Annotated in this window: 50 protein-coding genes and 1 riboswitch (1 of these 51 running past the window's edge); of the genes, 31 read left to right on the top strand and 19 right to left on the bottom strand. The window is 51.0% G+C overall.

Features of this window, described 5'->3' with window-relative positions; genetic code table 11:
* Positions 1–350 carry the end of an iron ABC transporter ATP-binding protein gene (locus HBA93_RS13060; RefSeq protein WP_022711980.1) on the top strand. Its footprint begins 409 nt before the window's first position, so the window shows 350 of its 759 coding nt (coding positions 410–759); its start codon lies beyond the left edge, outside the window; the stop codon is at positions 348–350.
* A gap of 110 nt (positions 351–460) precedes the next feature.
* Here HBA93_RS13060 and HBA93_RS13055 read toward each other — a convergent pair whose 3' ends face one another.
* A complete protein-coding gene (locus HBA93_RS13055; protein ID WP_221723558.1) occupies positions 461–1,438 on the bottom strand; it encodes an MBL fold metallo-hydrolase in 978 nt (325 codons plus the stop codon).
* A gap of 408 nt (positions 1,439–1,846) precedes the next feature.
* On the opposite strand from HBA93_RS13055, the gene HBA93_RS13050 reads away from it, so the two are divergent.
* Positions 1,847–2,941, top strand: a complete 1,095-nt coding sequence (locus tag HBA93_RS13050) for a carboxynorspermidine decarboxylase (protein WP_121993669.1) — start codon at positions 1,847–1,849, stop codon at positions 2,939–2,941.
* A 209-nt stretch (positions 2,942–3,150) separates the two neighbouring features.
* Complete coding sequence (locus HBA93_RS13045) at positions 3,151–4,386, top strand: saccharopine dehydrogenase family protein (RefSeq protein WP_122093755.1); 1,236 nt, start codon at positions 3,151–3,153, stop codon at positions 4,384–4,386.
* A gap of 68 nt (positions 4,387–4,454) precedes the next feature.
* On the opposite strand, the gene HBA93_RS13040 is transcribed toward HBA93_RS13045, so the two are convergent.
* Positions 4,455–5,519: a helix-turn-helix domain-containing protein gene (locus HBA93_RS13040; RefSeq protein ID WP_221723557.1), complete on the bottom strand. Its 1,065-nt coding sequence runs from the start codon at positions 5,517–5,519 to the stop codon at positions 4,455–4,457.
* 664 nt (positions 5,520–6,183) lie between these two features.
* Here HBA93_RS13040 and HBA93_RS13035 point away from each other — a divergent pair.
* Positions 6,184–7,239 (top strand): polysaccharide deacetylase family protein, encoded by a 1,056-nt coding sequence (locus tag HBA93_RS13035; protein ID WP_221723556.1) that lies wholly within the window; start codon positions 6,184–6,186, stop codon positions 7,237–7,239.
* Positions 7,240–7,497: 258 nt separating this feature from the next.
* On the opposite strand, the gene HBA93_RS13030 is transcribed toward HBA93_RS13035, so the two are convergent.
* From HBA93_RS13030 to HBA93_RS13000, 7 genes are all read right to left on the bottom strand, one after another.
* Positions 7,498–8,559: a sn-glycerol-3-phosphate import ATP-binding protein UgpC gene (locus HBA93_RS13030; RefSeq protein ID WP_221723555.1), complete on the bottom strand. Its 1,062-nt coding sequence runs from the start codon at positions 8,557–8,559 to the stop codon at positions 7,498–7,500.
* The gene (ugpE, locus tag HBA93_RS13025) at positions 8,559–9,407 is read right to left on the bottom strand and encodes a sn-glycerol-3-phosphate ABC transporter permease UgpE (protein ID WP_022711987.1); all 849 of its coding nucleotides are present in this window, start codon (positions 9,405–9,407) and stop codon (positions 8,559–8,561) included. Before ugpE ends, HBA93_RS13030 begins: the two co-directional genes overlap by 1 nt.
* Before the next feature lie 9 nt (positions 9,408–9,416).
* Complete coding sequence (gene ugpA, locus HBA93_RS13020) at positions 9,417–10,298, bottom strand: sn-glycerol-3-phosphate ABC transporter permease UgpA (protein ID WP_221723554.1); 882 nt, start codon at positions 10,296–10,298, stop codon at positions 9,417–9,419.
* A 310-nt stretch (positions 10,299–10,608) separates the two neighbouring features.
* On the bottom strand, positions 10,609–11,919 hold the full coding sequence (gene ugpB / locus HBA93_RS13015) for a sn-glycerol-3-phosphate ABC transporter substrate-binding protein UgpB (RefSeq protein ID WP_121993539.1): 1,311 nt from the start codon (positions 11,917–11,919) through the stop codon (positions 10,609–10,611).
* Between the two features lie 576 nt (positions 11,920–12,495).
* Positions 12,496–13,422: a DMT family transporter gene (locus HBA93_RS13010; protein ID WP_121993538.1), complete on the bottom strand. Its 927-nt coding sequence runs from the start codon at positions 13,420–13,422 to the stop codon at positions 12,496–12,498.
* Between the two features lie 256 nt (positions 13,423–13,678).
* Positions 13,679–15,109 carry an aldehyde dehydrogenase family protein gene (locus tag HBA93_RS13005; protein ID WP_121993537.1) on the bottom strand — a complete coding sequence of 477 codons (1,431 nt, stop codon included), beginning with the start codon at positions 15,107–15,109 and terminating at the stop codon, positions 13,679–13,681.
* A 203-nt stretch (positions 15,110–15,312) separates the two neighbouring features.
* Entirely contained in the window at positions 15,313–16,362 is a 1,050-nt protein-coding gene (locus HBA93_RS13000) for a dipeptidase (protein ID WP_221723553.1), read from the bottom strand.
* A 549-nt stretch (positions 16,363–16,911) separates the two neighbouring features.
* Here HBA93_RS13000 and HBA93_RS12995 point away from each other — a divergent pair.
* From HBA93_RS12995 to HBA93_RS12965, 7 genes are all read left to right on the top strand, one after another.
* Entirely contained in the window at positions 16,912–18,510 is a 1,599-nt protein-coding gene (locus tag HBA93_RS12995) for an ABC transporter substrate-binding protein (RefSeq protein WP_221723552.1), read from the top strand.
* The gene (locus HBA93_RS12990) at positions 18,507–19,520 is read left to right on the top strand and encodes an ABC transporter permease (protein WP_121993533.1); all 1,014 of its coding nucleotides are present in this window, start codon (positions 18,507–18,509) and stop codon (positions 19,518–19,520) included. Before HBA93_RS12995 ends, HBA93_RS12990 begins: the two co-directional genes overlap by 4 nt.
* Positions 19,517–20,419 (top strand): nickel transporter permease, encoded by a 903-nt coding sequence (nikC, locus tag HBA93_RS12985; protein ID WP_121993532.1) that lies wholly within the window; start codon positions 19,517–19,519, stop codon positions 20,417–20,419. Before HBA93_RS12990 ends, nikC begins: the two co-directional genes overlap by 4 nt.
* An 8-nt stretch (positions 20,420–20,427) precedes the next feature.
* Positions 20,428–21,255, top strand: coding sequence for an ABC transporter ATP-binding protein (locus HBA93_RS12980; protein ID WP_075656534.1), 828 nt, complete (start codon positions 20,428–20,430; stop codon positions 21,253–21,255).
* The gene (locus HBA93_RS12975) at positions 21,255–21,995 is read left to right on the top strand and encodes an ABC transporter ATP-binding protein (protein ID WP_022711999.1); all 741 of its coding nucleotides are present in this window, start codon (positions 21,255–21,257) and stop codon (positions 21,993–21,995) included. Before HBA93_RS12980 ends, HBA93_RS12975 begins: the two co-directional genes overlap by 1 nt.
* An 87-nt stretch (positions 21,996–22,082) precedes the next feature.
* On the top strand, positions 22,083–23,582 hold the full coding sequence (locus HBA93_RS12970; RefSeq protein ID WP_221723551.1) for a serine hydrolase domain-containing protein: 1,500 nt from the start codon (positions 22,083–22,085) through the stop codon (positions 23,580–23,582).
* 164 nt (positions 23,583–23,746) lie between these two features.
* A complete protein-coding gene (locus HBA93_RS12965; RefSeq protein ID WP_221723550.1) occupies positions 23,747–24,667 on the top strand; it encodes a LysR family transcriptional regulator in 921 nt (306 codons plus the stop codon).
* A gap of 29 nt (positions 24,668–24,696) precedes the next feature.
* Here HBA93_RS12965 and HBA93_RS12960 read toward each other — a convergent pair whose 3' ends face one another.
* From HBA93_RS12960 to HBA93_RS12950, 3 genes are all read right to left on the bottom strand, one after another.
* The gene (locus tag HBA93_RS12960; protein ID WP_221723549.1) at positions 24,697–26,745 is read right to left on the bottom strand and encodes a TRAP transporter permease; all 2,049 of its coding nucleotides are present in this window, start codon (positions 26,743–26,745) and stop codon (positions 24,697–24,699) included.
* 149 nt (positions 26,746–26,894) lie between these two features.
* Positions 26,895–27,884, bottom strand: coding sequence for a TAXI family TRAP transporter solute-binding subunit (locus HBA93_RS12955; RefSeq protein ID WP_221723548.1), 990 nt, complete (start codon positions 27,882–27,884; stop codon positions 26,895–26,897).
* 154 nt (positions 27,885–28,038) lie between these two features.
* Complete coding sequence (locus HBA93_RS12950) at positions 28,039–29,460, bottom strand: short-chain fatty acyl-CoA regulator family protein (RefSeq protein WP_221723547.1); 1,422 nt, start codon at positions 29,458–29,460, stop codon at positions 28,039–28,041.
* Between the two features lie 277 nt (positions 29,461–29,737).
* Between HBA93_RS12950 and HBA93_RS12945 the strand changes: the two genes are divergently transcribed.
* The 8 genes from HBA93_RS12945 (at position 29,738) to efeO (HBA93_RS12910) (ending at position 38,625) form a co-directional block, all read left to right on the top strand.
* Positions 29,738–31,252 (top strand): MmgE/PrpD family protein, encoded by a 1,515-nt coding sequence (locus tag HBA93_RS12945; protein ID WP_221723546.1) that lies wholly within the window; start codon positions 29,738–29,740, stop codon positions 31,250–31,252.
* 231 nt (positions 31,253–31,483) lie between these two features.
* Positions 31,484–32,668: a bifunctional 2-methylcitrate synthase/citrate synthase gene (gene prpC / locus HBA93_RS12940; protein WP_221723545.1), complete on the top strand. Its 1,185-nt coding sequence runs from the start codon at positions 31,484–31,486 to the stop codon at positions 32,666–32,668.
* A 23-nt stretch (positions 32,669–32,691) separates the two neighbouring features.
* Positions 32,692–33,603 carry a methylisocitrate lyase gene (gene prpB, locus HBA93_RS12935; protein WP_221723544.1) on the top strand — a complete coding sequence of 304 codons (912 nt, stop codon included), beginning with the start codon at positions 32,692–32,694 and terminating at the stop codon, positions 33,601–33,603.
* A 120-nt stretch (positions 33,604–33,723) separates the two neighbouring features.
* On the top strand, positions 33,724–34,023 hold the full coding sequence (locus HBA93_RS12930) for a TFIIB-type zinc ribbon-containing protein (protein ID WP_221723543.1): 300 nt from the start codon (positions 33,724–33,726) through the stop codon (positions 34,021–34,023).
* A gap of 388 nt (positions 34,024–34,411) precedes the next feature.
* A complete protein-coding gene (gene efeU, locus HBA93_RS12925; RefSeq protein ID WP_121993522.1) occupies positions 34,412–35,233 on the top strand; it encodes an iron uptake transporter permease EfeU in 822 nt (273 codons plus the stop codon).
* A 9-nt stretch (positions 35,234–35,242) separates the two neighbouring features.
* Positions 35,243–36,421, top strand: a complete 1,179-nt coding sequence (efeO, locus tag HBA93_RS12920; RefSeq protein ID WP_221723542.1) for an iron uptake system protein EfeO — start codon at positions 35,243–35,245, stop codon at positions 36,419–36,421.
* Between the two features lie 3 nt (positions 36,422–36,424).
* Entirely contained in the window at positions 36,425–37,741 is a 1,317-nt protein-coding gene (efeB, locus tag HBA93_RS12915; protein WP_221723541.1) for an iron uptake transporter deferrochelatase/peroxidase subunit, read from the top strand.
* A gap of 65 nt (positions 37,742–37,806) precedes the next feature.
* Positions 37,807–38,625 carry an iron uptake system protein EfeO gene (gene efeO / locus HBA93_RS12910; protein ID WP_121993519.1) on the top strand — a complete coding sequence of 273 codons (819 nt, stop codon included), beginning with the start codon at positions 37,807–37,809 and terminating at the stop codon, positions 38,623–38,625.
* 48 nt (positions 38,626–38,673) lie between these two features.
* Here efeO (HBA93_RS12910) and HBA93_RS12905 read toward each other — a convergent pair whose 3' ends face one another.
* The 3 genes from HBA93_RS12905 to HBA93_RS12895 form a co-directional block, all read right to left on the bottom strand.
* Positions 38,674–39,033: a DUF1850 domain-containing protein gene (locus HBA93_RS12905; RefSeq protein WP_221723540.1), complete on the bottom strand. Its 360-nt coding sequence runs from the start codon at positions 39,031–39,033 to the stop codon at positions 38,674–38,676.
* Entirely contained in the window at positions 39,033–41,138 is a 2,106-nt protein-coding gene (locus HBA93_RS12900; protein WP_221723539.1) for a TRAP transporter permease, read from the bottom strand. The genes HBA93_RS12905 and HBA93_RS12900 overlap by 1 nt, the downstream gene beginning before the upstream one ends.
* A gap of 101 nt (positions 41,139–41,239) precedes the next feature.
* Entirely contained in the window at positions 41,240–42,193 is a 954-nt protein-coding gene (locus HBA93_RS12895) for a TAXI family TRAP transporter solute-binding subunit (RefSeq protein WP_221723538.1), read from the bottom strand.
* Positions 42,194–42,699: 506 nt separating this feature from the next.
* Between HBA93_RS12895 and HBA93_RS12890 the strand changes: the two genes are divergently transcribed.
* Positions 42,700–44,250 carry an acetolactate synthase large subunit gene (locus tag HBA93_RS12890; protein WP_221723537.1) on the top strand — a complete coding sequence of 517 codons (1,551 nt, stop codon included), beginning with the start codon at positions 42,700–42,702 and terminating at the stop codon, positions 44,248–44,250.
* Positions 44,251–44,287: 37 nt separating this feature from the next.
* Here the strand turns inward: HBA93_RS12890 and HBA93_RS12885 are convergent, their stop codons facing one another.
* A complete protein-coding gene (locus tag HBA93_RS12885) occupies positions 44,288–45,262 on the bottom strand; it encodes an SRPBCC family protein (protein ID WP_221723536.1) in 975 nt (324 codons plus the stop codon).
* Positions 45,263–45,340: 78 nt separating this feature from the next.
* A riboswitch (TPP riboswitch) is annotated at positions 45,341–45,439 on the top strand.
* Between the two features lie 64 nt (positions 45,440–45,503).
* Between HBA93_RS12885 and HBA93_RS12880 the strand changes: the two genes are divergently transcribed.
* The 3 genes from HBA93_RS12880 (at position 45,504) to HBA93_RS12870 (ending at position 48,630) form a co-directional block, all read left to right on the top strand.
* On the top strand, positions 45,504–46,283 hold the full coding sequence (locus HBA93_RS12880; RefSeq protein ID WP_221723535.1) for a 3-oxoacyl-ACP reductase: 780 nt from the start codon (positions 45,504–45,506) through the stop codon (positions 46,281–46,283).
* Entirely contained in the window at positions 46,283–47,578 is a 1,296-nt protein-coding gene (locus HBA93_RS12875) for an LLM class flavin-dependent oxidoreductase (RefSeq protein WP_221723534.1), read from the top strand. The genes HBA93_RS12880 and HBA93_RS12875 overlap by 1 nt, the downstream gene beginning before the upstream one ends.
* An 83-nt stretch (positions 47,579–47,661) precedes the next feature.
* Positions 47,662–48,630, top strand: coding sequence for an alpha/beta hydrolase family protein (locus HBA93_RS12870; RefSeq protein WP_286201916.1), 969 nt, complete (start codon positions 47,662–47,664; stop codon positions 48,628–48,630).
* Positions 48,631–48,689: 59 nt separating this feature from the next.
* Here the strand turns inward: HBA93_RS12870 and HBA93_RS12865 are convergent, their stop codons facing one another.
* From HBA93_RS12865 to HBA93_RS12855, 3 genes are read right to left on the bottom strand one after another with little or no spacing between them, the layout of a single operon-like run.
* Positions 48,690–49,289 carry an ATP-dependent Clp protease proteolytic subunit gene (locus HBA93_RS12865; protein WP_221723533.1) on the bottom strand — a complete coding sequence of 200 codons (600 nt, stop codon included), beginning with the start codon at positions 49,287–49,289 and terminating at the stop codon, positions 48,690–48,692.
* A 40-nt stretch (positions 49,290–49,329) separates the two neighbouring features.
* Entirely contained in the window at positions 49,330–49,686 is a 357-nt protein-coding gene (locus tag HBA93_RS12860; RefSeq protein ID WP_121993510.1) for an SRPBCC family protein, read from the bottom strand.
* Complete coding sequence (locus tag HBA93_RS12855) at positions 49,683–49,997, bottom strand: ArsR/SmtB family transcription factor (RefSeq protein WP_121993666.1); 315 nt, start codon at positions 49,995–49,997, stop codon at positions 49,683–49,685. Before HBA93_RS12855 ends, HBA93_RS12860 begins: the two co-directional genes overlap by 4 nt.
* 157 nt (positions 49,998–50,154) lie before the next feature.
* On the opposite strand from HBA93_RS12855, the gene HBA93_RS12850 reads away from it, so the two are divergent.
* The 8 genes from HBA93_RS12850 to HBA93_RS12815 all read left to right on the top strand — a co-directional run bounded on the left by HBA93_RS12850 (position 50,155) and on the right by HBA93_RS12815 (position 57,611).
* Positions 50,155–50,661, top strand: coding sequence for a putative pterin-binding protein (locus HBA93_RS12850; protein WP_121993509.1), 507 nt, complete (start codon positions 50,155–50,157; stop codon positions 50,659–50,661).
* Between the two features lie 8 nt (positions 50,662–50,669).
* On the top strand, positions 50,670–52,601 hold the full coding sequence (locus tag HBA93_RS12845) for a putative bifunctional diguanylate cyclase/phosphodiesterase (RefSeq protein ID WP_121993508.1): 1,932 nt from the start codon (positions 50,670–50,672) through the stop codon (positions 52,599–52,601).
* A gap of 137 nt (positions 52,602–52,738) precedes the next feature.
* On the top strand, positions 52,739–53,536 hold the full coding sequence (locus HBA93_RS12840; RefSeq protein ID WP_221723581.1) for an FkbM family methyltransferase: 798 nt from the start codon (positions 52,739–52,741) through the stop codon (positions 53,534–53,536).
* Between the two features lie 107 nt (positions 53,537–53,643).
* Positions 53,644–53,895, top strand: coding sequence for a hypothetical protein (locus HBA93_RS12835; RefSeq protein ID WP_221723532.1), 252 nt, complete (start codon positions 53,644–53,646; stop codon positions 53,893–53,895).
* Entirely contained in the window at positions 53,896–54,363 is a 468-nt protein-coding gene (locus HBA93_RS12830; protein ID WP_221723531.1) for a hypothetical protein, read from the top strand.
* Between the two features lie 613 nt (positions 54,364–54,976).
* Positions 54,977–55,471, top strand: coding sequence for an RNA polymerase sigma factor (locus HBA93_RS12825; protein WP_221723530.1), 495 nt, complete (start codon positions 54,977–54,979; stop codon positions 55,469–55,471).
* A 61-nt stretch (positions 55,472–55,532) separates the two neighbouring features.
* Positions 55,533–56,513: a FecR family protein gene (locus HBA93_RS12820; RefSeq protein ID WP_221723529.1), complete on the top strand. Its 981-nt coding sequence runs from the start codon at positions 55,533–55,535 to the stop codon at positions 56,511–56,513.
* Positions 56,514–56,597: 84 nt separating this feature from the next.
* A complete protein-coding gene (locus HBA93_RS12815) occupies positions 56,598–57,611 on the top strand; it encodes a TonB-dependent receptor (protein ID WP_221723528.1) in 1,014 nt (337 codons plus the stop codon).
* Positions 57,612–57,671: the final 60 nt, after the last annotated feature.

The following is a 57,671-nucleotide window of genomic DNA, read 5'->3' as shown; positions in this document are numbered from 1 at the left end:
CCGGCGGTCAGCGTCAGCGTGCCTATGTGGCAATGGTGCTGTGTCAGGATACGGATTATACGCTGTTTGACGAGCCGCTGAACAACCTCGACATGAAACATTCTGTCGAGATGATGAAACTCTTGCGCAAAGCGGCGGACGATCTGGGCAAGACGGTTGTCGTTGTGCTGCATGATATCAATTTCGCATCCTGCTATTCCGACCATATTGTTGCAATGCAGCACGGCAAGCTCTTCTGTCAGGGTACGCCGGAAGAAATCGTTTGTCCTGTGGTGCTGGAATCCATCTATGGCACGGTGTTCAAAGTGCAGGATGTCGAAGGCAAGCGCATCGCTACCTATTTCATGTAAAATCACGCTGTTGATGAAAAACAGCGTGATTTATTCTCCTGCATATCATTACAAGTCGAGCTGGTAGCTCCGGCTCTTACTATAAATCGAGCTGATAGCTCCGGTTCTTACTATAGATCGAGCTGGTAGCTCTCAGGAATATACCGGTATCCCTGATCCATTGCCTGCAAATAGCCGATAGCCGGAAACGGCATATGATAACCGATAAATGGCAGGCGTTCCGAAGCAATCATATCAAAGATGCGCTTGCGGGTTGCAGCCGCCATTTCTTTGTCGGCATCAAAAACCACATGCCATTCCGGTCTTTGCAATGTGATGACGAAATGATTGGCTGTGTCAGCAATCAGGATGAGCTGCTTGCCGCCGGATTCAACGCGGAAAGCCATATGACCGGGTGTATGGCCGAAAGCAGCAAGTGCCGTAATACCGGAAACAACAGCATCTTCGTCTTTAAGAAAACTGGTTTTGTCTGCCAGCGGTTTTACATTGGCGAGAACAATTTTCTGCACGCCTTCGGCCGGTGTACCTGCGCGGTCAGGACTGGTCCAGAAATCATATTCTGCCTGCCCTGTAACATAGCGCGCATTGGCAAAGGCGGGAGCTCTGTTTTCCATTAATCCGCCAATATGGTCAGGGTGGAAATGGGTGAGTACTACAATAGTAACCTGTTCCGGTTTGTATCCGGCAGCTTCGATCATTGCCGGTAGTTTTCCCTGTCCGTTTTCGCGGGCAGCGGCACCCATGCCGGTATCAAACAGGATCAGTTCTGAGCCGGTATTGACCAGTGTCGGTGTAAATCCGTTGACGAAACGATCAGCAGGCAGAAGATTGGCCTGTAATAAGTCCGCAACCTCTTCTTCCGGCTGATTGATGGCATAGGTTTTTTGCGGCGCTTCGCCGGGGCGCAGACCATCCAGTAAGACTGTAATCTGAAAATCACCGAGCATGAAACGGTGAAAACCGGGTGATGTGACACCGGAAAGCGGCACATCAGCAAAGGCCGCACGGGTTAAAATCTGCGGCGCAGCAAGGCCGGTGAGTGTTGCAGCCGTGGCCAGGCTGAAGATATTTCTGCGGGTAAGGGACATTCGATTACCTCATATCATTGGTTTTGATCGGGTCGAAAGAATGCTGCATTATCCGTCAGGATTGCGGGGCTGCCAACCGCACAGGCAGCTTTTTTATTATTTTCCGATAATGGCTGCATATTGACAGACGTAAAAAGTGATTAGGGCAAAGCTTTATCAGCCCTTATTTAAACCGTCATATTAAGCCCCTATATAAAGACAGGTATAATCTGACACCCAAAGCACAGGCGGACGGAGGTTTTTTATATTGCGATCTGTATAAATTTATAAAATCAGTTTCGATTTTGAAGATTATGCAGTAAAGAAAGCTACCGCAGTCCGGCAGTCTTGCCGCGCGGTCTCCTGTTAACAGGATAAATTTCCCCGCCAAAACACGTAACAGTAACGGACCGGACAAACGAATTGACGATCAAGACCCCGTATTACCTCATTGATAAGACCAAACTTCTGCCAAATCTGGAAAAGATTAAATATGTGCGTGAGCAGTCCGGCGCGAAATCGCTGCTGGCACTGAAATGTTTTGCCACATGGTCCGTGTTTGATCTGATGAGTGAATATATGGACGGTACAACATCGTCTTCGCTCTATGAAGTGCGCCTTGGCAAAGAGAAATTTGCCGGCGAAACACATGCTTACAGTGTTGCCTATGCGGATGATGAGATTGAGGATGTACTCGCGAACAGCGACAAGATCATCTTCAATTCCATTGGTCAGCTGACCCGTTTTGAAGAAGTATCCCGAAACCACATTCGTGGTCTGCGTGTGAACCCGCAGGTCTCCACGTCCGATTTCTCACTGGCAGATCCTGCGCGCCCGTTCAGCCGTCTTGGCGAATGGGATGCCGCAAAGATTGAAACCGTGATGGATAAAGTCTCGGGTTTCATGTTCCACAACAATTGTGAGAACGATAAATTTGAGCGTTTTGATGAAATGCTCGGTGTTATTGAAGAGCGTTTCGGCCATCTGATTTCCCGCGTGAAATGGGTCAGCCTCGGCGGCGGTATTCACTTTACCGGCGAAAACTATCCGCTGGATCAGTTCTGCGCACGCCTGAAAGCTTTTTCCGAAAAATATGGTGTACAGGTCTATCTGGAGCCGGGTGAAGCTGCGATTACCAAATCCGCCACGCTGGAAGTGACTGTACTCGACACGCTGTTCAACGGCAAAAATCTTGCGATTGTCGACAGCTCGATTGAAGCTCATATGCTCGATCTGCTGATCTATCGTCAGACCGCCAAACTGGAGCCGAATAAAGGCGATCATGAAATCATGATCTGCGGTAAGTCCTGCCTTGCCGGTGATATTTTCGGTGAATTCCGTTTTGAAAAACCGTTGCAGATCGGTGACCGTCTCTCCATTCAGGATGCAGCCGGTTATACAATGGTCAAGAAGAACTGGTTCAACGGCGTTAAAATGCCATCCATCGTTGTCCGTCAGCTCGACGGAACTGAAGAGCTGGTCAAAGAGTTTACCTTTGACGATTTTGCTGCTGCTCTTTCCTGAGCAGTATAAGCAGTTTCAGGAAAAGTGGAGGCCGGTTTTCCGTCCGAAACTGCGTTAAAGAAAATAGATCGTTTTAACAAAACGATCTAACCGCAACCGATGTGTTATGGGCGGGCAACCGCTCATACATGTCATTGATTGGTGCATAATCATCATCAGAAAAATTCGTGATTATGCCGAAAAGGCTACTATGGAGCGTACCGCGTGAAATGAAAAAAAATGTCCTGATTATTGGTGCCGGAGGCGTGGCGCAGGTTGTGGCGCATAAATGTGCGCAGAACAACGATGTACTGGGTGATATTCACATTGCTTCACGAACGAAATCAAAATGCGATGATATGGTCGCAAGCGTTCGTGAAAAGAAAAGTATGAAGGTTGAGGGCGTATTGGAAGCCCATGCACTGGATGCTTTGGATATTGAAGCTACGAAGGCACTGATTACCAAGACAAATTCACAGATCGTGATTAATGTCGGTTCGCCTTTCATCAATATGTCGGTGCTGCAGGCCTGTATCGAAACCGGCGTGGCTTACATGGATACTGCTATCCATGAAGAACCAAACAAAATCTGTGAAACTCCGCCGTGGTATGCAAACTATGAGTGGAAGCGCCGTGAGCTCTGCGCTGAAAAAGGCATCACTGCTATTCTCGGTATCGGTTTCGATCCGGGTGTGGTGAATGCCTATGCGCGTCTGGCCAAAGACGAATATTTCGACAAGATCACCGATATTGACATCATTGATATCAATGCCGGTTCCCATGGCCGTTGGTTCTCCACCAATTTCGATCCGGAAATCAATTTCCGCGAATTCACCGGTCGCGTTTATTCGTGGCAGAAGGGTGAATGGCAGGTCAACAAGATGTTCGAAGTCGGCAAGGAATATGATTTGCCGGTTGTCGGCAAGCAGAAGGCCTATATGACCGGCCATGATGAAGTGCATTCGCTGGCACGTAACATCGAGGGCGCGGATGTGCGCTTCTGGATGGGTTTCGGCGATCATTACATCAATGTCTTCAACGTGCTGAACAATCTTGGCCTGTTGTCGGAACAGCCTGTTAAAACTGCTGAAGGTCTGGAAGTTATTCCTCTGAAAGTGGTCAAGGCCGTGCTGCCTGATCCGTCATCGCTGGCACCGGATTATACCGGCAAGACCTGTATCGGTGATCTGGTTAAGGGCAGTAAAGACGGAAAAGACCGTGAAGTCTTCATTTACAATGTGGCAGACCATAAGGATGCCTATAATGAAGTCGGCTCACAGGGCATTTCTTACACTGCCGGTGTTCCGCCGGTAGCGGCTGCCATGCTGGTTGCGACCGGTGAGTGGGACGCCAAGACAATGGTCAATGTTGAAGAACTTGATCCGCGTCCGTTCCTGACAACGATGAGCAAAATCGGTCTGACCACTTGGATCCGTGACGAGCAGGGCGAACGTCAGATTTTCTGATTTTTGATCTGTTCCGGAATTAAGCTCAGGGGTGCAAGCCTCTGAGCTTTTTATTATAAAAATATCTTTTAGCCATTATTTGCAGAGCTTTTGGGTGATGGAGCTTGTCTTATTACAGTGCCATTATGTGTTGTATAGGCAGATAAGTAATCTTGCATATCCGACAGGCGCCCGCATTTCACGATCAGTTTGCTGCGTTCCTGTTTGATCTCATTCGGTGTCATATTAAACCGGTCACGAAACGATTTTTGGAAATGCTCAGGGCTGGAAAAACCAAAAAGTTGTCCTAGCAGAGGAATTGTGGTGTCCGGTTTGCTAATAAGAAAGCGGCAAGCTGCGTCCAGTCTGCGCTCACGTATCGCGCGCATGACGCCGCCTTCTGCCTCGAACATGCGATATAGATGAGCCCGCGAGACCTTGAAACGGGTCATTATCATTTTAATATCAAGCGACGGTTCTGCCAGATGCAGGTCAATAAAACTAAGTATACGACTGCGTAAAATTGGTATAAATACCTGATCATCCAGCGCTGCAAGTGTTTTGTTATGGTGTAAAGCTAAAGCCAGTGACGACAAAGCAACATTTTCTGCAGTCTGTGCCATTGTTTCTGTTGTTGAAGGTGCCAGATTTATTATGCCGGTAATAACATTAGCTAATAAATGTGTTTCTGGTTGCCCGGCTTTAAATAAAATTCCGTGCAGTTTTTTTCCCGGAATTAATTTTTCCAGCTTCTCACGATGAAGAATCAGAGAAAGTGTTGAGCCGGCGCTAGTTTGGGATGAAAAAGTACGACCGAGATCCAGCAAATAAATATCAGAATTACCAATTGATAATATTGTGCCTTCGCAATCCGCCGCGGAAGCATTTCCCGTAAATAATTGTAGCAAATAAAAGTCTTCGAGGCCGCTTCTGCTAATGATTTTTAAGTTACGAGAATAGCGCTGAGGGGAGAAGGTGGCATTGCAAAACATAATCGAACCGGCCATTTTAACTCCGAATGTACCCTCCATGTCAGGATAAAGGCTACTTTGGCATGGCAGACTATCAAATAGCGGACGGGTTACATCCCGCCAATAGTCAGTGCGGAGGTAAGGATCGACCAGATCCGTTGAAACCTGAAGTATGTTTTGCATGCTATCCCGCCCCTTGCGCATAACCGAGACGCAATCAGATTATATCCGGCCACCTTATTATAAAAGAGACATTTTATTTGTTTTCCGCTGACGATGACCGCCTTGTACTTCACAATATGTCAAGAAATGAGACGCTGCATAATAGAGACAATCAAAGTGTTATGGTAAGTTGATTGTCCGCGGGAACATTATGGGTTTTTACGGCAATAATGTTACGCCAGATGATCTGTTATTTTTGTTCGGTAATCAAATATTCTTCGGGTCGGTTTATTCGATCTGAGTGTAACGAAGGGGGCGATCGGAATGACCATCTTTTCCGATTCAGGTTTGCGACTGATAACCATCAATCTTGCAACGACAATCCTTCGTGGTCGGCGGTAGTGCCAAACATGGTGCGGTCTAATAGACTGCCCATGGTGGGCGGGGGCACAGGCACTATCGCCGGCAGAGAATAACTGTAACTATCATTTCAAATCGGATAGCTCTCTCATTGAGAGCAGATGATCAGGGTGATCTCTGAGGTTTTTACTAAATTCGATGTTACCATGCCAGTACTGGCCGTTAATATTGTCCTTACAAGTTCTGTCCTATAGTGAATTCTAGACTGCGATATGCATTAGCTGTCACAGCTTTAAATTTTCCGAAATCTGTGGCGGATGACTATATGAATGGCTTGCATGAAGCAAAGCGCCTGCTGAAATATTCAGTCATCGGTACCGGGCTGGAAGTAATTGCGCTGTTGCGTCTGGGTAAGATTCTGCCGTTTGCTGCACAAAATGGTCTGATTTTTACGCTGCACCATGTGCGACCGGAAAACCCCGCACAGCATTTCTCTCCCAATGCAATTCTCTCGGTCACGCCGCAATTCCTGGAACAGGCGATTCAGGAGGTTTTGCAGGCAGGTATGATCCCTGTCCATGTGCATGATTTGCCGGAGCTGCTGGCGAATAATCCTGAAAATAAGCGCTATGTCTGTTTTACGCTGGATGACGGCTACCGGAATAACGCTGATTATGCAGCTCCGATATTCAGACGCTATAATATTCCCTATACGATTTACATCACGTCCGGCTTTGCCGAACGCAAGACTATTTTGTGGTGGGAAGTTATTGAGCAGATCCTGCGTGACAAAGACAGTCTGACATTTGATTTTGGTGCAGGGGCTAAAACCCTGTCGCTGAAAACCCGGCGGGAGAAGACAATGGCTTTTACCCTCTTCGCCGGTTACGCCGACAGTTATGATGAAGATGAGGCGGTGAGTAACATTGCGGATCTCGCTGTGCAGAACGGTATTGATCCGCTGCGCATCACGCGTGATCTGACGATGGACGTGTCGGAATTGCGGACTTTGCAGCAGTGTGACAACGGACTGGTGCATTTTGGTGCACATACAGTGAGCCATATCAATCTCAGTCGCGTTGATAGCATGCGCATGAAATACGATATTGAAACATCTGCATTATGGCTGAAGGATAAGCTGGGGGTGGCGCCGCAATCGTTTTCCTATCCTTACGGATGGAAGACTGCCGTGAGTGAAAATACCTTTACAGCGGCATGTGAGTCGGGTTTTTCCCTCGCGGCAACAACACAACCTGCAATGCTGAATGCTGCTTGTTTACAGCATCCGCAATCGTTTCCGCGTGTATCATTAAACGGATATTTTCAGAAAAAACGTTATGTGAGGGCACTTATCTCCGGTATTCCCTTTATAAACACATAATAATTTAGAGATAGCCGCATTATGAATATTTATGATGTGCTCTATCAAAATTATAAATTTAATTATGGCGCATTAAAAAGTTAAGCTTCTTACAAAGAAGCAGCAATTTGATTGCAAACTTCTTGGGATTCCCGAACAGGGTAGCCATGAGAGTTCATACGGGGGCATGATTATCATGGTGTCGCCGATTGCCGGCAAAGCGCAGGCATCGGCGACAATAATCCCGAAATTACTTTCGGGATCACCAATTTCATAACATCAAACGGTCAGTTCAATGCGGTTGCCATCCTTGTCAAAGCAATGGAGGGCAGATTTTGCTGCGCTGACTTTCAGCACTTCACCGGTTGCAATCGTGCTGCGTCCGGCAACGCTGAAAATGATGGTTGTGTCATTTGCAAGGCGTGCATGGACATAGCTTTCCGCACCGACAAGCTCGACCGCATCAACAGTCACATCCGTGGTGAAGGCTGCATTTTCAGTGCCAAGCATAAAGCCTTCCGGACGTACGCCGACAGTTGCAGTGCCGGCCGGTACAACCGAGCTGAGTTCCTGCATCCATGGTGCATCTTTGCCGGAAGCATCTTTGAGAGGCAGCAGGTTCATCGATGGTGAGCCGATAAAGGTTGCAACGAAAGTTGTCGCAGGCTTTTCATAAAGTTCAATCGGTGTGCCGACCTGTTCAATATGACCGGCATTCAGAACCACCAGACGATCAGCCAGTGTCATGGCTTCCATCTGGTCATGAGTTACGTAAACGCTTGTTACGCCGAGGGAACGCTGCAGACGCTTAATTTCTACGCGCATATGCACGCGCAGCTTGGCATCCAGATTGGAGAGCGGTTCGTCGAACAGGAACGCAGCAGGTTCACGCACAATCGCACGACCCATGGCAACGCGCTGGCGCTGACCACCGGAAAGCTGACGTGGTTTGCGTTCCAGAAACTGTTCAATTTCCAGCGCTTTTGCAGCCTTGGCGATACGCTGTTCGATCTCGACTTTTGGTGTATTGCGGTTCTTCAGACCATAGGCCAGATTTTGGCGCACAGTCATATGCGGATAGAGCGCATAATTCTGGAATACCATTGCAATATCGCGCTCTGCCGGTTCCAGTTCGTTTACAATGCGGTCTGCAATTGAAACTTTACCGGAAGTAATACTTTCCAGACCCGCAATCATGCGCAGCAAAGTGGATTTACCGCAGCCGGAAGGCCCGACCAGAACAACCAGTTCACCGTCAGCGATTTCCAGCGAGATGCCTTTAATGGTCTCGATATTGCCGCCATAGGTTTTTTTTACATTTTCAAGAGAAATACGAGCCATTATTTTTCCGTTTCAACAAGACCTTTGACGAACCATCGCTGCATCAGAACCACGACGATGATCGGAGGGATGATCGCAAGGATCGTTGTCACCATCACAAAATGCCATGGTGTTGCGGCGTCGGCGAAATCCACCATTTTACGCAAAGCGATGATGATTGTGTTCATCTTTGCATCATTGGTGACCAGCAGAGGCCAGAGATATTGTGTCCATCCGAAAATGAACAGGATGACAAAAAGTGCTGCAATATTGGTTTTGGACAGCGGCAGCAGAATGTCTTTCATAAAGCGCCACGGCCCGGCATTATCAATGCGGGCTGCTTCCACAAGCTCTCCCGGAATAGTCAGGAAGAACTGACGAAACAGGAATGTCGCCGTTGCTGAAGCCATCAGCGGCAATGTCAGACCGGCATAGGTATCGATCAGTCCGAGATCCACAATCACTTTATAGGTCGGCAGAATACGCACTTCCACCGGCAGCATCAGAGTGATGAAGATCATCCAGAAAAACACCATGCGGAAGCGGAAGTTGAAGAACACAATCGCAAAAGCAGAGGTGAAAGAAATGATGATCTTGCCGATGGCAATTGCCAGTGCCACGACAGTCGAGTTGAACAGCAGACGTTCAAGGCTCACACCCACGGTGCGTTCAACACCACCGGTCATTGCATCACGGTAGTTTTCGATAAAGTGGTCACCCGGCCAGAGCGGGATCGGAGGGCGGAGGATTTCCGCCGACGTCATGGTTGAAGCCACAAATGTATAATAGATCGGGAAGGCAACAATGATGATGCCGATAATCAGCGCCAGATGGCTGATTGCGATAGTAACGGGATTACGTTCAATCATTGGCTGACCTCAGGAATAATGCACGCGCTTTTCAACAAAGCGGAACTGGAACGCCGTAAGGGCAATAACGATCACCATCAACACCACGGACTGTGCTGCAGAGGAACCGAGGTTCAGATTGACGAAACCGTCATTATACACTTTGTAGACCAGAGTTTCGGTGGACTTGGCAGGACCGCCGCCCGTAACCGCATGGATGATACCGAATGTGTCGAAGAACGCATAAACAGTATTCACAACCAGCAGGAAGAACGTGGTCGGAGCCAGAAGCGGGAAAGTAATTGACCAGAACCGCTTGATACCGCGTGCGCCGTCAATGGCTGCTGCTTCCAGCAGGGATTTAGGGATCGCCTGAAGGCCGGCCACAAAGAACAGGAAATTATAGCTGATCTGTTTCCATGAGGCGGCAAAGATAACCAGTGCCATCGCCTGATCGCCTTTCAGCAGGGGATCCCAGTCAAAACCGGCATTGCGCAGCAGATAAGCGAGAGTTCCCATCGCAGGGGAGAACATGAACAGCCACAAAATACCGGCAATGGCTGGTGCCACGGCATAAGGCCAGATCAGCAAGGTACGATACAGATTTTTACTGCGCACGACTTTTTCCGCAGCAGTTGCCAGAAACAGGGCAACAGCCATCGACAGCAAAGCAGTCGCAATACTGAAGAAGATCGTAATCTGGAAAGAATGCAGATAATTCGGATCGGCGAACAATGCCTGAAAATTCTTCAAACCAACAAAAGCGCTGCGCAGACCAAACGGATCTTCACGCATCATCGACTGATAAATAGCCTGACTGGCCGGCCAGAAAAAGAACACGAATGTGAGTATGAGCTGCGGTGCAACTAATAAATAGGGTAGCACCTTGTTGGGAAAAACAACACGCTGCACAAAGATCTCCTTCAAACTGCAGCGCCACACACCGAAAAGGTGCTGAAGGGGCACAGCAAGATTTTTGAAATGTTACACAATTTCTGATGCGATCAGCAATCAGAGACAGTGTTTGTCAGTTCAGAGCATTTCCGTTCTGTACGGAAATCATGAAACACTCTGCCTGATCGTTTTTACACGCTTCCGGGGTTATTTATTTTTCCGGCAGGTGCTCTGACATATAAGCCAATCCTCAACGCAATCCTGAAGATGGGTTTATATGCAGTGTGAAGAAAACCGCGCACCCTTTGCAGGATGCGCGGTGTGACGATTAGCGGTTTACAGCTTCGGCAATGGCTGCATTACCACGCTCAACGGCGTTTTTCAGTGCAGTTTTTGCATCCTGTTTACCAGCCAGCATCGCTTCATATTCTTCATTGAGAATATCACGTACCTGCGGCAGGTTTACGAGACGTACGCCCTTGGAATTAGCGGTCGGCTCTTTGCCCATCATCTGCAGGATCGGTGTTTCGCGACCTGGATTCTTTTCGTAGAAACCGGATTTTTTGGTTTCTTCGTAGGCTTCCAGTGTCACAGGCAGATAGCCGGACACCTGATGCAGACGAGCCTGAATCTTGGTCTGGGACAGGAAGTTGAAGAACTGGGCAATGCCCTTATATTCTTCATCGCTCTTGCCGCCGAATACCCAGAGGCTGGCGCCGCCCGGAATAGTGTTCTGCGGACGACCTTCACCTTCATAATAAGGCAGCTGGCCGATACCGTAATTCATGCCGGATTTAACCACATCGCCCAGACCACCGGAGGATTCTGTCAGCATCGCACATTCACCGGATGTGAAGAGCTGCTTGGCTTCAGATGTACGGCCGCCGTAACGGAACGCGCCGTCTTTAGCGAGATCAGCCAGACCCTGAAAATGCTGCTCGAACAGAGGTGCATTGATTTCCAGTTTTACATCCAGACCGGCAAGACCGTTTTCATTGGTGCCGTAAGGAACATTGTTCCATGCGGCGAAGTTTTCTGTCTGAATCCATGTCAGCCATGTAGAGGTATAACCGCAGGCTGCTGCGCCGCTGGATTTGATCTTGCGTGCTGCTTCAAACACTTCAGGCCATGTTTTTGGCGCAACTTCAGGATCAAGACCGGCCTTTTTGAAAGCGTCTTTGTTGTAATAAAGGATCGGCGAAGACGAATTATACGGGAAGGACAGCATGGTGCCGTCCGCTTTTGAATAATATGCGGTGATACCGGCAAGGTATTTGGCTTTATCAAATGTGAAGCCGCCTTTTTCCAGTACTTCGGCAACCGGCATAACCGCGCCTTCAGCACCCATCATCACGCCGCTGCCTGCATCAAAAACCTGCAGAATTGCCGGTGCCTGCTTGGCGCGGAATGCAGCGATACCTGCATTCAGAGTTTCAGGATAGGTGCCTTTATAAACAGGAACGATTTTGAATTCGCTCTGGCTTTCATTGAATTCTTTGGAGAGCTGTTCAACAACTTCGTTGTTGGAGCCGGCCATACCGTGCCACCATTGCAGTTCGGTAACTGCAAATGCGTTGGATGCGAATGCAACGGACATTGTTAATGCCGCTACTGAAACAGTCATCAGACGTTTGGACATGACTTCTCCCTGAAGGTCCCTGAAGATCAATGAAGCGGAATATCGCTGCGCCGGTGTTGCGTGTACGCCGTTCAGCCAAGAGTTCCGCGGTTGCCATTAAGCTCTTTCGTTTTAGCGCATATAACATTTAATACGAAAGAGAAAAGCACAATTACGAAAGCTATTCACGCATAATTCTATGCGCAGACACATTTTGGCGAAGAGTTTGTCACAAAACAAGCGATAATAAAATTGCGTGCCATAAAGTTCGTGATTTCAGGAAAATGCTGCGGGCAGGGTGATTCTTTGCCGCTCACGGGCGGAAAATCCACAATTCAGGCAGAAAAAAAGCCGGACTAAAAAGCCCGGCTGAATTTAAGAAGACATTTAGATGCCTTCGAGGGGAACACTTGCAGCGCGAAATGGGAGGAAGCGCGCCAGCAAGTGATCTTCATATGGAGCAAGCTTTAAATAAGTTCAAGGCCATATTCGCACTTTTTTTGACCAAAACGTAAAATAATTGTGCCTATGTATTTCAGCCACAGGTTTTGCACAGCGCCTTAATATGCATAGACATAACAAGCCGTGACAAGTGGTTCAGCCGCGCCTTGCCTGCATAATGCCTGCAATGACAATGAGGCCTCCGCAAATCTGCCAGATGCTCAGCGGTTCTGACAGGAGCACCCATGCCAGAATTGCGGCTACAACCGGCTGGATTAAAAGAGTCAGAGAAGAAAACGCCACCGGCAGCCATGCAATAGCAAATGTAATCAGGCTTTGTCCGGCGGCTTGCGTCATCCATGCCAGCGCACAGACAATGAACCAGCCAAACAATGTCAGCGGGAAATATTGCGTCTCAAAAATCAATGCGAGCGGCAGAATAGTCAGGGTTGCGCTGATTGTTGTGCAGAGCATGATTGTGGAAGTGGAAAAACGGCGGCGCGTGAAGCCGAGCATCAGAATATAGGCGGCATAAAGAATGGCAGCACCCAGAGCCACGGCATCACCTTTGAGGCTGCTATGGCCGGAAAGATCGGGACCGCCTTTGAGGATCAGTACGCCAATAATAGCGATGACAAGACCGCTGATGAAAATCCGGCTGATTTTCTGCTTCAAAAATAACCAGCCGCCTAGCGCGACAAAAATCGGCGACAGGTTCACAATCAGCGTCGAATTGGCAACGGATGTCATGGTCAGGGAAATATGCCAGACCACCAGTTCCAGCCCGATCAGAATACCTGGAACGGCAAGAATTGCCAGATCGCCAAGGGAAGCCGGTTTGACCTGATCCACACCATGCTTCATGCGGTTGTTCAGGATCAGCATCGGGATAATCGCCAGCGCTAACCGCCAGAAAGCTGTGACAATCGGGCCGGTTTCTGCGAAGCGCACCAGAATAGGCGAGCAGCTGATGAGCAAGCCGCCGAGCAAAAGCGCGATAATTGCTTTTCTCTGTGTTTCAGGCGTGCTTTGCAGCAGGCCGGTTGCGTTTATTGGCGCGGCTTCGGATGGTGACTTGTTCATGTTTAACCTGCCACCCCTTATGAAGCAGCCTTATATATGAGAAATGCAGCATAGGTGCAGGCATCTGCTGACAAGATATGCTGGCCGTATTGTGAGTGATCCGCTGCCTGCGACATGCTTTGTCATCGGAGAGAGTATTTCTCAGTTGCGCGCTTCGGCAGATAGTCAGTCTTTATGTGATATATATCAAAACAATTATATAAAACAGCGCGTCTTTTGACGGACGCGCTATTTCTTAACTCTCTATGGTTTGTAGTTATTCTTCAAAGCCGACAATGCCTTTGATTTCTACAAATTCACGCAGACCGAAAACGCCATATTCACGGCCATTGCCCGACTGTTTGTAGCCGCCAAAAGGTGCCGCGCCGTCCCATGGTGCATCATTAATGTAGACATTGCCGGTACGCAGACGTTTGGACAAAGCCTGCGCTTCTTTCAGATCGCCCTGAATATAGGACGCAAGGCCGTAGACCGTATCATTAGCCATTTCGACCGCTTCATCCAGATCATCATAGCCAATCATCGACAGAACAGGGCCGAAGATTTCCTCGCGGGAAATGCGCATATCATGGCCGACACGGGCAAAGATGGTCGGGCGCACATAATAACCGGCATTGAGTTCCGCAGGGCGGCCGGTGCCACCGGTTACCAGTTCCGCGCCTTCATCAATACCGGCTTGAATCAGATCCTGAATCTTGTCGAATTGCAGTTGGCTGACGACCGGACCGAGATCGGTATTTGCGGAATTCGGGTCGCCGGTGCGGAATTTTTCTGCCGCATCGCGCGCGATTGCAATTGCATCATCCATGGCTTCCTGTGGTACCAGCATACGGGTCGGCGCATTGCAGGATTGGCCGCTATTGCCAAAGCAACGGGTGACACCGGTACGCACGGCCTTATCCAGATCGGCACTACGCAGGACAATATTCGGGGATTTGCCGCCAAGTTCCTGATGAACACGTTTTACGGTCGGGGCTGCGGTCTGCGCAACACTGACACCGGCGCGGGTAGAGCCGGTAAAGGACACCATATCCACATCTTTATGGCCGGAAAGCGCGACGCCGACAGTCGGGCCGTCACCATGAACAAGGTTGAACACGCCTTTAGGCACACCGGCTTCATCCATAATTTCTGCGAACAGAATGGCACTGACCGGTGCAATTTCTGATGGTTTCAGCACCATTGTGCAGCCGGTTGCAATGGCCGGTGCAACTTTGGCGGCGATCTGATTGATCGGCCAGTTCCATGGCGTAATCATCGCCACAACGCCGATTGGCTCATGCACAACGCGGGTTGTGCCCTGCATATAGGCATATTCGAAGACTTCAGCGGCTTTAATTGCTTCCATCAGATGCGCGGTACCTGAACCGGCCTGTGCAGCCTTAGCCATGGCCAGCGGTGCGCCCATTTCCTGCGAGATTGCGGCGCCGATTTCATCCGAGCGGCGGATGAATATTTCAAGAATGCGTTTGAGCAGGGCGAGGCGCTCTTCTTTACTGGTGACGGAGAAGCTTTCAAAAGCGGCTTTAGCGGCGGCTACTGCCTTGTCAACATCTGCAGCGGTGCCCATTGCGATTTTGGTAAAAGGCTGTTCCGTTGCGGGGTTGATGACATCCAGTGTTGTAATTGGGCTTATTGCCGGATCAACCCATTCACCGTTGATATAAAATTTGAGCGCGTGATCCATAGTTCCCATCCTGTCATGCTGTTCATGCGGTTTTTAGAAATTTTGCGGGCAGTTTAGACCTAAAACCTGTGATTACAACTGCATAAACTGTCCGGGATGATGAAAAACCTTCATTAATTCCATACCGCCCGCAGATCTGCGCACAAACTAAAAAACCGCCCCCGGCGGGTACCGGAGGCGGCTTGAAAAGCTTTGCAGAATAATCAGGCCCAGGTCTTTTCGAGGACGCGGATCCAGTTTTTATAGGCGATCTTGTCGATGGTTTCCTGATCGTAACCGGCTTTGCGCAATTCTGCGATCAGAAGCTGCAGGTCAGCGGCGCTGCCCAGAGCATCCGGAATGGTCGTACCGTCAAAGTCGGAACCGAGAGCCACATGGTCAACGCCGATACGGTTGATGATATAATCAATGTGGCGCACCATTTCGCTGAGCGGCGTGGCAGTGATTTTTTGACCGTCCGCACGCAGGAAGGAAACGCCGAAATTGATACCCATCAACCCGCCGGTTTCCTTGATGGCGTCCATCTGTTTTTCAGTCACATTGCGGCTATGGGTGCAAAGTGTGTGCACGTTGGAATGGCTGGCAACGAGCGGTGCATCGGAGATCGCTGCAATATCCCAGAAACCCTTGTCGTTCATATGCGACAGGTCAACCATGATTTTCAGCTCATTACAGGCGCGGATCAGGGCTTTACCCGCATCACTGAGGCCGGGACCGATATCCGGTGTGCTTGGGAAACGGAACGGCACGCCGTGAGCGAAAATGTTTGGACGGCTCCAGACCGGACCCAGTGTGCGCAGGCCTGCCTGATGCAGAACATAAAGTTCATCCAGATCAGCACTGATGGCTTCAGCGCCTTCAATATGCAGCACTGACGCAAATGCGCCATTGGCCATTGCAGTGCGGATATCATCGGCAGAACGGCAGATTTTCAAACCGCCTGCGGACTTCGCTTCAATCTTCGCCAGAAGCGCAGCCATGCCAAGGGTGATTCTTAAGGCGCTACCGTGTTCCGGCGTCGGATAATCGCCGTTTGCATCTTTTTCCATCGAAGGCGACGGTACATAAATTGCGCACAGGCCGCCTGCGAGGCCGCCTTTTTTAGCGCGCGGAAGATCAATGTGACCTGCCTTTTCGCCATCAATAAAGCGGTCGACCGGATTGGCTTCGCTTGACGTCCACAGACGCAACAAAACGTCATTATGGCCATCAAAGACAGGGGTGAAATTGTCTGCCGGTGAAGAACTGGACATGGGAAAGAGAACCTTACTTTTCTGGATGACGACATAAAATATGTCGCAAACAGAAACATTTAGCGGATAAAATCCTGTTACTGCATCTCGTTAGCAACGCTATTCCTCGGAGATTTCGGGGAGGCGCCTGCGATTCTGCGGTTTTTCATCGCTGAAATACAAGTCGTTGCGTGATTTGCGAGACTGACCATTTTGCAGCCAAATTGCAAATGCCTTTTCTTGCAGGGGATAGTCCACTTCTGCATATTAATTAAATTAGAAAATAACAAAGTTTTGAACAGGATTTTGCATGCAAACCATGCATAGCCACTGGCAAAATCTGCATTGGCCGCGTTATTGGGCTTCATGATAACTGAACCGGACATTAGACGGTTTTCTTATACACATTGTTTTGATGCAGTTTCGGGTGGATCGGAACGGGCAAAAATCGGTCCGGTGGACGATCTCCCGCGAAGATAACTCATTTGCAAAGCTGTTAGAAAACTTAACCACTGGCAGGGGGCACCCGGCCGGTTTCTTGCGTTTACGGATAGGGAAGAGGAAATCACCGTGATTTCAAGACGTAATTTTTTGGCGGGCGCTGCTGCTGTTCCGTTCCTGTCATATGCCGGTATGCTGCCTGCGATCGCTGCCGGTCGTCAGGATATTCTGGTTGTGGCCATGCAGCTGGACAACATGACATCGCTTGATCCGCATGAGAGCTTTGAAGCTGTCGGCAGCGAAATCTGCAACAACATGTATCAGCGTCTTGTGCATCCGAGCTATGAAAATCCTGAAAAGATTGAAGGCGGCGTAGCGACTTCATGGGAAGCTGATGCTGAAGGTAAGGTCTATACTTTCAAAATCAACCCTGAAGCTAAATTTGCCACCGGCAATCCGATCACTGCTGAAGATGCTGCATTCTCGCTGCACCGCGCGATCAAGATGAACAAAGGCCCTGCTTTCATCATCGGCCAGTTCGGTCTGACTCCTGAAAATGTTGAGAAAGCTGTTGTCGCGACCGATGCCGGTACGCTGACCATTTCTCTCGACACCCCGACTTCCCTGTCCTTCCTGCTTTATTGCCTGTCTTCCAGCGTCGGTAGCGTTGTTGAGAAGAAGCTGGTGATGGAAAATGCAGCCGGCGACGATCTCGGTAACGAATGGCTGCGTAAAAACAGCGCCGGTTCCGCTGAATGGACTTTGGCTGCATGGAAGCCAAGCGAAAGCGTAATGCTGAACCTGAACCCGCACGGCGCCTACAAAGGCAATGTGAAGCGTATTGTTCTGCGTCACGTTGCTGATCCTTCTTCCCAGCTGCTGATGCTCCAGAAAGGTGACGTGGATATCGCCCGTAACCTGACTTCCGAACAGCTGCGCGTGATCCAGAACGACGAAAACTTCACGCTCGTGCGTAAGGGTATTGCCGGTATCGGCCTGATGTCGCTCAACCAGAAAGTTGAAAAGCTGACCAATCCTAAGCTTTGGGAAGCGATCAAATGGGCGATTGACTATAAGGGCATTCAGGAAAATATCGTGCCGCTGACCCATCAGCAGCATCAGACTATTATTCCTGAAGGTTTCCCGGGTGCGGTTAATGAACTGCCGTTCCAGAAAGACACTGCTAAGGCAAAAGCTCTGATGGCTGAAGCTGGTCTGACCGATGGTTTCTCCATCAGCATGGATCATTATTCCGCACAGCCTTGGCCGGATATCGCTCAGGCGATTCAGGCTAACCTCGCAGAAATCGGCATCAAGCTGGAACTGCGTGCTGCTGAAAACCGTCAGGTACTCACCAAAATGCGTGCCCGCGAACATGAAATCGCTCTGACTTCATGGGGTTCGGACTATTTCGATCCGAATACCAATGCGGACGTATTCTGCAACGTGACCGACCTGTCCGACGATGCGAAGAGCAAGCCTTTTGCATGGCGCTCGAACTATCAGAACGCAGATTTCGCCAAGAAATCGCTGGCTGCCCGTGATGAAAAAGATCCGGCAACCCGCGTTAAACTTTACGAAGACCTGCAGCGCGAATTCATGAACAACAGCCCGTTTGTTGTCATGCTGCAGACTGTAATGACTGCTGCCTGCCGTAAAGATGTTACCGGCATGCGTCTCGGCGTTCTGTCCGATACCCACTCTTACGCAGGGATTGCGAAAGCTTGAATAAGAGACTGAAAACTCTGACTGGTACTCTGAGCAGCGTGTTAATCACGCTGTTCGGACTTGCTATTGTCACTTTCATGATCGGCCGCGTTATGCCGGTTGATCCTGTGATTGCAGCCGTCGGCGATAATGCGCCGGAGGCTGTTATTCAGCGTGTGCGCGCGGAGATGGGGCTGGATCAGCCGCTCGTCGTGCAGTTCTTCCATTATATCGGTCAGGTTTTGCAGGGTGATCTCGGCAATTCCATTCTGACCCGCAACCCTGTTACCACGGATATTGCCCGCTATTTTCCGGCAACCCTTGAACTGGCCACCGCAGCGCTCCTCCTCGCTGCCCTGATCGGTATTCCTCTGGGTGTCTGGGCAGCGGTGCGTCAGGGCACACTGACGGATCAGACGATCCGCGTTATTTGTCTGGCCGGTCACTCCGTGCCGACATTTGTGCTGGCGCTGATTTCGCTTCTGGTTTTCTACGCTGCGCTCGGTATTGCACCGGGACCCGGCCGTCAGGATATTATTTTTCAGGACATGATCCCGCATGTCACGGGTATTCTGACGATTGATACGCTGCTCGACGGCGATATGGATGCTTTCTGGGATGCGCTCGCGCATATGGCCCAGCCGGTTATCATTCTCGCTTATTTCAGCATGGCCTATATCACCCGTATGACCCGTGCATTCATGCTGGATGCACTCAAAGGTGAGTTTGTTGTTACAGCCCGCGCCAAGGGCCTGTCCGGCACTGCAGTTATCTGGAAACACGCTTTCCCGACTGTGGCCGTGCAGCTGGTGACCGTTCTTGCACTGACCTATGCCGGTCTGCTTGAAGGTGCCGTTGTAACCGAAACCGTGTTCAGCTGGCCTGGTCTTGGTCAGTATCTGACTGTTTCGCTGATGAATGCAGACATGAACCCTGTCGTCGGCGCCACTCTTCTGATTGGTGTCATCTATGTCGGGCTTAACCTGCTCGCTGACATTCTCTACAAGGTACTGGATCCACGCGTCAGATGATTTTCTCTAATTTTCATAACTGGGCGCTGGACGAAACTCCGTCCTCGCCGTCGCAGGCTCTCTGGGGCCGGCGCTACCGTATCTGGCTCAATCTGAAGTCAAATCCGCTGGCGATGATCGGCCTGTTCATCATTGCGGTCTTTGTTTTCATCGCCATTTTTGCCCCGTGGCTGGCACCGCATGATCCGAGCATTCAAAATCTCGGCAATCGTCTTGCGGCACCTTCTGCTCAGCATTGGTTCGGTACGGACGAGCTGGGACGCGATATTTTCTCGCGTATCCTTTATGGCGGCCGCGTAACACTCGGCATGGTTATTGCCGTTGTTATTCTGGTTGCACCGCTTGGTCTGATCATCGGTTGCGTGGCAGGTTATTTCGGCGGTGTTGTCGATACAATCCTGATGCGCGTAACCGACGTGTTCCTCGCTTTCCCGCGTCTTATTCTGGCTCTGGCTTTCGTAGCCGCGCTGAAACCGGGTGTTGAAAGCGCGATTCTGGCGATTGCACTCACAGCCTGGCCGCCTTATGCGCGTCTGGCCCGTGCGGAAACCATGACCATCCGTAACACTGACTATATCGCAGCCTATCGCCTGACCGGCGCCAGCCCTGCACGTATTATCGCCCGTCATATCGCACCTTTGTGCGTACCGAGCCTGATTGTACGTATTACGCTGGATATGAGCTCGATCATTCTGACCGCTGCAAGCCTTGGCTTCCTCGGTATGGGTGCGCAGCCGCCGTCACCGGAATGGGGTGCGATGATTGCAACTGCCAAACGCTTCATTTTTGAGCAGTGGTGGGTTGCTACAATTCCGGGTATTGCGATCTTCCTCGTTTCACTCGCGTTCAACTTCCTCGGCGACGGTCTGCGTGACGTCCTCGATCCGAAGCAGAATTGAGGGATAAAATGCTGGTAGATATTCAAAATCTGAGAATCGCATTTGAAACCCGCACCACCCGTTTTGAGGCGGTGCGCGGTCTCTCTCTGCAGCTTGGCCGTGAAAAGCTGGGTATTGTGGGTGAAAGCGGCTCGGGCAAGTCTCTGACTGCCCGCGCTCTGATGAAACTCCTGCCGAATATTGCGGAAGTCAAAGCTGATCGCTTAAGTTTTGACGGACAGGATCTGCTGACCGCATCTGAAAAACAGATGCGTCAGATCCGCGGTAAGCGCGTTGGCTTCATTCTGCAGGATCCGAAATACTCGCTGAATCCGGTAAAGACCATTGGTGTGCAGGTGGCGGAAGCCTGGCGTACACACAAAGGCGGCAGTAAAAAACAAGCTCTGGAAGCGGCGATTGATCTGCTCGATCAGGTGAAAATCCGCAATCCGCGTGAAGTGGCACATACCTATCCGCACGAGGTATCGGGCGGTATGGGGCAGCGTGTCATGATCGCTATGATGCTGGCACCGGATCCGGAACTGCTGATTGCCGATGAGCCGACTTCGGCGCTTGATGCAACCGTACAGGCTGAAATTCTGCGTCTGATCGATGATCTCGTGGACAGCCGCGGCATGGGGCTGATCCTGATCAGCCACGATCTTCCGCTTGTTTCCCATTTCTGTGACCGCGTTATGGTTATGTATATGGGGCAGGTGATGGAAGAGCTGAAAGCATCGGAACTCAATAATGCTCAGCATCCTTATACCAAGGGTCTCCTGAACTGTATTCCGTCGCTGACGCATCCGCGTGATCGTCTGCCGGTAATGACCCGTGATCCGGAGTGGCTGAAATAATGATTGAAGTTGATAATCTGAAAATTCAGTTCGGTGACAAGCAGGTCGTTAAAGGCGTTTCGTTTAACGTCGAAAAAGGCGGCAGCTTTGGTATCGTGGGTGAGAGCGGCTCGGGTAAGTCGACAATCCTGCGTGCGATGGCCGGACTGAACGAAAGCTGGAGCGGACGTATTGCTTTTGACGGCAAAGATGCGCCGTTGAAGCGGACGCCGGAATTTTTCCGTTCTGTTCAGATGGTGTTTCAGGATCCGTTCGGCTCACTGCATCCGCGCCAGACCATTGACCGTATTCTGAGCGAGCTGTTGCTGGTTCATAAGATCGACAATGTTGAAGGACGCATCAAGCAGGCTCTGTCTGATGTGGCTCTGCCGCAGACGGCACGTTTCCGCTATCCGCATCAATTGTCCGGTGGCCAGCGTCAGCGCGTGGCGATTGCCCGTGCTCTGATTGCAGATCCGCAGGTATTGCTGCTCGATGAGCCGACCTCGGCACTGGACGTTTCCGTTCAGGCGGAAATTCTCAATCTGCTGTCGGATCTGCGTGAAGAACGCAACCTGACCTATGTTCTGGTGAGCCATAACCTCGCGGTTATCGCCCATCTCTGCCCGGAAGTGGGCGTGATGCAGAATGGTGTGATGGTGGAACAGCTGACAGCAGAAGATCTGCGTTTAGGCCGCACCACCCATCCGCATACTACAGAGCTACGCGAGTTGAGCGTAACGGTTGAAGAACCAAAGTAAGACTATGAAACAGGCCGGATTTTCCGGCCTGTTCTTTATGCAATATTGAATTAAACCTGTATGAACAGGGCATGGGAAGAAGCGATCATGGCTATGAACTGGGAAGCCGCTTTATCAACCGCACAAAAACTGGCCTCACAATGGCCTGCGAATGAGCCGGGAGGCGTGATTATCGGTTTTGATGCGGATGGTATCCGTTTCAACACTGCAAGCGGCGTGGAAAGTCTGGCAACCCATAAGCCGTTTTCCGCTGACAGCGTTGTGCGTTATGCTTCTGTGACCAAGCATGTCTTTGTTTCTATGGTTTTGAAACATGCAGATAAAATCGGTCTTGATGATCCGTTGGGTAAACATCTGCCGGAACTGAAAAAGCCTTTGAACGAAGTGACCGTCGGACAGGCGCTGGATATGAGCGGCGGCCTGCCTGACACGCGTGAATGTCTGACTTTGCTCGGCCTGTCGATCTATACGGAAACCCATAATGACCGGTTGATGGATTTCCATGCGACGATGGAACGCCTCAATTTTGATGCCGGAACGCAGGTTTCCTATTCCAATACCGGCTATCGTCTGGTGGAAATTGCGCTGGAACGTCTTGGCCTGCGCTTTGATGATTATTTGCAAAATGAAATCGTATCATTGCTCGGCGTGCAGCTGAAGGCACCGGATGTCTGGAATGATCCGGTGGATGGTCTGGTGCCGGGTTACTGGCATGATGGTAAGAAGTGGCAGCTGAGTTCAGCCGGTCTTTATATTTCCGCAGCGGGTAGTCTGACCGGTAGCGGTACAGCGCTGGCGACCTGGGCACGGGCTCTGATGTGCGGCAAGGGCCAGCTTTCCGGTGTGATTGAAAAAATCAGCGAGCCACGCAAAATGGCGGATGGTCGTTTGTCCGCCTATGGTCTTGGCTTTGTCGGCTCTGAGCTTGATGGTCTGAAGCTGGTTGGCCATGGCGGTTCGCATCCGGGTTATAAGAGCTATGTGCTGATCTGCCCTGAGCATCAGTGTGGTTTTGTGGTTGTTGCCAATCGTGATGACGCCAATGGTAGCAAGATGGCGCAGGCTGCAATGGCCGCTCTTGCAGGTCGCTCGTTACCACAGGCCGGCAGCACAATTCCGGACGGTTTTTATATCACGGAAACCGGTCATCACTGGGTTGAGATGAAGGGCGGTAACGTTACCTATATCGACAATGAAGATGCGCTTTATGATGAAGGCAATGGCTGGTTCTCATCCCGCTCGGCTACCTCACCAATCCTGCTGCGCTGGACAGGTGAAGTGCTGGAAGGGGAACTTGGTCATGCGCCGCGCCGTCTTTATCCGGCGACACCAAAGCCTGCCGGTAATGAACTCGATGGCAGCTGGAAGTCGGTTTACGGTGCTGCCTTTGAGATCGCCAACGGTACTGCAATTATGGGTGTAGGCCCTGTTCAGCAGACAATGCCGGTTACCGGTCTTGGTAATGGCCGTTATCTGTTTACGCTCCATGATGGTCCGTGGGTTAAACGGGTTTGCATCAACCGCCTGAGCGATAATCGCATTGAACTGGTGCTGAGCCGCAGCCGTATGCTGGAATATACCCGCTGATCTTCAGTAACTGAAGTGACTGCCGTTCTCTGATATCTGCGGATATTTAAGAGAGCGGCCGTTTTTTATGTTTCTGTTCAAATATGCTGACATATCGTATAAGGCCTATTCTGAACCTGCATGCCTGTATGCAAAACAGGCAATCATGACGAAGGATCCGTATTGTGGAAATTAAGTGGGTTGAAGACTTTCTGGCGCTTGCTCATACTTTAAATTTCTCCAAGGCCGCAGATGAACGCCATGTTACCCAGTCTGCTTTCAGCCGCCGTATCAAGCAGCTGGAAACATGGCTCGGCACGACTCTGATTGACCGTGCGACTTATCCTTCGCGGCTCACCGAGGCCGGTGAGAAATTTATTCCGGTGGCGCAGGAAACACTGAAATCGCTGTATCAGGTGCGTCAGGGCTTTCAGGCAAACCAGACACTGGAAGCACAAACGATTTCTTTCATCGCATTGCATACATTGTCCTTCACATTTTTCCCGCAATGGGTGAAGGAAACCAGTGATAATACAGCGCCGGTTTTCACGCGGTTGCGGCCGGATACGGGCAGTGTTGAAGGTAATGTGAATGCGCTTGTTGACGGGGATTGTGATTTTCTGCTGACTTATGTGCACCCGTCTGTACCGCTGCTGCTCGATGCTGCAGACTTTGATTACAAAGTTGTCGACTTTGAGCAGATCATTCCGATCAGCGCACCGGATGCCGAAGGTCATCCGCTGCATATGGTCGGCCGTGATGAGCAGCCGTTTGATTATATCGGCTATGAAAAATCATCGTTCTTTGGCCATTTGCTGAGTGAGCTGTTTGTCTTGAAAATGCCGGAGCATCGTTTGGTACATGAGGGCAGTATGTCGATCGGTCTCAAAGGCATGTCAATGGCCGGATGGGGCGTGGCATGGGTGCCGCACAGCCTGATTGCCGAAGAACTGGCAAGTGGTCAGCTGGTGGCAGGGGCTGACCCGTCATGGAATATTTCGCTGGAAATCCGTTTGTATCGTTCCAGAAATAATCAGCGTGGCGTGATTGAAAAATTCTGGAACAGACTGACTGATCTGCGACAAAATCCGGATCAGAGTTTGTAAAATAAAAGGGCGCTATAGCGCCCTTTTTATCATGCCAGTTGTGGCTGCCTCATAACGGTGAACTGACGCATCAGTACCGGCACAAGCAAGACCAGTCCGAGGAGTGAGGAATAGATTTCCGGCACGACCAGCAGGATGGCGGCAATCACAAGCAGAACCTGTTCCCAGACTTTAGTGCGAACCAGCATGAAGCCGGAGAGCGCGGCACCAAGCGCGGTAATGCCAATCACACAACCGAGGAATGCGATTACAAATTCGCTCAACGAGAAATTGGCATTGACCAGCAACAGTGATGGCGAGAACACAAAGACAAACGGCACCAGCACTTTACCGAGTCCGAGACGGAAAGCCGTGTTCCCTGTTTTAAACGGATCAGCCCCTGCCATACCCGCTGCCGCATAAGCGGCCAGCGCCACTGGCGGCGTAATATCCGCGAGAATGCCGTAGTAGAACACGAAGAAATGGGCGACCAGTGGCTCCACGCCCAGCATTGCCAGAGTTGGTGCGGCAATGGTTGCCATAATGATGTAGTTAGCGGTTGTCGGAATACCGCAACCCATCAAAATACACACAATACCGGTCATAATCAGCGTGAACAGCAATGTCAGTGTTGCGCCGCCAACCAGTGAGGCTGGCAGGAATGTACCAAACCATGTGGCAATATCTGCGGCGGTTGTGGTGACAATATAGGAAATTTTGAAGCCGACGCCGGTCAGTGTGACGACACCGACCACAATGCCAACGGTTGCGGCAGCAGCACCGACTGCCAGTGCATATTTTGCGCCGTCGCGCAGACCGTCAAAAACTTCTTTGACGGACATGCGTTTGCGCGGATTGAGCAAACCAACCGCAATACAAAGCGTAATACCCCAGAATGCCGCCATATAAGGTGTATAACCGGACAGCAAAATACCGATCAGCACAACCAGTGGAATAACGGTTGGCCAGTCACGTTTGAATGCTTCTTTCAAGTCCGGCATTTCTTCCGGCGTCATACCACGCAGGCCTGTGCGTTTGGCTTCAAAATGCACCTGCATCAACACGCCGAAGAAATGCATGAAAGCCGGAACAATGGCGGCGATAATAATGGTTGTATAAGGCAGATTGAGGAACTCAATCATCAGGAAGGCTGCAGCGCCCATAATCGGCGGGGTAATCTGCCCGCCCGTTGAGGATGCGGCTTCCACTGCGGCTGCAAAATTGCGCTTATAGCCAAGGCGGATCATTGCCGGAATGGTCAGCGAACCGACAGTTACGGTATTCGCGACCGATGAGCCGGAAATCATGCCGAACAGTGCCGAGCCGAAGATCGAAACTTTGGCAGGTCCGCCCGCATAGCGACCGGCAACCCATGCGGCACAGTCAAGAAACAATTGCCCGAGGCCGATACGAGTGGCAAAAACACCGAACAGCACGAAGTGGAACACATAAGTGGCGACCACGCCGAGCGCGATACCGTAAACGCCCTGTGTTGTCAGATAGAGGTGATCGACAATCTGTGAAACAGACGAGCCCGGATGCACCAGAATGCCCGGCATGGAAGGGCCGAAATAGGCATAGAGCATAAAGCAAATAGCGATAATCGGCAGCGGCCAGCCGACCGAGCGGCGGGTGGCTTCCAGAAGCACGATAATCAGTAAACCACCAAGGATCACATCTGTTTGTGTCGGATTGCCAACGCGGAAGGCCAGATCATCCAGCGGAATAAGCGGCACATGCATAACTGCAATAACGGCACCGATCGCCAGTGCCCAGTCGATAATTGAAATGCCAAGTGGCCGCAGAAGAGTCGATTTAGCCGGTTCGGAATAGCCTTTGGGAGAGAACGGGAAAACCAGAAAAACCAGACCAAGCACAAAGGCCAGATGGATACCACGATGCATGGTTTCGGATAAAATACCAAAACCGGCTGTATAATAGTGAAACAGTGAAAGAATAATCAGTAATGTGCCGACTATGCGGGCAGTGACAGGCAACAACGGACGAAAACGGATTTCGGAGTCGAATCTCTCTTCGAGCTCACGCGCTTTTTCTTCATCCAGCTCCATCGGTTTCAACGATTGTTGCTCTGTGGTCATGGGAAATTTCCTGAAATATGGCTAAAGGCACTGGCTTTCGCTGGCGGTGTGTACCAGCCGGACGCCGTAGCTCATCAAAATGCGCATTGTAGGCCTGTGAGAAATCCTGCACCGGAAATGTAAGGTTCCGGTGCAGGGCAAGATTGTGATTATTTCAGCAGGCCGGCTTCTTTGTAAAAGCGCTCTGCACCCGGATGCAGCGGAATACCAAGGCTGGTGACTGCATTCTGCAGGGTAATCATTTTACCCTTCGCATGACCGGCATCCAGTGCTTTACGGGTTGCGTCATTCCACATGGTTTTGGTGATGTTATAGACCAGCTCATCAGACTGTTTCGCGCTTGTCACCATCTGGGCGGCAACGGAAATTGTATCGGTCGCACCGACATCTTTATAGGTACCTGCCGGTACAGTATCCTTGGCGAAGAAGCTGTATTCTTTGAGGATTTTCTCCATTTCCGGTCCTTCAATCGGAACCAGAGAAATACCATTGGTGCTGGCGAGTTCGGAAATTGCACCGGTCGGATAGCCGCCAACAAAGAAATAGGCATCCAGCGCGCCGTCTTTCAGGCGGTCGCCGGCCGGACCAGGTTTCAGATATTCAGCCTTCACATCTTTTTCAGTCAGGCCATAGGCGCCGAGAACAATACGTGCATCGACAATGGTTCCTGAACCCGGCTCATCAAGCGAGACGCGCTTGCCTTTGAGGTCAGCAACAGATTTGATGCCTGCATCTTTACGCGCAACCAGATGCACAGTTTCCGGATAGAGAGTTGCGATCAGACGCAGATCTTCCACCTTGCCTTTGCCTTCATAGAGGCCGGTGCCGGTATAGGCCCAGTAAGCAACGTCCGACTGGGTGAAACCGGCTTCAAGGCCACCGCTTTTCACCGCATTAATATTGGCGACAGACCCGTTGGAAGAGACGGCAGTTGCGACAAGACCCGGAACGCCCTGATCGCCATTGCCGGAGATTGCATTGGCGATCAATCCGCCGATCGGATAATAAGTGCCTGCAGTTCCGCCGGTACCGATACGGAAAAAGGCCGGTGTTTGTGCTGCTGCAATGGTAACGCCAATTGCAGCACTCCCTAAAACGGCAGCGGTCATAAAGCGGCGGAAAGTTTTGCCAAAATTCATCTTCTCTCTCCCAAAAGAATTTCCTCTGTGCTGAACATGAAAAGATGAGCGTGACTTGTCAACCTTGCAGCTATAGGTGAAAACCACATTATACTTTAGTATAATAATAAATTTCATATTGTTTTTCAAATACATGAAAGGGTGCAATTTAATCTTATGCAGTCATATAGGGTGCGAAATTTGTTTGTGCCTCATCGACTTGAATCGTCGAATAAAGCGGCGGGAAAGCGCGTTGCGGGCATCTTTGCCGCTCGCAAATTTTGCAGCCTGCGCCGATTGGTGTGCGTGCAGCAGGATCATCAAGGATCATGCCCTTGGAATAGACCAGCCGGTCAGCATGGTGCAGGTCGCAGCCCAGTGCAATCGCAAAGCTTTTCGACGGCGCTTTATAACCGCCTTGCCGGTGCCGGATCATTTTTGCAATCCAGAAATAGGTGCGGCCGTCCGGCATTTCCGCCTGCTGGGTTAAAATCCGGTCGGGCGATGAAAAGGCCGCATAAATATTCCATAACGGGCAGGTGCCGCCAAAGCGTGAAAAGTGAAAATCGGTCGCCGACTGGCGCTTGGAGATATTACCGGCACGATCGACACGAATGAAGAAAAAAGGGACACCCCGTGCTTCAGGCCGCTGTAGAGTGCTGAGACGATGACAGATGGTTTCAAAGCTCACTGCATATTTTTGCCCAAGTAATTCAATATCATAACGTAATTGTTCTGCGCTTTGCAGAAAATGCATATAGGGCATCAGTACAGCGCCGGCGAAATAATTGGCAAGACCAATCCGCGCCAGCACCCGTGCTTCAGGGCTGGAAAAAGCCGTCTTTTCCAGTAACTGATCCAGCAGATGTTTTTGTTCCATAAAGGCGATTTGCGTTGCCAGCTGAAAGGCCTGCTGGCCTTCATCAAGGCGCGGGGAAAGGGAGAGCAGGCGGGTGCTGCTGTCGAAATGGCGTACCTTGTCTGAACTGTCGGGGCCGGATTGTTCAACCAACCGCACGCCATGCATTTGCATCAACCGCTCAGCCAGCGCATGTTTCATCTTGCCGACCGGCAGAGCGAGCTTGTGGCTCAGTGCTTCGCCTTCATGGTCGAGTTCCGGTATATAATTACGGTGCGCATAGAAATATTCCCGCACTTCTTCATAAGGGGTGGAGAGCATTACCGGCAGATCCGCAGAACGGTCATTGCCAAGCTGGTTTGCAAGATATGCAGATTGTTCCTGCGCTTCGCCCAGTTGTTTATGCATTTCCACAAGCAACCGCCCGACTGCGGGCATATTGGCAGCTAATTCGCGAATTTCTGTTTTGCCAAGCTGCTCATTGAGGCGCGGATCGGCAAAGACTTCACGCAGATCGCTGAATAATCGGGCTTCCTCGGCTTCGGAGAACAATTGCACATCAATGCCAAAAGCCTCATTGAGACGGAGCAAAACCTGCACTGTCAGCGGGCGCTGATTATTCTCAATCTGATTGAGATAACTCAAAGAAATGCCAAGGCTTTTGGCCAGTGACATCTGAGTGAGCTGACGCTCTTCCCGCAGTTTTTTAAGTTTAATACCTACAAAAGTTTTACGCATTCTTCAGGCCCTCCCGACCTTTCAGATTAACGCTGAGATGTGTTGTTCCTTATGCATGCCTGTTGTTGATCATGCGGTATCGACTTCGCAAACTTCACAATTTCACAAAAAATCACCGCCGTCACTTCGCTTTTTCAGCCATAGTCGCAAAATTTTGTCGCTGTATAGTTGGTTTACAGAGTGCATTCGGCTTCGCAAATTACACAATTCACTGTTGTCGGAGGACGGCAGAAACGGGTTGTTATCGTCTTTGGCTAAGACAGAGAGGGATTTTTCTGTGAAACTCCATAAAGTGCGTACCTATAAATCGGCTGAACATCTGGCGCGTGAGGATCAGCTGGCATGGAAATTTGCCGCCATGGCCGCCGATGATGTGCCACTGGATGATGATGTGGTTGAGATGATCGGTAATCGTATCATTGACAACGCATCCGTTGCTGCTGCTTCACTGATGCGCCGGCCGGTTGTCAGCGCCCGTATGCAGGCGCTTGCCCATCCTTATAAGCGCGGTGCCACTGTTTTTGGTCTACCTGCGGATCAGCGTGTGTCACCGGAATGGGCGGCATGGGCGAATGGTGTTGCAGTACGCGAGCTGGATTTCCACGACACATTCCTCGCTGCCGATTACTCTCATCCGGCAGATAATATTCCGTCGATGCTGGCAGTGGCTCAGCATTGCGGTCTCAATGGTTCCGCGCTGGCACGTGGTATTGCCACCGGCTATGAAATTCAGGTCAATCTTGTGAAAGGCATTTGTCTGCATGAGTTTAAAATTGACCACATTGCCCATTTGGGGCCATCGGCTGCGGCCGGTATCGGCACCATGCTGGGCTTAAGCACCGAGCAGATTTATCAGGCTATTCAGCAGGGACTGCACACTACAACAACGACGCGCCAGTCCCGTAAAGGCGAGATTTCCAGCTGGAAAGCCTATGCGCCAGCCTTTGCCGGTAAAATGGCGGTGGAAGCTGTTGACCGCATTATGCGCGGCGAGGGCGCACCTTCTCCTGCATGGGAAGGTGAAGACGGTTTTATCGCATGGCTGCTCGGTGGTCCGAAGGCCGAATATTTCGTGCCGGTGCCGGAAATCGGTGAGCGCAAACGTGCGATCATGGATACTTATACCAAAGAACATTCGGCTGAGTATCAGAGTCAGGCACTGATTGATCTCGCACGGCGTATGCGTTCAAGTATCAAGGATTTCTCCAAGATTGCCAGCATTGTGCTGCATACCAGCCATCATACCCATTATGTGATTGGTACCGGCGCCAATGATCCGCAGAAAATGGATCCGAATGCCAGCCGTGAAACGCTTGACCATTCGATCATGTATATTTTTGCAGTCGCGCTGGAAGACGGCACATGGCACCATGAGCATTCTTATGCACCGGAGCGTGCTAAACGTCCGGAGACAGTTGCGCTCTGGCACAAGGTCAGCACGGTGGAAGATCCGGCATGGACAAAGCGCTATCATAGCCATGATCCGAATGAAAAAGCCTTTGGTGCCCGTGTGGTTATTACCATGCAGGACGGCTCGGTGATCGAAGATGAACTGGCGCTGGCCGATGCACATCCGTTGGGTGCCCGTCCGTTCAAACGTCCGGATTATATCCGTAAATTCCGCACTCTGGCTGAAGGCATTATCGGGCAGGAAGAGCAGGATCGTTTCATCAAAACTGTTGAACGCCTGACTGAGCTGACTGCCGATGAACTGGCTGGCCTCAATATTACTGCGCTGCCGGGCAAATGCGAGCCGGGCAAGGCGCACGGTATTTTCGACTGGCAGGGCTAGAGCGCCGTGTGCCAGACATGGCACACAAAGGTCGCTCTAATATTTTAAAATTAGAGCATAATTTCATCTTAAACTGATCCAAGTTTAAGGCATTATGCTCTAGCCGGTCTCTGCGAGTGCCACATTTGATGGCACTCGTCATCCGCAACGCAAAATCTGAGCTGCAGGCATGTTTTCCGTAATGATCCGGGAGGGATCGGAAATGGTGCTTTGCAGCCAAAGGAGAGAATGATGAGCATTGCAGAAAGTGAAACAACGGTAACGCCGCCAAAAAAGAAATCCGTGGCACTGTCCGGCGTGGTTGCCGGTAATACTGCCCTTTGTACTGTCGGGCGCAGTGGTAATGATCTGCATTATCGTGGTTTTGATATTCATGATCTCGCCTTGCAATGTGATTTTGAAGAGGTTGCGCATCTTCTGGTGCATGGCACGCTGCCAACCAAACGCGAATTGATTGCCTATCAGCAAAAGCTCAAGGCCATGCGTGGTCTGCCGACCAATGTGAAAGCGGCGCTGGAATTACTACCCGCTGCAAGTCATCCGATGGATGTGATGCGTACCGGTGTTTCCGTTCTCGGCTGTGTGCTGCCGGAAGTCAGTGGTCACAGCCAAGCAGGAGCTAAAGATATTGCCGACCGGTTGATGGCATCACTCGGCTCCATGCTTCTCTATTGGTATCACTTTGCCCATCATGGCCGCAGGGTGGAGCTGGAAACCGATGATGATACAATCGGTGGCCACTTCCTCCGTGTACTTCACGGTAAAGAACCCACACCGGCTGCGGTACGGGCAATGAATATTTCGCTGATCCTCTATGCAGAGCATGAGTTTAATGCGTCTACTTTCACGGCACGTACCATCGCGGGAACCGGCTCAGACGTTTATTCCTGCATTGCCGGTGCCATTGGTGCGCTGCGCGGGCCTAAACATGGCGGTGCCAATGAAGTAGCGCTGGAAATTCAGCAGCGTTATGCTGATCCTGATGAAGCGGAGGCCGATATTCTGCGCCAGCTTGAGCAGAAACAGGTGGTGATCGGTTTCGGTCATCCGGTCTATACGATTGCCGATCCGCGTAATGAGATCATCAAAAAAGTCGCGCTGGAACTGTCGGAGGAAGCCGGAACAACCAAAATGTTCGACATTGCCGAGCGTATTGAAACGGTGATGATGGACAACAAGAAAATGTTCCCGAACCTCGATTGGTTCAGCGCTGTTTCCTACCACATCCTCGGTGTGCCAACGGCAATGTTTACGCCGCTTTTTGTGATTGCCCGCACTTCCGGATGGGCAGCACATATCATCGAACAGCGTATTGATAACAAGATTATCCGTCCGTCCGCCAATTATATCGGCCCCGATAATCTGATTTTTGTGCCGATTGATGAACGATCCGCATCCACTCCCAAGCCTATTTAACTGAGACAGTCTGAGTGAGTATTATGCCTTATTTATCTGCTTCCGATCTGCCAACCAAACCCGCCGGTGAGCGGTTCCGTGAATTGATGAACAGACCCGGCATTGTGCAATTGCCGGGTGCGCATAACGGTATGGCTGCCATTCAGGCGCGCAATGCCGGTTTTGAAGGGCTTTACCTCTCCGGTGCCGCGATGACAGCTTCGATGGGGTTGCCGGATCTTGGCATTATCACTGTCGATGAGGTGGCGTTTTTCATTCGTCAGATTACCCGCTCCAGTGGTCTGCCGCTCGTGGTCGATGGTGACACCGGCTATGGCGAAGCACTGAATGTGATGCATATGGTGCGCACATTCGAAGATGCCGGTGCTGCCGCTGTGCATATTGAAGATCAGTTGCTGCCGAAAAAATGCGGCCATCTGAACGATAAAAAACTGGCAACTGCCGATGATATGGCTGCTAAAGTAGCTGCTGCCGCCAAAGCGCGCCGTCATTTATATCTGATTGCCCGTACGGATGCCGCTGCCAGTGAAGGTATGGACGGCGCTGTGGCGCGGGCCAAAATGTATATGGAAGCCGGAGCCGATGCGATTTTCCCGGAAGCTCTGAACACGGCAGAAATGTTCCGCGAGTTTGCCAAGCGTATGCCAGGTGTGCCGCTCCTCGCTAATATGACCGAATTTGGTCGTACCCCTTTCTTCACCGCGCAGGAATTTGAGGAAATGGGCTATAAAATGGTTATCTGGCCGGTATCTTCTCTTCGCGTTGCCAATAAAGCGCAGGAAAAGCTTTATGCGACGATCAAGCGTGATGGCGCCACCAAAGCCATGGTTGATGAAATGCAGACCCGTGCGGAGCTTTATGATGCAATCGGGCTGAACCAGTATGAAGAACTCGACCGTACCATCATCAAAAGTATTGTTCCGTCAATGGATTAAGCGAAATTTCTCTGATGAGATGAAATATGAGCGGGCAGAGATAAAACTGAGGTCTCGCACTTGAAAAACCACAATTCGCAACCCAAGTGCAAATCCTGACCAATCAGGAGGCCCTTAATAATGCTTTGCCCTATCGATAATACCGAGCTTGTCATGTCTGACCGGCAGGGAATTGAAATCGACTATTGCCCGAAATGCCGTGGTGTATGGCTGGATCGTGGTGAGTTGGACAAGATTATTGAGCGCTCAGTTCCTGCAGAACCTGTGCGCACAGCCAGCAAGGATGATCAGCGTTCCGACAGCCGCGGTCATGACCGCGATCGCGATTATGATCGTGACCGCCGTGATCATGATGATTACGGCCATGGTAAGCCATATCGTAAAAAGAAATCGCTGCTGGGTGAGTTGTTCGATTTCTGATCTGCAAGCTATTACAAACAGGAGCCTGCACCGGAATCACCGGTGCAGGCTTTTTTGTTTTTAAGGTCATGTTGTGGAGAAAAACCGGTCACCTGATGACAGACAAACAGATGGCATCTTGCACAATTACTGTATTTTTATGAGTTTTTAAAACAGGATAGATATTTTCTGCCGGTCTTCCGTTTCGTAGAAGAATTTGCTCGCTTTGATGTTTTTGCATTGTCGGTAATAGCAGTTTGATGTAAAAGGTGACTTTAATTCACATGTTTAACTGTCTTTGCTTAGACCTCTGCTTTTACTGAATTAGTGATCGTTCCGGCCGGGCATTTTCATTGTTGCGCAGGCTTTTCCGGCTTGCATTTGTTTAAACGACACTGAGAGCAAGCCGATGTTGGCACCGTTTCTGATTATGTTGCGTGAGGGGCTGGAAGCTGCTCTCCTCACCAGTATTATTGCTTCTTATCTGAACAAGACCGGACGCTCGTCCTATATGCCTGCTGTTTGGGTCGGCATCTTTCTGGCCATTGCTTTGTCCTTTCTGGCCGGAGCGGCATTGCAGATCATCAGTGCTGAGTTTCCGCAAAAAATGCAGGAATTGTTTGAAGCCGTTGTCGGCTTTGTTGCGGTGATTGTACTGATGTCCATGGTTTTGTGGATGAAAAAAGCCGCCCGCTCCCTCAAAGATGAATTACAGCATTCTGTTGAACATGCGCTTGCCGCTAAATCAGCTACTTGGGCATTGATTGGCATGGTGTTCTTTGCCGTGGCGCGTGAGGGGTTGGAATCCGTTTTCTTCCTGCTGGCTATTTTTCAGCAGAGCGAAGGCTATGCGGCACCGCTCGGCGCGTTTTTGGGCGTAGCCGTATCTGTCGTGCTCGGCATGTTGATTTATCAGGGCGGGTTGCGTCTGAATTTACGACTTTTTTTCCGCTGGACAGGTATTCTGATTATTTTCGTTGCTGCCGGTTTGCTGTCCGGTGCATTGCGTAGTTTGCATGAGGCTGGCATCTGGAATTATTTACAGGCACCGGCATGGGATCTGAGCCATGTACTGCCGCTGTCTACGCCGCTTGGCACATTGCTGTCCGGCCTGTTCGGCTATCACGATACACCGGCAATCGGTGAAGTAATTGTCTATTTTGTTTTCCTGTTTGCGGCGCTGGCCATTTATCTGCGGCCGGTACCTGCACAAAAAACCGCTGCTGCGTAAGAGGCTATGATGAGTAAGAATCCATCCGCACCTTCATCAGGCCTTATGAAGCTGGCTGTTGCCGGTTCCGCTGTTTTGGCAGTGGCTGCAGGCGGGTTGTTCTATTATGCAACCATCACAAAAAACACAGCGGGTAGTGAAAAACTGATCCCGATTGAGGTTGGCGCTAAAGCCTGTGAGCCGATGAACCTGACCTTGCCATCCGGCTTTCACAGTTTTGAAATTCACAACCGCTCTGACCGCCCTGTTGAATGGGAAATTCTGGATGGTGTGATGGTCGTAGAAGAGCGTGAGAATATTATTCCGGGTATGAAATCCGTGTTGCGCGCGCAATTGCTTCCCGGAGACTATGAGATTACCTGTGGTCTGCTTTCCAATCCGCGTGGCAAATTGACAGTAACACCGTCCGAACATTCTGCGGCGGCTGTGGCGGCCAAGCCGGATACCCGCGCTTTCATCGGTATGCTCTCGGAATATAAAGTGTTTCTGGTCATGCAGAGCAATGCGGCGCTTAAAAATACGCAGACCCTGCAAGCAGCAATTGCTGCAGGCGATGTGCAGGCAGCGCGCGCAGCTTTCTCGCAGGCACGCGAAGCCTATGAGCGCACAGATGTGCTTTCCGGTCGTTTCTCCGATCTGGCCTCAAAGATTGATCCTCTCGCAAATTATCTTGAAAAACGCGAGGAAGACCCCGCATTTACCGGTTTCCATCGTATTGAATATGGTTTGTGGACACAGAACAGTACCGCAGGACTGGACATTTTTGCCAGTCAGTTGGCAACTGATCTGACAGAACTGAAAGAACGTCTGAAAACCACGAAGCTGACGCCGGATATGCTGCTGCGCAGTCTCGCTACCTATCTGAACCAGCAGGCTGAAGGTGCCGTTATTGCCGGGGATAATGCCTATTCGCATCTTGATCTGGCTGATCTGACGGCAAAATTCGATGGCGCAGAAAAAATTCTCACTTTGCTGAAACCACTCAGTGAAAAACCGGCTGCGGGTGAGACACAAAATGCGCTGTCAGCTTTACAGGATATACGGCAGGAACTGACGGCTTTGTCGGCCGGAAACCCTGAACGCTCCTATGCGGAAATTGATGAAGCTGCCCGTCGCGCATTGGCGGAAAAAGTGAAAGCACTCAGCCAGAAAATCACCGCACTGATGGCAGCAATCGGACTGGAGTAAGTGATGAAAAAGGAAGAGAACAAGCTTACAGCAAACCGCCGGAATGTCCTCAAAGGATTGGGGCTGGCACTTGGCAGTACAATAACTGCGGGGACTGCAGGCTATGCGCAGGCCTCATCGACTCCGGTTGAGCATCATGTGACTGATGCGCCGGTTGGCAGCAATGGTTTTCATCAGCGCCAGCCTTTTTATGGCATTCATCAGTCCGGCATTACCAATGCCCGTCCTGCGCATGGTCTGGTTGCGTCTTTCGATGTGCTGGTGAAAACGCCGGATGATCTGGAGCGCCTGTTCCGCACACTCACGCAGCGGATCGCCTTTCTTACGCAAGGCGGTACAGCGCCGGAGCTGGATCCGAAACTGCCGCCTGCGGATTCCGGTATTATAGGCCCTGAAATACGGCCGGATAATCTGACGATGACAGTAGGTCTTGGCGACAGCCTGTTTGAGCATCATCCGTGGTTGCAGCCGCATAAGCCGAAGCTGCTGCAACGTATGACCAAATTTCCGAATGATGCACTGGTGGCTGATCTTTGCCACGGCGATCTGTCGCTGCAATTTTGCGCGAATACGCCGGATACCAATATTCACGCTTTGCGTGATATTCTGAAAACCATGTCTGATCTGGTTTTCCTGCGCTGGAAACAGGAAGGCAATGTGCCGGTAATCCCGCCTTCGCCTTCTGGTGAAGTGGAAAGCGCACGTAATTTCTTAGGCTTCCGTGACGGCTCAGCCAATCCTGATGCCGCTGACAAGAGCCTGATGAACCAGCTGGTCTGGGTGGGGCAAACCCATCAGGAGCCGGATTGGGCAACCAATGGCTCCTATCAGGCGGTGCGTATCATCCGTAATTTTGTGGAGCGTTGGGATCGCACGCCTTTGCAGGAACAGGAACTGATTTTCGGCCGGAAGAAAAATTCCGGTGCGCCGATGGACGGTACCAAAGAAAGTCAGGTTCCGGATTATTCCAAAGATCCTGAAGGTAAAGTCACACCGATGGATGCGCATATTCGTCTGGCCAATGACCGCACTCATGCCACGCAGAAAAATCTCATTCTGCGCCGCCCGTTCAACTATTCCAATGGTGTTACCAAGTCCGGTCAGCTTGATCAGGGACTGCTTTTCATTTGCTATCAGGCTGATCTGGAGCAGGGCTTTATCACTGTGCAGCGCAAGCTAGATGGCGAACCGCTGGAAGAATATATCAAGCCGGTCGGCGGCGGTTATTTCTTCATTCTTCCGGGTGCTGTGGATGAGAAGGATTATCTCGGCAGCACATTGGTAGAGGCAATCCGCAATCATCCGGATAACAAGGTTTAACCACAACCGTTTGTACAAACGGCTGTAACTCTAAAAACATGAAGTGTATCAGAAGGACGTCTGTAATGAAGTTTGGATCTTTACTTGCCGCCTCGGTACTTGCCTCCTGCCTGTCCTTTCAGGCGTTTGCGCAAGATACCACCTATGACCTCGTTGAGCCGCTGGCAGAATATAAAATCTATGTCAGCGAAAAAGTGCAGAAGCTGGAAGAAGACACCAAGGTGTTTACCGATGCTGTGAAAGCCGGTGATGTGGAAAAGGCAAAATCGCTTTTTGCTTCAACCCGCCTGAGCTACGAAGCCATTGAACCGATTGCGGAATTGTTCAGCGATCTGGACGTGGCGATTGACAGTCGTGCTGACGATTGGGAAAAAGCGGAGCAGGATCCGGGGTTCACGGGTTTCCACCGTATTGAATATGGTCTGTGGGAAAAGAACTCGACTGAAGAGCTGACACCGGTTGCTGACAAGCTGATGGCTGATGTGAGCGAATTGAACAAGCGTATTGCTGATCTGACTTTCCCGCCGGAAAAGGTTGTCGGTGGTGCGGCAGTGCTGATGGAAGAAGTGGCAGCAACCAAAATCTCCGGTGAGGAAGATCGTTACAGCCACACTGATCTTTGGGATTTCAAAGGTAACTTTGACGGTTCCCGCAAGATTTTCGATCTGGTACGTCCGCTGATTGAAGCAAAAGAAGCCGAATTCACCAAGAAAGTGGATGAGAACTTCAATACGGTTTCCCAGACCCTTGATAAATACAAGGAAGGCGATGGCTACCAGAGCTATGACAAGTTGACTGAAGCTGACCGTAAAGTGCTCTCCATTGCCGTGAATACACTGGCGGAAGATCTTTCCACACTGCGTGGGAAACTCGGCCTGAACTAATCAGCTATAACTAAAACGCCCGATATCAGACATGATATCGGGCGTTTTTTATTGGCATTGTGTGATTTTGATTGGCTGTTCAGCGGTTATCCCAAGTTCATGACATTGGCCGTTGGCACAGAGTTTCCAGCCGCTGACTGTCTCGCCGGATGCCGCCAGCACAATCTCTCTGCGGGGCGGAATTTTCGGTACATAGTGATACCAGCCGTCACGCAAAATTGCATCTTCCGGTGGCTCCATACCAGCACCGGAACCTTGTATGCGGGCTTCGGTCAGCACAAAACCTGTCGGTGTGATCTGCCAGTCTTCCTGCCACGGTATTTTCTCGACACTATGCGTCCATTGCAGCATGAAAGAAGTGGTTGCTATCCGCAGCATACCGGCTGCGGATAGTGCGCACAGTGCCATCAGGCGGCTTTCAGTTGCGGCTCTCTGGTATTCCACCAGTGCCACAGCAGGAACGCCATACAGGCAGCAAAACCGATCTCATCGCTGAGCGGGTAAGTTGCCAGCATCATTGCGGCTGCTGCAAAGGCCCAGATACGCTCCCAGATTTTGAGATGTCCGCGTAAGAAGCCGATTGCTGCGGCACCCCACATGACAATACTGAGCAGAGCTTTACCGATCATATAGGCGACAGCAGGCCAGAAACCCATGCTTTCCGCCAACGGGCCGCCATCCTGCAACATGATGACAGGTGCATAAACTGCCATAAACGGCACCGCAAAACCGGCAACGGCAATACGCACAGCCTGCATCCCGATTTTCATACCGGACTCTTTGGCAATCGGGGCGGCAGCAAATGCCGCCAGTGCGACCGGTGGCGTCAGGTCAGCCATAATCCCGAAATAGAACACGAACATATGTGACACCAGAAGCGGCACATCCAGCATCAACAGGGCAGGGCCTGCAATTGATGAGGTGATGATATAGTTCGGGATTGTCGGAATACCCATGCCAAGGATCAGGCAGGTGATCATAGTCAGCACGAGGGAGAGGAACAGGGAGTTTTCACCTACGCTCACAATCACACGCGCAAAGCTTGATCCGGCACCGGTGAGCGCCAGCACGCCGATGATGACGCCGACAAGCGCACAGGCCACACCAACCGGCAGGGCATTTTTGGCGCCTTCTGCAAGGCTTTCGAGGCAGAGACGCAGCGTCTCACGGCCACCGCGCAGCACGAAATTGACCAGAACCAGTGCCGTGATTAGCAGCAGGATCAGGGTAATGCCGCGGATTTCAAAGCCTAGAATATTGAAGCTGGTGCCGAAAGCCGCAGCGGACATCAGGCCGAGTGCGACCCAGAATAATACGCGCACGGCCATTGGCATATTGGCGGAGACCGGCACACCGAGGATGATCAGTGCGGTCAGCCCCATGCCTACGGTTCCGGCGAATAGCGGCGTATAGCCGGAGAACAGTAGCCAGACCAGTGCCACAAGCGGCAGGATCAGATACCAGTGTTTGCGCAAAGCACCGAGCGCACTTGGCAATTCAGCTTTTGACAGGCCTTTCAGACCAAGGCGACCGGCTTCCAGATGCACCATGATAAATACGGTGATGAAATAGAGAATTGCCGGAACAATCGCCGCTTTCACAATTTCAAGATAAGGCAGACCGAGTGTTTCCGCCATGATGAAGGCAACAGCGCCCATTACTGGCGGCATAATCTGACCACCCATCGAGGCAACGGCTTCCACACCACCGGCAAAGGCAGGTTTGAAGCCGGAGCGTTTCATCAGCGGAATGGTGAAAGCGCCGGTGGTCACCACATTGGCCACACCGGAGCCGTTGATGGTGCCCATCAGAGCGGAGGAGATGACCGAGACTTTGGCAGGGCCGCCGCGTGATGAGCCGACAGAACCCATCGCCACATCATTGAAAAGCTGGATCATGCCCGCACGTTCAAGGAATGCACCGAACAGAATAAACAGGAAAATATAGCTGGATGAGACATAAATCGGCGTACCGTAAATGCCCTCAGTTCCCAGAAACAGCACTTCGACAACCTGTTCAAAATCATAGCCGCGATGATTGAGCGGTGATGGCAGATATTGGCCGAACAGACCATAGGCCAGAAAGATCAGGCAGATCAGTGGCAGGGTCCAGCCCATCATACGCTGCCCCGCCCAGAAGACCAGAGCAACGGCAAGCACACCGATCACAATATCCTGCATTTCCGGCTCACCGGCACGCAGGATCAGATCATTATAGAAAACCCAATGATAAAAGCTGACAGCAAAAGCCAGAATGGCCGTTGACCACATCAGCAGTTTCTTGAAAGAGCCGCTGGGCGCTGCATTGGCATAAAGGCCAAACAGCAGCAGCAGCAAAAAGCCGACATGAACGGAGCGGACAACCTGACTTGGCAAAGGTGAATAGGCCGCAGTCCAAAGCTGGAAAACGGAAAAAGCAACGGCAATGCCAAACAATATTTTGGCGCCGCTGCTGACACCCCAACCCGGAATATGCTCGGCCGATTCAACCGCATTGTTTTCTGAAGATGACATAAATTTAAAACCGCAAAAAATGACAGGAACAGACGGTCAGAAAAGGCTGCATATTCTGTGCTCTACAGAATATGCAGCCTTAAAATCCGCTTCAGGCGTGATTATTCAATGCCTTTTTCTTTGTAGTAACGCATTGCACCCGGATGGATCGGGGTTGGAGATACGATCGTGCTCTTGTCGAGTTTGATCATTTTGGCTGCGGAATGGGCTGCAGTCAGCTGATCCAGATTTTCAAACAGACCTTTGGTCATCTGATAGACCAGTTCTTCATCCATATCCGGACGTACGATCAGATAGTTGATTACCGATGCGGTCGTCACATCTTTATCCTGACCGGTATAGGTGTCGGCCGGAATAGTGTTGACCTGATAAGGTGCACCGATTTTTTCAATAATATCAGCAGGTACTTCCACCACATTGATCTCAACTGCATTGGCCAGATCGCGCAGCGATGCAACGCCAAGACCGGAGGACTGCAGGGTGGCATCAAGCTGGCGATTTTTCATCAGTTCCACGGATTCCGCAAATGGCAGATATTCCACTTTGCCGAGATCGCTGTAGGAAAGACCGGCAGCGCCGAGAATGGTTTTCGCATTCAGCTCGGTGCCGGATTTCGGCGCGCCGACGGACAGACGTTTTCCTTTCAGATCGGCCAGCGTTTTAATGCCGGACTCTTTGGAGGCAACGATCTGCACATAATTCGGATAGATTGCGGCGAGAGTGCTGATATTTTCCAGTTTCTTTTTGAAACCGGCTTCTTCATTGCCTTCCCACGCATCACGCAGGGAATCGCCGAGCGTGAAAGCAATTTCGCCACGACCACTGTTAATCAGATTGATATTCTCAATCGAGGCTTTGGTTGCCTGCACAGAAGGACGGGCATCAGGAATGCCGGAATAGATTTTTTCAAGGGCGACACCCATCGGGTAATAAACACCGCTTGTGCCGCCGGTCAGAATATTGATGAAATTTTGCGCATTTGCTTCAGCTGCGGCAAATGTCAGGGTGACCGCTGCAAAGGCTGATAAAAGTGATTTTTTACCCAAATAACCCATGAAATCCTCCATATTTCACTCATGGGCGGCTCTCCCTCAGCCTTCAGCTCTCCCTGATGTGACTGTAACCGCCCGTATAATATCTTGCTGTAAGCCGGTGGTTCAGAACAATCCCCGATTAACATCACCAAGACATTTAATGTACAAAAAGAGCCCTAATCATCCTAAAGTATTAGACAGACAGATAAAATGTAAAATAGAGGCTCTGTTTCGCAGGTGATTTTTTATGAAGTCGCCATATTGTGCAACCAAAAATTTGTGACCGGCTTGTCTGCATTTAAAAACATGTCACATTGAATTTTAAATAACTGATTTCATTAAATTTATTGAAACATGATGCTTGTGCATAAAATTATTCCGAAACACTGTCAGGCGAATGGAATAGTTTTGCGCAAAGCTTGCGACATGAGCGCAAAGCCGGATATAGCTGTTGCGGCTCATAGTGGTTGTGCATGGAGGAAACGCACAATCGGATACTGTGGACACAAGCATAATGGGAGTGAGAAATGAACGGTGCTGATAGCCTTTGCGACACCCTGCTGGCGCACGGGATCGATGTCTGTTTTGCCAATCCGGGCACATCAGAAATGCATTTTGTGGCAGCGCTGGATCGCAAGCCGCAAATGCGCTGCGTATTGGGTCTGTTTGAAGGCGTGGTAACAGGTGCAGCCGACGGCTATGGCCGTATGGCGGACAAGCCGGCAGCAACTCTGCTGCATCTGGGTTCCGGCCTTGGCAATGGCGTTGCGAATTTACACAATGCCAAGCGTGCAAAAACACCGATCGTCAATATTGTCGGCGATCACGCCACCTATCATCTGAAATATGATGCCCCGCTGACCAGTGATATTGAATCGCTGGCACGTCCGGTTTCAGGTTGGGTGAAGACGTCTAAATCCGCCGATGATATTTCCGCAGATACGGCTGAAGCTTTTGCCGCAGCATGTAATGCACCGGGGCAGGTGGCAACGCTGATCCTGCCTGCCAACACCGCATGGACAGAGGCGCCGCAGCAGATTGTGCAACCTCTGACCCGTCCGGAACGTCGTAAGGTTGATGCTGATGCCGTGCGTGAAGCGGCTAAAGCGCTGCGCAACGGTAAGCGCACGCTCATCCTGCTTGGCAATCTTGCCCTGCGTGCCAATGCGCTGGAAATTGCCAGCCGTATTGCGCAAGAATCCGGTGCGCGTTTGCTGGCGCAGCAATCCAATGGCCGTATTGAGCGCGGTGCAGGTCGTGTTGCTGTTAATCGCGTGCTTTACCGCGTGGATGATGCACTGGCTGATCTGGCGGATATTGAACAGGTTGTATTGCTCGGAGCGAAAATTCCGGTCGCCTTCTTCGCCTATCCGGGTAAGCCAAGCACTTTCCTGCCGGAAGGTTGCGCCGTGGTTGATTATGCCGGTGAAGCAGATGACCAGCTCTATGCTTTGCAGGCACTGGTCGATGAAATGAATATTCCGGCATCTGTCACGCCACTGCTCAATCAGCGTGGTGAGAAGGTCATGCCGACCGGTACGCTGGATGATGATAAAATCAGCGCGATTGTTGCATCACTCCTGCCGGAAAATGCGATTATTGTTGATGAATCCATTACATCCGGCCGTGAAATGTTTGGTCTGACACATCAGTCAGCGCCGCATGACTTTCTGCAGCTGACCGGTGGTGCAATCGGTATCGGTCTGCCGCTGGCAACCGGTGCAGCTGTGGCCTGTCCTGACCGTCAGGTGGTGGCGTTACAGGCAGACGGCAGCGGTATGTATACGATGCAGGCACTGTGGACTCATGCCCGCGAAAACCTGAACATCATCACCATCATTTTCGCCAATCAGCGTTATGCGATCCTGCATGGTGAATTGCAGAATGTCGGAGCCGGTGCACCGGGACGCAATGCGCAGCGTATGTTTGATCTGGTTGAGCCGACGATTGACTGGGTAAGCCTTGCCAAAGGTGTTGGTGTTGAAGGCGCACGCGCCACCACAGCTGAACAATTTGCTGATTTGTTTGCTGCGGCAAGCAAGCGCAAAGGCCCGTTCCTGATCGAAGCGATGATCTGAAATTAAAGTGGCGGCGGGTTTATAATCCGCCGCACTTTCAAGCCTGAACTGCGCTTTCCGAGCGTTCCTTAATGACATTCAGCACGATGGAATGGAAATCATTGAGGAAAATCTGACCCCACCAGTCGCAGTAAATATTGATCGGCGTTGCAATACGGTATTGGGTTTTCAGCGTGAGACGCGTACGGTTTTCGTCAATTGGCTCCAGCAGATATTCACCATAGTCCAGTCCCAGATAGTCACTGTTGACGCTGATATGCGCTTCCACTGCTTTTGGGATTGAAGTGTCGCTGAAACGGAAATCCCAGCGCAGATAACGGTTTTCCTGCCAGCCGGTAATAACTTCTTCAAAATTGACGCCTTTGCCCCATTTCAAATGACGTACGGCACCCACACCGGAACCGGTAATCCGCGCATCTTCGGGTTTCGGCACACCGACAATGCTGTGGCTGAAAGTCATACCCAATTCATCGGAGCGGATATCAGGGATTTCGAGCGTATTGTTCCAGATTACATCAGCAGGGGCATTGATTTCAATCACGGTTGTGACCGAACTGAAATGATCCTGATATTCGATTTGGTTTTCCAGCGGCAGAGCGAGAAAGGGCAGGGCAATCACAAATGTGACGCTGCGTTTTGCCTGATAATTGCGTAAAAGCCGCATAGTGACATAAACACCAAGCGCTGTGCCCGCCAAAAGAAACGGCGCAGCCATGGCCACGCAAATACCTGCCTCGCCAAAGATAATCATTGAAATAAGGATCAAGCCGAGCATGCAAAGCATAGCGGTTTTCATATGCTTGCGGATACTGCCAGTGCCTTGCGGGTCAATCTGAATGATCAGCAGGCTGGTAATGGCCATCGGCATCAGGATCAGACCGGTGATAAAGGCCATCCCGCTGCCTTCCCGTATCAGCCATATCAGGATGTAAAGCACCACCGCATAGAGCGTTGTTGCGAAAACACTGAGCCAGAAACGGTCGGATGAAGGTTCTTGATGATTTTCAGACATAGGGGTTCTTAAACCAGCTTGGGCGGGCAGGACAACCGCCAAGGCTTGTTCCTTCCAAATAAACTTGCTAGAGCTTGGAGGAATGACACGGGGTGTCCTGTTTTACAGGGCTGAGATTTTAAACCCGTTGAACCTGATCCAGCTCATACTGGCGAAGGGATGTCTGTGTGCCCAGCCGTATTCACTGCGGTGCAAGCCCTTATTCCCTTGGCCGGCCATTTCTTAAGGCAAGGGAATTATCATGTCTGAACCAGTCCTTCTTCCGCTCTACCAGCAGCTTGTTCTCGTCACCGGCGGTGCGCGTGGTCTTGGACGCGATCTTGTGAAAGCTTTCTTAAGTGAAGGTGCACGCGTTGTAATCAATTATCACACAAGTGCAGATGCTGCTGCAGAACTGGCAGCACTAGCACCGGAAAAGACACTGGCCCTGCAGGCCGATGTGACGGATATGACAGCCGTACAGGCTATGTTTGCCAAGGCGCAGCAGTATTTTGGTATGCCGGTAACAACGGTGGTCAATAATGCTTTGCCGGCTTTCAGCTTTAACGGCGATGCCCGTGCTCATGCGGATGTCATCAGCTGGGAGCAGATCAATCAGCAGATGGAGGGCATTGTGCGCGGTGCTCTGAACACAACGCAAGCAGCACTTGCCGGTATGGAACAGGCCGGTTTTGGCCGTATCATCAATATTGGTACCAACCTGTTTCAAAATCCGGTTGTGCCGTATCATGATTATACGGCGGCTAAAGCCGCTTTGTTGTCACTGACCCGTACATTGGCGCAGGATCTGGGTGAAAAGAACATCACCGTGAATATGTTGTCCGGCGGGCTGTTACGTACCACCGATGCCTCTGCCGCAACACCGGAAGCAGTGTTTGATTATATAGCCTCTGCCACGCCGTTGCGCCGCGTAACCACGCCTGCGGAATTTGCTGATACGGCTCTGTTCTTTGCTTCGCCATGGGCGCGTTCTGTAACCGGTCAAAATCTGGTTGTGGACGGCGGATTGGTGAAAAACTGATGCGGGAAATGCACCTTAACCTGTTTATCTTCGGTTGCGGGCATCATCGCGCGGCATGGCGGCATCCGCAATCGGCCGTCGAACAACTCAGTGATATCAGCTATTACACAAATCTGGCGCAGATTGCCGAGCGCGGCAAATTTGATGCGATTTTCTTCGCCGACTGGCATGCGATTGATAATATTACGGACGGACCACGCAGCTATTTCGACCCGCTGACTTTGCTGGCTGCATTAGCGGGTGTAACCGAGAAAATCGGGCTGATCAGCACGGTATCCAGCACATTCACAACGCCGTTTCATGCGGCGCGGACACTGGCTTCGCTGGATCATTTATCGAAAGGCCGTATCGGCTGGAATGTCGTGACCTCAATGTTTGACAGTGAAGCACGCAATCATGGCTATGAGAGTATGCCGCCACATGAATGGCGCTACGGCCGTGCGGCAGAATTTATCGAAGCCGTGCAGAAGCTATGGGATTCATGGGATGCTGATACGATTACCTGTGACCGCTCCGGTGATTATGCCCGTAAAGACGGCTTACGAGCGATCCACCACAAAGGCGAGCATTTCTCGACGCAAGGGCCGCTGACCATTCCGCGCCCGCCGCAGGGGCAGCCGGTATTGTTTCAGGCAGGAGCATCAGATCAGGGCAGAGCCTTGGCCGCAGAAAAAGCCGAGGCGATTTATGCGGTGGCTTATGATCTGCTCGCCGCACAAGACTATTATCGCGATATTCAGCATCGTGCAAAACTGGCAGGGCGGGATGCAGGCATACCGGTGATGCCGGGTCTGGTGACCTATGTGGCTTCCACGCAGACAGAGGCGAAAGCTAAGCAGCGGGAACTCGACGAATTACTGCCGACAGCGGACTCCCTTCGCCAGCTTGGTATGTTTATCGGGCAGGATTGCTCCGGCTGGGAGCTGGATGCACCGGTGCCAGCCTTGCCGCCGCTCGAAGATTTCACTGGGCCGAAGGGGCGCTATGCGACCATTCTGCGGATCATGGAAACGGAACAGCCGACATTACGGCAATTGCTCGGTCGCTTAGCGGCAGGTGGCGGACATTGCACAATTGTCGGTACACCTGAGGCAATTGCGGACCAGATGGAATTATGGTGGCGTAATGAGGGGGCAGACGGTTTCAATCTGATGCCGCCGTCCTTGCCGTCATCAATTGAAGATTTCGTCGAACAAGTGGTGCCGGTTCTGCAAAAGCGTGGATTGTTCCGTTCAGACTATCAGACGGATACATTGCGCGGGCATTTGTCTTTACCGCTCACAGATAAGCCATAGATGATCGTCTAATGTGACGCTGATAATGATGAAATGATTTGGCGGGTGCGCGATAAACACACCCGCCAATAAAGGATAAATGAATGTTCCGGTATTCCACTGCAGGCGTAATAGGCCTGCTGCTTTCTGTTGTGTCATTTTCTGCCTCCGCAGAGGAGCAAAAGGTACTTAAACGGGAAGATGGCAGTGTGATCAGCTGGTATCTGGAAAAGCCGCTGACAACAGAGAAAACAGGTTTGATCATTCTGGCACAAGGCTCTGGCTGTCAGTCTGTGACTACAAGCGAGAATATCAAGCTGGCGCGCTCGGCTTTTGCAGAACTGACCGCGCTGACAGTGGATAAATACGGTGTTGAAACCGGCGATAATCCACCGGACCCTTTTGACAAGGATTGCTCAGCCTCTTTCCGTGCTCATCACACGATGACGCAGCGTGTTGAAGATTATCTGCAAGTGCTGGAGAGCCTTAAACAAGCGCCGTGGTGGAATGGCCAGCTGGTATTGTTCGGCGGCTCTGAGGGCGGGGATATTGCTGCGCGACTGGCCGCTAAAACCAAGGCGGATGCGGTGATCCTGTTATCGACCGGTGGTGGTACGAGCTTCGGTGAGATGGTCAAACAGTCAATGGAAGGCGAGATGCTGCTCAACAAGGTGCCAAAGGAACATTGGCCACAAGTTGATAAGGAATTTGCTCATGCCAGAGCCAATCCGCAAAGCAGCGAGAAATGGGCTGGTTCCAGCTATCGTTTCTGGGCGGATGCAATTGATCACCGGCCGGTTGATGCAATGTTGCAGTCCGACGCTGCTTTATTGCTTATTCAGGGCAGTGCTGACATGTCAACGCCGGTAAGCAATGCACGCATGACAATGGATGCGTTTGATAAAGCCAAACGCTGTAACATGACATATTGGGAATTTGCCGGTTATAGCCACGGGATGCAGGACGCACAGGGTATCAGCCGTATGGCTGATGTGCTTGCGCAGGCCGGTTTCTGGCTCAAACAGCAACTTGCAAACGGCAAGCCGGTTGTCTCTTGCACCGTAGCCAAATAGTCAGACTATAAGTACATGGCAAAGCCATGAGGTTTTGCCATGTCTTATAATTTTGATCGTTAGGGCGAACGGTTATTGAGGATTTGATCAATCAGTCCCCATTCCAGTGCTTCTTCCGCGCTCATAAACCGGTCACGGTCAAGTGTTTGCTCGACCTCTTCATAGCTGCGGCCGCAATGTCTGGCGTAAAATTCGATGACGCGATGTTTGGTTTTGCGCATCTCTTCTGCTTGAATGAAAATATCCGATGCCTGCCCCTGAAAACCGCCAAGCGGCTGATGCACATGGAGGCTGGCATTGGGCAATGCTGCGCGTTGTCCCGGTTCGCCTGCCATCAGCAGAAACGACCCCATAGAACGTGCTGTTCCCATGCATAATGTGTGCACCGGTGCGTGAATGTAATGCATGGTGTCGTAAATGGCCAAGCCGCTGGTGATCGAGCCGCCGGGGGAGTTGATATAGAGACTGATCGGTTTCTTAGGGTTTTCGGCTTCAAGAAACAGCAATTGTGCACAGACCAGAGCGGCCACAGTGTCATTGACCTCACCATTGAGAAAAATGATCCGCTCCCGCAGCAGACGGGAGTAAATGTCGAAAGAGCGTTCCCCTTTTGCTGACTGTTCAACCACCATAGGGACGAGTTGCATCATCTCGCGCATCGGCAAGCTCCGTTTTTCACTGATTTAAAATTATGCTGTTTTACGCGGCCCGCATGACGGATTGCATATTAGTATTGGCCGCCCGTGGTTTGAGGCGCAGCCGCGAAGCATCAAGCTCATGGATAATTGTGAGGCTAGTGCCGCCATTATCATTCGCGGCAATCTGGAAGGTGACAACGCTCTCAAGAAATGGCGGTTCCGTTTCCCGCATCCTGTAAGAAGCTTGTTCTCCCTGTATCATTGTCAGTGGCTCGGATTGCGATAAATCTTGTTCCGGCAACCAGTTTGCGCGCAGTTCAGGAATACTGATTGCGCGCCAGATTTTTTGCGGGCTGGCATCCAGATCATATTCAAAGACAAGACGGACTGCATTTTCTGTGTGATTTTCCTCTGTCATTGATCCATATCCTTCAGCAGGGTTTTGAGGCTATCAATACGTGCAGGCCAGTAGGTGCGGTATTTTGCAAACCATTGGGCGATGAGGGCTAGTCCCTCGGGGTCGACCTCGTAATTCACAAAGCGTCCCTGCCGTTCTTCCCTGATGAGTTTTGCACTGCGCAGAACCGCAAGATGCTGGGACATTGCCGGCTGGCTGATTTCCATACCCTCGCGCAAGGAACTGGCATTCATGCTGCCGGTTGCCAGTTTTTCAAAAACAGCACGTCGTGTCGGGTCGGCCAGCGCCTTGAAAATATCATTTTCTGTCATGCCCAACAGATAAGCATACGCTTATGTGATTCGCAATGGTTCAGTTAAGATAAACGGCGAATTTACCTTAAAACAAATAGATTGGGATGTGCATATTTTCCTATGTACTGATTGGTGGATTTCAATATATTATTCTAAATTATCAGGGAGAAATATAATGATCTTAAAGCGCTTCGTGATCTATCTGATTCTGACCTGTATGATGGTTTCCGGTGCCGTTGCCGGTTCACTCGCAAAGCCGGAGGGTAAGCCTATACTGGTTATATCCGGCGCGATTGAAAATAAAAATAACGGCGATACTGCAGAATTCGACCGCGATATGCTGGCCGCAATAGGTATGCAGGTCACAGAAACAGCCAATCCGTGGTATAACGGCCGCACCCGCTTTGAAGGTGTGCCCCTCGATAAGCTGATGGAGCTGGTCGGTGCCAAAGGTACAACTGTTACAGCCGTTGCGTTGAATGATTATGTGACTAAAATTCCGTTAGATGACTTTAAGAAATTTAAGGTCATACTGGCTATGAAGCGTGACGGAAGTTTTATAACGGTTCGCGAAAAAGGACCGCTTTTTATTGTCTACCCGTATGACAGTGATCCGCAATTGCAAAGCCAGACTTATTATACACGCTCCGCGTGGCAGGTGGCAAAACTCATAGTCGAATAGAGGCTTGTGTGAGACGCATACTCGGGATTGTTATTTGTTGTTTTGTATTGGCAACAGGCTACATAGCCTATGTCATTGCTGAGCGGCAAACGGCACTGCAGAAATTTGCCCGCTATAATGACTCCTGGGCTGTCAGCCAGATGGTGTCAGAATATTTGCGTCTTGAACAGCAACTTGCCGCTTATGCTCTCGGGCTGAAAGATGCGGATACTGACGAGCTTTCACTCCGTCTTGATATTATGATAAGCCGGCTGGAATTTGTGCAGCAGGGTACATTGCAGGAATTCGTCAATAAAGACGCATCCCGCTATCTCGTCATTCAAAATCTCCGGGCTATACTGAATAAACTCGATCATCAGCTGGCGGAACTCACACCGGAGAGGGCGAAAGAGCTTTTACCGCAGATGAGCCAGCTGGTCGGGCCGCTGACAAATCTCGCAGCCTCTTCTGTTGAATATGATGTGAGTGTGATTGATGCCGCACAGCTGGAAGTGCGCAACCTTCATTATATTTACACAGCTCTTGCCGCGGGACTTATTCTTTGCGGGATCACAATGATTATCCTGTTGTTGCGCCAGAACAGTATGCTGAACCGCGCACACGGTCGTATGCAGCGTCTGACGGAAGATCTGCGCGAAACCTCTGGCGAATTGCAGTCGCAGAATGACCGGCTCGAACATTCAGCCCATCATGATGCACTGACCGGCTTACCGAACCGTATTTTGTTTCGGCAGGATCTCAACGCACGTATGCAGGGTGCGAGGAATGACGGTTCGCCTGCCGTGGTATTGTTGTTTGATCTTGACGGTTTCAAAGATGTCAATGACACGCTGGGTCATGATGTGGGTGATGTGCTTTTGCAGGCCGTTGCCAACCGGTTGGTTGAGTTCAGTCATAAAGATGACCTCATTTGCCGCTTGGGCGGTGATGAATTTGCTGTTTTATCAACCGGCCTGACCTCGGAAAGAGCGCTTGAATTTGCTCATCATCTGATGCGTGTCATCAGCTCTCCCTATAATATCAATGACAGGGAGATAAAGATCGGCACCTGTATCGGTGTCGCTATTTCTTCGACCGAACCTGATGTGGAAGAGCTGTTCAAGCATGCGGATCTTGCACTTTATGAAGCCAAGGCACTGGGTGCCGGCCACGCCTGCATTTTTCAGCCGCATATGCAAACGCGGCTGCTTGAGAAAAAAGCTTTTGAGGCCGATCTTCGTGATGCGTTGAAAAATGGCGAAATGGAAGTTTTTTATCAGCCTCAGGCAGATACTTATACACGTGAGATTTGTGGTTATGAGGCATTGCTGCGCTGGACACACCCGGTACGCGGTGCTGTTCCGCCGTCGGAATTTATTCCGGTTGCGGAGAAAACCGGTCTGATCCACGATTTGGGGGACTGGGTTCTGCAACAGGCCTGTCAGGAGGCTGTTCTCTGGAAAAGACCATTTAAAGTTGCGGTCAATCTGTCGCCGGTGCAATTCAGCACAAAAAACCTGATCCAGCGGGTTACGACTATTTTGCGTGAGAGCGGACTTAATCCTGAACGGCTGGAGTTGGAAATTACAGAATCCGTTTTACTCGACAAGAATGAGCAGACTTTACTTACGCTGCGGCGATTGAAGGCCGTTGGCATTCAGATTGCGATGGACGATTTTGGTACAGGTTATTCTTCTCTGGGCAGCCTGAGCAGCTTCCCGTTTGATAAAATCAAAATTGACCGTTCTTTCATCAGGGATGTGACGACCAATCCTGATGCATTGGCTATCGTGGAACTCGTCACGGGGATCGGCCAGAGTCTTGGTATGATTACGATTGCGGAAGGAATTGAAACCGAAGAAGAACTGGAGTGTCTGAAGCGGGTCGGTTGCGATCAGGTTCAGGGTTATTTGTTCGGTCGTCCGGTTTCAGCTTCTGAACTGGCGCATCTTCGCACTTAATAAAACTAATATAATGCGTTAAAAAATATACTAAATTTCATATATATGTTATGCCCTGCTTATTCTTTCAGAGAGTGCAAGGCATCCGTTTGTGCTCCTGAAATGCCGCCAATTTCAAGCGCCAAAGGAGCACAGGCGTGGAGACTGTCACATTACACGGTATTAAGATCCCATTTGCCCCTGATGAAGTTTCTCCTGTTATCTGGCAGGCAATTATCAGCGGTCGTTATGAGGCGAAAGAAGCCAAATGGGTTTTTAAAGCTGTCAAGCGCAGTGATCGTGTGTTGGAGCTTGGCTCCGGTATCGGTGTGATAACCTCTTTAATGGCCACTATCCCTGATGTGCAGATTTGGGCTTTTGAAGCCAATCCTTCAACTGCTGCGCTCGCTCAGCGTGTTCTGGATATAAATACTGCGGGCAATGTATTTTTAACTCAGGGTATTCTCGCCGCAGGTGAACCTGCGGACCATCGTTTTTATGTGCGTAAAGATCTCTGGATGTCCTCAATGGACAAGGATCAGGGGCCATATGAACATGAAATATCATTGGCTTCAGCCAATATAGACAGCTTTATAGCTGCAAATGATATCAATATGCTGGTGATGGATATTGAGGGTGCCGAACGCGATCTGCTGCAAAAAGCGGAACTGAGTGGCATTGAGCGTATTTTCCTTGAGCTTCATGACCATCTTTACGGGTTGGCCGGAATTCGCGACATAACACAGGCGCTGGCGGAAAAGGGTTATGCCTATGATCCGCGTGGTTCTTACGGCCCTTGTGTTTTATTCGCCAAAGACGAAACACTACGCGAATATGAGGATGATGCAACCGAGTATCTCGAACGGACGCAATTAGGCCTCAAGCGCGCCAAGTCTGAAGGGAAATCTTTGGGTCGTCCATCCACACTTGATGATAAACAAAAAGATGACAGATAGCGCCGCACTTCAAAAATTAATGACACCTGCAACCAGCCGATGGGTGGCAGTTTGGCTATGAGGGTTACGCAGCGTGGTGGTGTGAATGCCTCTCGGAGAGGTGTTTCATGATTCCTGGGGCTGAAGGTGCAGCCGCTGTTGGCTATCTGCTGATTCTGCTGGCGATCCTCATCGGGGTCCTGCTGCTGTCGTGGTGGGGGTGGAGGCTTTGGCATAAGCACCGTGGTACGGCGCGCCCGCCATTACGTGCATGGCAATGGACAGGGGCCATGCTGTTGTCGGTGCTGCCCATATCGACGGCGCTGATGTGGGTGCAACTTATGTGGGCTGACTACCAACGGGAGCGCCATGAGGTGTAGTTGAAGCAGCAACGGTATTTCAGCTTGCCACAGGCCATTGTTTGGGGTGACATGGTGCTGCCGGCAGGCAGCCACGCGGAGCGTGAGCGGTTGGGCGGCGAAGAGCGACTGAAGGGGGATGCGTCGGATCTGCGCACCATGCCAGGCGTGCGCTTCGCGCAGACCCAGCCGCTGGGTGATCTGTTTGTCAACGCCCTGGGACTGAATGGAGACTGGCTGCTTCTGGAACTGGCCCGTCCCCATCGCTTCGGGAAAGAAAACTGCCCCGCAGGCTATACGGTGCAATTCAAGGCGCTCGAACCCCGGACGGTGCTGGAAGACGTGCCGGCTCCCATCTATGAGGCGCTGCCGCTGCGCATGGCGGATTGGCGATTCGACAACTGCTTCAACGCACGCGCGATCATGTTGCAGTACTGGCGGGGGAGCGACCTGGTCTGGATGGACCCGCCCGACTACGGTCTGGACTGAAACAGAAAACCGCTGCCGGGATCGGACAGCGGTGCTTCAAGATGAATGTGGCTGGCGTTGACGCTTAAAACGTCAACACGTTCTAAGCGTCCACTCGTCTATCATGTCCGCCGCACGCCTGCTGTTTATGAGTAAGGCATTCTCGATCCAGTTGATGTTGTAACCAGTTTTGTGCAGCAGTGTCGATGCCGTGCGGCCCAAACATGTCCAGCGGCTTATCTTCTCTCTGCGAAAGCCGTCACATCAGCGTGAGAACTTGGTTCAACGTGGCACTACTCATCGGCTAGGGTCAATTCGGGTAGCGGAAGTAGCCTTCCGGCGTCGTTTTGGCCCGAACCGGAACTGACCGCGGATTCATCGTTTGTTCGGACTTAACGTACGATTTTTGACTGCTCTGGTCCCGACGCCTACTTGCGAAGTCAAAGCCGTTCAGATCGCGGTAATCGACACTCTTACAGAAGGGACATTATGTTATTAACGTCGTCAACTATCTGTGGTCTGGAATATTGCTAGTCAGATATCTTGCTATTCATTTTAAAGATGAGTAAATAACTCCAGTTATTTTTTGCATTGCGATTGCACGCATTATTTTTGCAGGTTTTATATGCCCCCCATGAACGCTGTTTTTGAACGGATTTATGTCAGGGAGCGTTTGCGCCTGAAACGGCTTGCAGCCCGTATTCTCGGCAATGCACAGGATGCGGAAGATATTCTGCATGATACTTATGTCAAATTATCCAAACGGTCTTTAACGGAAAATGACGACGGGCTGGTCGTGCGCACTGTCACGACACTGGCGCTGGATCAGTTGCGCAGCCGTAAAGTGCAGCCGGATAAAGTTGCATATGACAAGCAAAGCTGTGAGATGTCAGACTTCATTCAGCCTGAACGGATCATCGAAGCGCGTCATGACCTGTTTGCTTTGCTGGATGCAATCCATGCCTTACCGGAACGCCGCGCGCAGATTTTTCTGCTGGCCAGAGTTGACGGTATGACCTATCAGCAGATTGCGCATCAGTTACAGCTTTCATTGAGTACGGTTGAAAAAGAAATGGCGGCAGCAATTGCTTACTGCCATAAGTGGCAGCAGATGCGTGACCGGAAATGATTATGTTTGTCTGTCATCAATTTGCGGGCAACTGCGTGCTTCATGGAAAATGCTTCATCTCATGCTGAAAACCGACGGTTCTGAAAAACTGACAGATGCTGCCATTGAGGAAGCCGCGCAATGGTTCGTGCGGATGAGCAGTCAGCCGGTCAGCGCAGATATACAGCGGGCTTTTCAGGCATGGCTTGAGCAAAGCCCGATGCATGAACAAGCCTATCAGCGAACTGCGCAGCTCTGGACGGATCTGAAAGCGCCCGCCCGTGAAGCGGCCGGAAGCGGCTGGCATCGCAAACGGGAGCGGCAGCCTTTTTCTCTCAGGTATTTTGCCAAATGGGGCAGTGTTGCAGCGGCGGCTGTTGTTGTCATGACATCAACAGCGCTCTGGCGCGATGCAGGGCTGATAGAACGTGCTTTTGCTGAATATGCTGTGGCACCCGGCACCTATAGCGAATTAACGCTGAGTGACGGATCCCGGGTCTATCTTGATGGCGACAGCGCCATCAATACGAATTTCAGTGATGCGGAACGCAATGTCGAGCTGGTTCGCGGCCGTGCATGGTTTGATGTGACACGGAATGAAAACCGGCCGTTTCATGTAACGGGTGGCACCGCCTCTGTGCATGTGCTTGGCACAGCCTTTGCTGTTGAGCTGGAACCTGAGATGACCAAAGTGACCGTTGAGCGCGGGCTGGTTGCGGTGCATTCCACAGGCAAGACGGATACGATCCGGCTGGAGGCCGGAGACAGCGCAGCAGTAACGCCGGACAAGATCGAACAAATCCGTGACGGCAATGCGGAAGCCCGTCTTGCATGGCGGCGCGGTTTGATCATGATGAACCAGACCCCGCTTAAATCAGTGCTGCATGAACTCGGCAAATATACTGCGGGACGTATTATTCTCAGCGATAAAGAGTTGGAAAATCTGCCGGTATCCGGCGTGTTTCAGGCGCAAGATCCTGATGCGGTTTTTGATGCTCTGCGCAGCACGCTCAATCTGACTGTGGTGCGTGTGCCGGGCTTGATGACAATTATCTACCGGTAAAATTATTTTTACGGGTTTTATTCGGGCAAACCGTTCTTTGATTAAGGGCCTGACGTCCTTGAATTTGAACAGGAAACGTCCAGAATGAAGACCATCAGAACTGCGTTCACCGCCAGCGGTGTTTCGCTCATCGCGCTTATGTCCGCTTATCCGGCTGGTGCTTTGGCGCAATCCGCCACAACGGCACAGGATCGCACCAGCTATAATTTCAATATTCCGGCGAAACCGCTGCTCACAGCATTGGCTGATTTTACGGCAACCACCGGCATACAGGTTGTGCGCCAGAATGGCGGCGCAATTTCCGGACAATCCGCAGCCGTGATCGGACGTCAGTCACCGGAAGCAGCACTCAAACGCGTTCTTGGTCCTTCTAAACTGCATTATCGTTTTGTCGATAGCCGCACAGTCAGCCTCTATACACCTGATGAAGCAACGGCAAATGCCGGCGGTGTGAATGCTGATGGTGCAACTCAGCTGAACATGATCACGATTACGACGCCTGCCGGTGCTGTAGATGGAGCATCAGCCGTCTATTCCGCGCCTAAATCCACGGTTTATCTCTCAGAAGAACAGATCAATCGTTATGGCTCGGTATCGTCGGCAGATATGCTCAAGGGCTTACCGGGTGTGCAGGTTGCAGACAGCCGTAACGGTGGTGGTCTTGATGTGAATATTCGCGGTGTTCAGGGGCAAAGCCGTGTGGCGGTGACCGTGGATGGTTCACAACAGTCGCTCAATGTTTATCGTGGTTATGCCGGTACGCAGCAGCGTAGCTATATTGATCCCGATCTGATCAGCGATGTGGTGATTAGTAAGGGGCCTGATCTTACACCCGCCGCAGCCGGTGCCATCGGCGGTGCCGTCAGAATGACGACGCTGCGCATTCAGGATATTCTTAAACCCGGTCAGACTTTCGGTGTTCGCCTGAAAGGCGAATTATGGGACAATGGTGTGAAACAGCCGTATCGTCCGGATCAGGTCAGTTCTGTATCCGAGTTAAACGCAGATGTACGCAGCGGTCGTCCGGATATTTTTGGCTCGGCAGCGAAATCCGGCAGTATTGCTGCGGCTTATACCAGTGTGTCCGTCGTCGAATGATTTGAGACTAATTGTGCTTTTGAAGATTGGATTTTCCGGCTCGGTTTATGGGTTGATTTA

Origin of the sequence: Ochrobactrum sp. SFR4 (genome assembly GCF_019730395.1) — a bacterium.
In the GTDB taxonomy this organism is placed as follows: Bacteria; Pseudomonadota; Alphaproteobacteria; order Rhizobiales; family Rhizobiaceae; genus Pseudochrobactrum.
The sequence above is the reverse complement of the archived record's forward strand: the minus strand, read 5'-3'. Positions and strand labels throughout refer to the sequence as shown.

Coding starts and splice junctions, on each gene's coding strand:
- HBA93_RS12970 (WP_221723551.1), top strand. CDS start 22,083: ATGGCTATGAACTGGGAAGCCGCTTTATCAACCGCACAAAAACTGGCC.
- HBA93_RS12905 (WP_221723540.1), bottom strand. CDS start 39,033: ATGGCACTGTGCGCACTATCCGCAGCCGGTATGCTGCGGATAGCAACC.
- HBA93_RS12835 (WP_221723532.1), top strand. CDS start 53,644: ATGATTCCTGGGGCTGAAGGTGCAGCCGCTGTTGGCTATCTGCTGATT.
- efeO (WP_121993519.1), top strand. CDS start 37,807: ATGAAGTTTGGATCTTTACTTGCCGCCTCGGTACTTGCCTCCTGCCTG.
- efeB (WP_221723541.1), top strand. CDS start 36,425: ATGAAAAAGGAAGAGAACAAGCTTACAGCAAACCGCCGGAATGTCCTC.
- HBA93_RS12895 (WP_221723538.1), bottom strand. CDS start 42,193: ATGGGTTATTTGGGTAAAAAATCACTTTTATCAGCCTTTGCAGCGGTC.
- HBA93_RS12880 (WP_221723535.1), top strand. CDS start 45,504: ATGTCTGAACCAGTCCTTCTTCCGCTCTACCAGCAGCTTGTTCTCGTC.
- HBA93_RS12870 (WP_286201916.1), top strand. CDS start 47,662: ATGTTCCGGTATTCCACTGCAGGCGTAATAGGCCTGCTGCTTTCTGTT.
- ugpE (WP_022711987.1), bottom strand. CDS start 9,407: ATGATTGAACGTAATCCCGTTACTATCGCAATCAGCCATCTGGCGCTG.
- HBA93_RS13045 (WP_122093755.1), top strand. CDS start 3,151: ATGAAAAAAAATGTCCTGATTATTGGTGCCGGAGGCGTGGCGCAGGTT.
- HBA93_RS12980 (WP_075656534.1), top strand. CDS start 20,428: ATGCTGGTAGATATTCAAAATCTGAGAATCGCATTTGAAACCCGCACC.
- HBA93_RS13040 (WP_221723557.1), bottom strand. CDS start 5,519: ATGCAAAACATACTTCAGGTTTCAACGGATCTGGTCGATCCTTACCTC.
- HBA93_RS12955 (WP_221723548.1), bottom strand. CDS start 27,884: ATGAATTTTGGCAAAACTTTCCGCCGCTTTATGACCGCTGCCGTTTTA.
- HBA93_RS12885 (WP_221723536.1), bottom strand. CDS start 45,262: ATGTCTGAAAATCATCAAGAACCTTCATCCGACCGTTTCTGGCTCAGT.
- nikC (WP_121993532.1), top strand. CDS start 19,517: ATGATTTTCTCTAATTTTCATAACTGGGCGCTGGACGAAACTCCGTCC.
- HBA93_RS12875 (WP_221723534.1), top strand. CDS start 46,283: ATGCGGGAAATGCACCTTAACCTGTTTATCTTCGGTTGCGGGCATCAT.
- HBA93_RS12820 (WP_221723529.1), top strand. CDS start 55,533: ATGCTGAAAACCGACGGTTCTGAAAAACTGACAGATGCTGCCATTGAG.
- HBA93_RS12950 (WP_221723547.1), bottom strand. CDS start 29,460: ATGCGTAAAACTTTTGTAGGTATTAAACTTAAAAAACTGCGGGAAGAG.
- HBA93_RS12815 (WP_221723528.1), top strand. CDS start 56,598: ATGAAGACCATCAGAACTGCGTTCACCGCCAGCGGTGTTTCGCTCATC.
- HBA93_RS12960 (WP_221723549.1), bottom strand. CDS start 26,745: ATGACCACAGAGCAACAATCGTTGAAACCGATGGAGCTGGATGAAGAA.
- efeO (WP_221723542.1), top strand. CDS start 35,243: ATGAGTAAGAATCCATCCGCACCTTCATCAGGCCTTATGAAGCTGGCT.
- HBA93_RS13030 (WP_221723555.1), bottom strand. CDS start 8,559: ATGGCTCGTATTTCTCTTGAAAATGTAAAAAAAACCTATGGCGGCAAT.
- HBA93_RS12855 (WP_121993666.1), bottom strand. CDS start 49,997: ATGACAGAAAATGATATTTTCAAGGCGCTGGCCGACCCGACACGACGT.
- HBA93_RS12825 (WP_221723530.1), top strand. CDS start 54,977: ATGAACGCTGTTTTTGAACGGATTTATGTCAGGGAGCGTTTGCGCCTG.
- HBA93_RS13055 (WP_221723558.1), bottom strand. CDS start 1,438: ATGTCCCTTACCCGCAGAAATATCTTCAGCCTGGCCACGGCTGCAACA.
- prpC (WP_221723545.1), top strand. CDS start 31,484: ATGAGCATTGCAGAAAGTGAAACAACGGTAACGCCGCCAAAAAAGAAA.
- ugpB (WP_121993539.1), bottom strand. CDS start 11,919: ATGTCCAAACGTCTGATGACTGTTTCAGTAGCGGCATTAACAATGTCC.
- HBA93_RS12930 (WP_221723543.1), top strand. CDS start 33,724: ATGCTTTGCCCTATCGATAATACCGAGCTTGTCATGTCTGACCGGCAG.
- HBA93_RS12900 (WP_221723539.1), bottom strand. CDS start 41,138: ATGTCATCTTCAGAAAACAATGCGGTTGAATCGGCCGAGCATATTCCG.
- HBA93_RS13000 (WP_221723553.1), bottom strand. CDS start 16,362: ATGTCCAGTTCTTCACCGGCAGACAATTTCACCCCTGTCTTTGATGGC.
- HBA93_RS12850 (WP_121993509.1), top strand. CDS start 50,155: ATGATCTTAAAGCGCTTCGTGATCTATCTGATTCTGACCTGTATGATG.
- prpB (WP_221723544.1), top strand. CDS start 32,692: ATGCCTTATTTATCTGCTTCCGATCTGCCAACCAAACCCGCCGGTGAG.
- HBA93_RS13035 (WP_221723556.1), top strand. CDS start 6,184: ATGAATGGCTTGCATGAAGCAAAGCGCCTGCTGAAATATTCAGTCATC.
- HBA93_RS12975 (WP_022711999.1), top strand. CDS start 21,255: ATGATTGAAGTTGATAATCTGAAAATTCAGTTCGGTGACAAGCAGGTC.
- efeU (WP_121993522.1), top strand. CDS start 34,412: ATGTTGGCACCGTTTCTGATTATGTTGCGTGAGGGGCTGGAAGCTGCT.
- HBA93_RS13005 (WP_121993537.1), bottom strand. CDS start 15,109: ATGGATCACGCGCTCAAATTTTATATCAACGGTGAATGGGTTGATCCG.
- HBA93_RS12890 (WP_221723537.1), top strand. CDS start 42,700: ATGAACGGTGCTGATAGCCTTTGCGACACCCTGCTGGCGCACGGGATC.
- HBA93_RS13010 (WP_121993538.1), bottom strand. CDS start 13,422: ATGAACAAGTCACCATCCGAAGCCGCGCCAATAAACGCAACCGGCCTG.
- HBA93_RS12865 (WP_221723533.1), bottom strand. CDS start 49,289: ATGCGCGAGATGATGCAACTCGTCCCTATGGTGGTTGAACAGTCAGCA.
- HBA93_RS12860 (WP_121993510.1), bottom strand. CDS start 49,686: ATGACAGAGGAAAATCACACAGAAAATGCAGTCCGTCTTGTCTTTGAA.